This is a genomic window from Chryseobacterium sp. CBTAP 102, assembly GCF_003201365.1.
In the GTDB taxonomy this organism is placed as follows: Bacteria; Bacteroidota; Bacteroidia; order Flavobacteriales; family Weeksellaceae; genus Chryseobacterium; species Chryseobacterium candidae.
The window spans coordinates 217336-275006 of record NZ_QICX01000004.1 but is presented as its reverse complement, the minus strand read 5'-3'; the positions used below and the strand labels follow the sequence as shown (position 1 = coordinate 275006).

48 protein-coding genes (2 of these 48 only partly in view) are annotated in these 57671 nt (G+C 35.8%); 29 read left to right on the top strand and 19 right to left on the bottom strand.

Going from position 1 to position 57671, the window contains the following annotated elements; all coding sequences use genetic code 11:
• Together C8D70_RS08070 and C8D70_RS08065 are read left to right on the top strand one after the other, a co-directional pair.
• Positions 1-852 carry the 3' end of a thiamine pyrophosphate-dependent enzyme gene (locus C8D70_RS08070; protein ID WP_076595592.1) on the top strand. 1581 nt of this gene lie to the left of the window's left edge, so only the last 852 of its 2433 coding nucleotides appear in the window; the start codon falls outside the window, past its left edge; it ends in the stop codon at positions 850-852.
• 85 nt (positions 853-937) lie between these two features.
• Positions 938-1279, top strand: a complete 342-nt coding sequence (locus tag C8D70_RS08065; RefSeq protein ID WP_110366982.1) for a hypothetical protein — start codon at positions 938-940, stop codon at positions 1277-1279.
• Here C8D70_RS08065 and C8D70_RS08060 read toward each other — a convergent pair.
• On the bottom strand, positions 1272-1661 hold the full coding sequence (locus tag C8D70_RS08060) for a winged helix-turn-helix transcriptional regulator (protein ID WP_110366981.1): 390 nt from the start codon (positions 1659-1661) through the stop codon (positions 1272-1274). The genes C8D70_RS08065 and C8D70_RS08060 overlap by 8 nt on opposite strands.
• A 165-nt stretch (positions 1662-1826) precedes the next feature.
• Between C8D70_RS08060 and C8D70_RS08055 the strand changes: the two genes are divergently transcribed.
• Positions 1827-2888, top strand: coding sequence for an NADH:flavin oxidoreductase (locus tag C8D70_RS08055; RefSeq protein ID WP_110366980.1), 1062 nt, complete (start codon positions 1827-1829; stop codon positions 2886-2888).
• A 209-nt stretch (positions 2889-3097) separates the two neighbouring features.
• Here the strand turns inward: C8D70_RS08055 and C8D70_RS20775 are convergent, their stop codons facing one another.
• Positions 3098-3256 (bottom strand): bacteriocin-like protein, encoded by a 159-nt coding sequence (locus tag C8D70_RS20775; protein ID WP_181416106.1) that lies wholly within the window; start codon positions 3254-3256, stop codon positions 3098-3100.
• A 192-nt stretch (positions 3257-3448) separates the two neighbouring features.
• Positions 3449-4651: an aminopeptidase C gene (locus tag C8D70_RS08050; protein ID WP_110366979.1), complete on the bottom strand. Its 1203-nt coding sequence runs from the start codon at positions 4649-4651 to the stop codon at positions 3449-3451.
• Positions 4652-4844: 193 nt separating this feature from the next.
• Between C8D70_RS08050 and C8D70_RS08045 the strand changes: the two genes are divergently transcribed.
• From C8D70_RS08045 to C8D70_RS07975, 15 genes are all read left to right on the top strand, one after another.
• Positions 4845-5363: an RNA polymerase sigma factor gene (locus C8D70_RS08045; protein WP_110366978.1), complete on the top strand. Its 519-nt coding sequence runs from the start codon at positions 4845-4847 to the stop codon at positions 5361-5363.
• A 12-nt stretch (positions 5364-5375) separates the two neighbouring features.
• Positions 5376-7691: a T9SS type A sorting domain-containing protein gene (locus tag C8D70_RS08040; RefSeq protein WP_110366977.1), complete on the top strand. Its 2316-nt coding sequence runs from the start codon at positions 5376-5378 to the stop codon at positions 7689-7691.
• 65 nt (positions 7692-7756) lie between these two features.
• A complete protein-coding gene (locus C8D70_RS08035) occupies positions 7757-10525 on the top strand; it encodes a hypothetical protein (protein ID WP_110366976.1) in 2769 nt (922 codons plus the stop codon).
• Between the two features lie 3 nt (positions 10526-10528).
• Positions 10529-15049: a TonB-dependent receptor plug domain-containing protein gene (locus C8D70_RS08030; RefSeq protein ID WP_110366975.1), complete on the top strand. Its 4521-nt coding sequence runs from the start codon at positions 10529-10531 to the stop codon at positions 15047-15049.
• Between the two features lie 122 nt (positions 15050-15171).
• On the top strand, positions 15172-15675 hold the full coding sequence (locus tag C8D70_RS08025; protein WP_047433713.1) for a GbsR/MarR family transcriptional regulator: 504 nt from the start codon (positions 15172-15174) through the stop codon (positions 15673-15675).
• A gap of 68 nt (positions 15676-15743) precedes the next feature.
• Positions 15744-16382, top strand: coding sequence for a hypothetical protein (locus tag C8D70_RS08020; RefSeq protein WP_136523093.1), 639 nt, complete (start codon positions 15744-15746; stop codon positions 16380-16382).
• 76 nt (positions 16383-16458) lie between these two features.
• Positions 16459-17403 (top strand): EscU/YscU/HrcU family type III secretion system export apparatus switch protein, encoded by a 945-nt coding sequence (locus tag C8D70_RS08015; RefSeq protein ID WP_146212866.1) that lies wholly within the window; start codon positions 16459-16461, stop codon positions 17401-17403.
• The gene (locus tag C8D70_RS08010) at positions 17396-18058 is read left to right on the top strand and encodes a class I SAM-dependent methyltransferase (protein ID WP_110366972.1); all 663 of its coding nucleotides are present in this window, start codon (positions 17396-17398) and stop codon (positions 18056-18058) included. Before C8D70_RS08015 ends, C8D70_RS08010 begins: the two co-directional genes overlap by 8 nt.
• Before the next feature lie 132 nt (positions 18059-18190).
• Entirely contained in the window at positions 18191-18565 is a 375-nt protein-coding gene (locus C8D70_RS08005; protein WP_076595603.1) for a hypothetical protein, read from the top strand.
• On the top strand, positions 18562-19374 hold the full coding sequence (locus tag C8D70_RS08000; RefSeq protein WP_146212865.1) for a hypothetical protein: 813 nt from the start codon (positions 18562-18564) through the stop codon (positions 19372-19374). The genes C8D70_RS08005 and C8D70_RS08000 overlap by 4 nt, the downstream gene beginning before the upstream one ends.
• Before the next feature lie 32 nt (positions 19375-19406).
• The gene (locus C8D70_RS07995) at positions 19407-19883 is read left to right on the top strand and encodes an SRPBCC family protein (protein WP_110366970.1); all 477 of its coding nucleotides are present in this window, start codon (positions 19407-19409) and stop codon (positions 19881-19883) included.
• 16 nt (positions 19884-19899) lie between these two features.
• Positions 19900-20604: a YqjF family protein gene (locus C8D70_RS07990; RefSeq protein ID WP_110366969.1), complete on the top strand. Its 705-nt coding sequence runs from the start codon at positions 19900-19902 to the stop codon at positions 20602-20604.
• Positions 20605-20837: 233 nt separating this feature from the next.
• Positions 20838-21737 (top strand): TIGR01777 family oxidoreductase, encoded by a 900-nt coding sequence (locus tag C8D70_RS07985; RefSeq protein WP_110366968.1) that lies wholly within the window; start codon positions 20838-20840, stop codon positions 21735-21737.
• A 50-nt stretch (positions 21738-21787) separates the two neighbouring features.
• Entirely contained in the window at positions 21788-23230 is a 1443-nt protein-coding gene (locus tag C8D70_RS07980) for an alpha-L-fucosidase (protein WP_110366967.1), read from the top strand.
• Positions 23230-25893 (top strand): beta-glucosidase, encoded by a 2664-nt coding sequence (locus tag C8D70_RS07975; RefSeq protein ID WP_110366966.1) that lies wholly within the window; start codon positions 23230-23232, stop codon positions 25891-25893. Before C8D70_RS07980 ends, C8D70_RS07975 begins: the two co-directional genes overlap by 1 nt.
• A gap of 47 nt (positions 25894-25940) precedes the next feature.
• Here C8D70_RS07975 and C8D70_RS07970 read toward each other — a convergent pair whose 3' ends face one another.
• Both C8D70_RS07970 and C8D70_RS07960 read right to left on the bottom strand, forming a co-directional pair.
• Positions 25941-26822 (bottom strand): hypothetical protein, encoded by an 882-nt coding sequence (locus C8D70_RS07970; protein ID WP_076595610.1) that lies wholly within the window; start codon positions 26820-26822, stop codon positions 25941-25943.
• Between the two features lie 474 nt (positions 26823-27296).
• Complete coding sequence (locus tag C8D70_RS07960; protein WP_076595611.1) at positions 27297-28178, bottom strand: hypothetical protein; 882 nt, start codon at positions 28176-28178, stop codon at positions 27297-27299.
• A gap of 513 nt (positions 28179-28691) precedes the next feature.
• Here C8D70_RS07960 and C8D70_RS07955 point away from each other — a divergent pair.
• From C8D70_RS07955 to C8D70_RS07945, 3 genes are all read left to right on the top strand, one after another.
• Positions 28692-28955: a hypothetical protein gene (locus C8D70_RS07955; protein ID WP_076595612.1), complete on the top strand. Its 264-nt coding sequence runs from the start codon at positions 28692-28694 to the stop codon at positions 28953-28955.
• Positions 28956-29183: 228 nt separating this feature from the next.
• On the top strand, positions 29184-30572 hold the full coding sequence (gene lpdA / locus C8D70_RS07950; RefSeq protein ID WP_076595613.1) for a dihydrolipoyl dehydrogenase: 1389 nt from the start codon (positions 29184-29186) through the stop codon (positions 30570-30572).
• A gap of 58 nt (positions 30573-30630) precedes the next feature.
• Complete coding sequence (locus tag C8D70_RS07945) at positions 30631-31221, top strand: hypothetical protein (RefSeq protein WP_110366965.1); 591 nt, start codon at positions 30631-30633, stop codon at positions 31219-31221.
• Positions 31222-31479: 258 nt separating this feature from the next.
• Here the strand turns inward: C8D70_RS07945 and chrA are convergent, their stop codons facing one another.
• The gene (gene chrA, locus C8D70_RS07940; protein ID WP_110366964.1) at positions 31480-32613 is read right to left on the bottom strand and encodes a chromate efflux transporter; all 1134 of its coding nucleotides are present in this window, start codon (positions 32611-32613) and stop codon (positions 31480-31482) included.
• Between the two features lie 282 nt (positions 32614-32895).
• On the opposite strand from chrA, the gene C8D70_RS07935 reads away from it, so the two are divergent.
• Positions 32896-33696: a patatin-like phospholipase family protein gene (locus tag C8D70_RS07935; protein WP_076595616.1), complete on the top strand. Its 801-nt coding sequence runs from the start codon at positions 32896-32898 to the stop codon at positions 33694-33696.
• Positions 33697-33822: 126 nt separating this feature from the next.
• Here C8D70_RS07935 and C8D70_RS07930 read toward each other — a convergent pair whose 3' ends face one another.
• The 4 genes from C8D70_RS07930 to C8D70_RS07915 form a co-directional block, all read right to left on the bottom strand.
• Positions 33823-34260, bottom strand: a complete 438-nt coding sequence (locus C8D70_RS07930) for a hypothetical protein (RefSeq protein ID WP_110366963.1) — start codon at positions 34258-34260, stop codon at positions 33823-33825.
• A gap of 90 nt (positions 34261-34350) precedes the next feature.
• Positions 34351-35055 carry an ABC transporter ATP-binding protein gene (locus tag C8D70_RS07925; RefSeq protein WP_110366962.1) on the bottom strand — a complete coding sequence of 235 codons (705 nt, stop codon included), beginning with the start codon at positions 35053-35055 and terminating at the stop codon, positions 34351-34353.
• Positions 35056-35135: 80 nt separating this feature from the next.
• Positions 35136-35696, bottom strand: a complete 561-nt coding sequence (locus C8D70_RS07920; RefSeq protein WP_076595621.1) for a hypothetical protein — start codon at positions 35694-35696, stop codon at positions 35136-35138.
• A 344-nt stretch (positions 35697-36040) separates the two neighbouring features.
• Positions 36041-37078: a serine hydrolase domain-containing protein gene (locus C8D70_RS07915; protein ID WP_110366961.1), complete on the bottom strand. Its 1038-nt coding sequence runs from the start codon at positions 37076-37078 to the stop codon at positions 36041-36043.
• A gap of 111 nt (positions 37079-37189) precedes the next feature.
• Between C8D70_RS07915 and C8D70_RS07910 the strand changes: the two genes are divergently transcribed.
• Complete coding sequence (locus C8D70_RS07910) at positions 37190-37702, top strand: hypothetical protein (RefSeq protein WP_110366960.1); 513 nt, start codon at positions 37190-37192, stop codon at positions 37700-37702.
• 140 nt (positions 37703-37842) lie between these two features.
• Here C8D70_RS07910 and C8D70_RS07905 read toward each other — a convergent pair whose 3' ends face one another.
• The 5 genes from C8D70_RS07905 to C8D70_RS07885 form a co-directional block, all read right to left on the bottom strand.
• Positions 37843-38361, bottom strand: coding sequence for a TonB-dependent receptor plug domain-containing protein (locus tag C8D70_RS07905; protein WP_228408006.1), 519 nt, complete (start codon positions 38359-38361; stop codon positions 37843-37845).
• A 968-nt stretch (positions 38362-39329) separates the two neighbouring features.
• Positions 39330-40799 carry a TolC family protein gene (locus C8D70_RS07900; RefSeq protein ID WP_110366959.1) on the bottom strand — a complete coding sequence of 490 codons (1470 nt, stop codon included), beginning with the start codon at positions 40797-40799 and terminating at the stop codon, positions 39330-39332.
• A complete protein-coding gene (locus C8D70_RS07895; RefSeq protein ID WP_110366958.1) occupies positions 40792-43953 on the bottom strand; it encodes an efflux RND transporter permease subunit in 3162 nt (1053 codons plus the stop codon). The genes C8D70_RS07900 and C8D70_RS07895 overlap by 8 nt, the downstream gene beginning before the upstream one ends.
• A gap of 15 nt (positions 43954-43968) precedes the next feature.
• Positions 43969-45054, bottom strand: coding sequence for an efflux RND transporter periplasmic adaptor subunit (locus C8D70_RS07890; protein ID WP_110366957.1), 1086 nt, complete (start codon positions 45052-45054; stop codon positions 43969-43971).
• 105 nt (positions 45055-45159) lie between these two features.
• Positions 45160-45594 carry a hypothetical protein gene (locus tag C8D70_RS07885; RefSeq protein ID WP_146212864.1) on the bottom strand — a complete coding sequence of 145 codons (435 nt, stop codon included), beginning with the start codon at positions 45592-45594 and terminating at the stop codon, positions 45160-45162.
• 320 nt (positions 45595-45914) lie between these two features.
• Between C8D70_RS07885 and C8D70_RS07880 the strand changes: the two genes are divergently transcribed.
• Positions 45915-47423, top strand: a complete 1509-nt coding sequence (locus tag C8D70_RS07880) for an adenosine kinase (protein ID WP_110366955.1) — start codon at positions 45915-45917, stop codon at positions 47421-47423.
• A 232-nt stretch (positions 47424-47655) separates the two neighbouring features.
• Here the strand turns inward: C8D70_RS07880 and C8D70_RS07875 are convergent, their stop codons facing one another.
• Positions 47656-48486: a hypothetical protein gene (locus C8D70_RS07875; protein WP_110366954.1), complete on the bottom strand. Its 831-nt coding sequence runs from the start codon at positions 48484-48486 to the stop codon at positions 47656-47658.
• A gap of 264 nt (positions 48487-48750) precedes the next feature.
• Between C8D70_RS07875 and C8D70_RS07870 the strand changes: the two genes are divergently transcribed.
• Positions 48751-49797: a helix-turn-helix domain-containing protein gene (locus tag C8D70_RS07870; protein WP_110366953.1), complete on the top strand. Its 1047-nt coding sequence runs from the start codon at positions 48751-48753 to the stop codon at positions 49795-49797.
• A gap of 257 nt (positions 49798-50054) precedes the next feature.
• On the opposite strand, the gene C8D70_RS07865 is transcribed toward C8D70_RS07870, so the two are convergent.
• The 3 genes from C8D70_RS07865 to C8D70_RS07855 form a co-directional block, all read right to left on the bottom strand.
• Positions 50055-51086, bottom strand: coding sequence for a hypothetical protein (locus C8D70_RS07865; RefSeq protein WP_146212863.1), 1032 nt, complete (start codon positions 51084-51086; stop codon positions 50055-50057).
• A 330-nt stretch (positions 51087-51416) separates the two neighbouring features.
• Positions 51417-52628, bottom strand: coding sequence for a winged helix-turn-helix domain-containing protein (locus C8D70_RS07860; protein WP_110366951.1), 1212 nt, complete (start codon positions 52626-52628; stop codon positions 51417-51419).
• A gap of 110 nt (positions 52629-52738) precedes the next feature.
• Positions 52739-53686, bottom strand: coding sequence for a beta-1,6-N-acetylglucosaminyltransferase (locus tag C8D70_RS07855; protein ID WP_110366950.1), 948 nt, complete (start codon positions 53684-53686; stop codon positions 52739-52741).
• Between the two features lie 446 nt (positions 53687-54132).
• Between C8D70_RS07855 and C8D70_RS07850 the strand changes: the two genes are divergently transcribed.
• The 4 genes from C8D70_RS07850 to C8D70_RS07835 all read left to right on the top strand — a co-directional run.
• A complete protein-coding gene (locus C8D70_RS07850; protein ID WP_228408004.1) occupies positions 54133-54849 on the top strand; it encodes a DEAD/DEAH box helicase in 717 nt (238 codons plus the stop codon).
• Between the two features lie 55 nt (positions 54850-54904).
• The gene (locus tag C8D70_RS07845) at positions 54905-55099 is read left to right on the top strand and encodes a cold-shock protein (RefSeq protein ID WP_076595634.1); all 195 of its coding nucleotides are present in this window, start codon (positions 54905-54907) and stop codon (positions 55097-55099) included.
• A gap of 346 nt (positions 55100-55445) precedes the next feature.
• Complete coding sequence (locus C8D70_RS07840) at positions 55446-55907, top strand: MaoC family dehydratase (protein WP_076595635.1); 462 nt, start codon at positions 55446-55448, stop codon at positions 55905-55907.
• Positions 55908-56276: 369 nt separating this feature from the next.
• Positions 56277-57671, top strand: partial view of a lamin tail domain-containing protein gene (locus C8D70_RS07835; protein WP_110367017.1) — the 5' portion only. Its footprint extends 276 nt past the window's final position; only the first 1395 of its 1671 coding nucleotides appear in the window; the start codon lies at positions 56277-56279; its stop codon lies off the right edge, out of view.

Below are 57671 nucleotides of genomic sequence, written 5' to 3'. Positions count from 1 at the left end.
ACAGGAATTCGTGAAGCAACGATTCTTGGACAGGGAATTGGTATGGCAATGCGAGGCTTAAGGCCAATCGCTGAAATCCAGTACTTAGACTATGTTCTTTACTGTTTGCAGGGAATGAGTGATGACCTGGCAACGGTACACTACAGAACCAAAGGAGGTCAGAAAGCTCCATTGATCATCAGAACAAGAGGGCACAGATTAGAAGGAATCTGGCATTCAGGTTCTCCAATGGCCGGTATTCTGAATCTTTCTAAAGGTATTCTTGTTTTGGTACCTAGAAACCTTACTAAAGCTGCCGGATTCTATAACACGATGCTTCAGGCTGACGAACCTGCAATCATCGTAGAATGTCTGAACGGATACAGATTAAAAGAAAAACAACCGGATAACTTAGGCGAATTCACTGTTCCTGTAGGGAAAATTGAAGTTACAAAAGAAGGAAAAGATGTTACCTTGGTCACTTATGGTTCTACCTGGAGAATTGTAACGGAAGCTGCCAACGAATTGGAAAAAATAGGAATTTCTGCAGAAGTGATTGATATTCAGTCATTGATTCCTTTCGATTTATCTCACGAAATTGCTGAAAGTGTTAAGAAAACAAACAGATTAGTCGTAATTGACGAAGATGTGGAAGGAGGAACTACAGGATTCATCTTACAGCAGATTCTTGAAAAACAAAAAGCATTCAGATACCTGGATTCAGATCCGTTAACGATCTCTGCAAATGATCACAGACCTGCCTATGCAAGTGATGGTGACTACTTTAGTAAGCCGTCTGCAGACGATATGGTAGAAAAGATCTACGCAATGTTTAATGAAACAAATCCTCAGAAATATCCGGCGATATTCTAATTGGGATTTTAGATAAATTTTAAAACCGCTTCCTTTTGGGAGCGGTTTTTAATTTATATTTGTCTGAATCATTCCATAATAAATCATGAAAATCAGGATCTTATATTTAATACTAATAATTATAAGTTGTAAAAAAGCGAAAAAAAAAGAAGTTTTGCTGGCAGACAGGGAAGCTCCTTTAGGTTGGATTTATTTGAAAATGTATGATGATAGCAGTTTTGAATTCATTTCTCAGGGAATGGTGCGTGATAAAGATGTATATAACGGAAGCTATCAACTAAAAAATGATACTCTTTATTTTAAATACAAAGATTCAATTCCTAAAGCAGGTTCAAAAGCTGTAATAACGAAAGGATTTGTAAATTATATCAATGGTAGTTATCATGAAAGTGTTCAAATAAAACTTAATAAACTGACCATCAAATAACAATCTTTTGTATTTTCTTACTTTCCATAATCATTTTACAATCCTTCTCTTTCTCAGGATCATAGACATGATATTTCGTTTCCCATTCTTCTAATTGGTACAAAATAGGCAACAATGCCAATCCTTTTTCTGTAAGAGAATATTCTACCCGAGGTGGAAGTTCTTTAAACTCTTCACGAATCACCAGTCCATCAGCTTCCATCTCCCTCAGCTGATCAGTCAGAACCTTTCTGGAAATGACATTAATGCGTACTGCCAGTTCTCCAAAACGTAACTTCCTGTCTTTAATAACAAGAACAATAATAGGCTTCCATTTGCTTCCCAGAGCGGCCATTGCCTTACCCAGAGGACAGCTGTATTGCATTAATTCATTCTTTTTCATAGAGAGATCTTTATTTTAATACCATATGAAACCGGAATTTCATGTGTTACTTTGATGTTACTAATGTAGGTTACTGCGAAGTTACCACTATTTTTTTAATAAAAGATACAAAAGTGAACTATTATTAGTTACTTTGTGTAACAATTATAAAATATAAATTTAAATATGAGCACATCATCATTATTTAAACCATTTCAATACAAGAATTTACAGCTTAAAAATAGAATTGTAATGGCTCCAATGACCAGAGCACAATCTGACAATGGAGTTCCAACCCAAAACATCGCAGATTATTATGGAAGGAGAGCCGCCTCAGAAGTAGGACTGATTCTTTCTGAAGGAACTGTGATCAACAGACCGGGATCAAAAAACTTGCAGAACATTCCTGATTTCTATGGTACAGAAGCTTTAAACGGCTGGAAAAATGTCATTGATACTGTACATCAGAATGGAGGTAAAATGGGTCCTCAGATCTGGCACGTAGGGGATACAAGAATGTCCGAAGACTATCCGTTGGTTCCAATGGAAAAGGCTTCCACAATGACGATTGAGGATATTCAGGATACCATTGCGCAGTTTGCAGTATCAGCAAAATCAGCAAAAGACCTTGGTTTCGACTGTCTTGAAATTCATGGCGCTCATGGATACCTTATCGACCAGTTTTTCTGGGAAGTTACCAATACAAGAACTGACGAATACGGTGGTAAAACATTAAAAGAAAGAAGTAGATTTGCTGTTGAAGTCGTAAAAGCAATCAGAGCAGCAGTAGGAGAGGACTTTACCATTATCATCCGTCTTTCTCAGTGGAAGCAGCAGGATTATAAAACCAGACTGGCATTTACTTCAGGCGAGATGGAAGACTGGTTATTACCATTAAAAGAAGCTGGAGTAGATATTTTCCACTGCTCACAGCGTCGTTTCTGGGAGCCGGAATTTGAAGGCTCTGATTTAAACTTTGCAGGATGGGCAAAAAAAATTACAGGGCAGCCAACCATTACAGTAGGTTCTGTAGGCTTAAACGGAGATTTCCTTAATGCTTTTGCAGGGCAGGGAACAGAAAAAAGTGATCTTACGGAACTGATCAGAAGACTTGACAATGAGGAATTTGATCTGGTTGCAGTAGGAAGAGCTATTTTACAGGACTACCAGTGGGTACAGAAGATCAAAGACGGAAATACGGAGGCTCTTCTGGACTTTTCAGCAGAAAGTATGGGCATTTTATTTTAATATCAATAATGAATATAAACTCGTTTCGAAGTCGATTTTTTTAACAGCATAATTTATTCACTTTTCGAAGCAGAATTGATTATTCAACCAGATATTAAATCAACATAATTCACTTTATTTTATATTTAATTTTCACCTATTTATTAAAGAACCCGATTTCAGAATTTCTGAAACCGGGTTTTATTAATTGTAAATGGTTCTAAGTGATTTTAAGGACATCCTAATGTATCCAATACACACTTCCATCGAGATGGAATCCCATTTTTGCCAGGAATGTAGCAGGCTGTTGTTCCGCCCGGACAATCAGGAGCATTTCCTCCATTAATTTTCTTTAAATCTGTCTTAGATAATTTTCTTAGATTTTTCATACTTAATAATTTGTTGATTCATACAAATATAATATTTTTTGAAAGCGAAAAAATAATTTGTGCCAAAATGTGAAATATACTCTTTCAAAGACAATATACAATAAACCCGCTCCCGGAATTTCCGGGAGCGGGTGTTAACAGATTTAAATATCTAAAACTGCCCTTTAAACAGGCAGAAATGATTTCTTTATCTTATAAACCAATGCTTTTAGTTGGTTTCAGTTGTTTTAAGATGCTTTTAGGGATGGCATTCTTGTGAACAAGGATCGCTGTTGACTTGTATTCAACATAAGGTCTTGTTACATAAAGGTATCCGGCAAAATCATTGGTTACTCCCCATGAGTTTTTTACCATATAATACTCTTTACCCGTTTGATCTTTTGCCAAACCTACGATATGCATACCATGGTCATCCGTTGTAGAAAGGTTATTAAGTGCTTTCTGACGCATGTCTTCAGTGATGGTTTTATCTTTTTTAGGCTCTGTAAACAAAGTCTGTTTGTTCTCTGCAGTTATTTGGTCAAGGTCCATATCCGGAACATAAGCTACACCGTTTTTATAAGAGAAGTAAGGCTCAGAAACATCAGTTGCCCAACCTACAGAATACCCTTTAGCTACTGCATTGTCTATGATTGCAGTAAGGTCTTTCATCGGAACATTCCAGTCAGAATCGTGGCTCCAGTTATCAGGAATCGGAACTACAAATTTCTGAAAATACGGATAATCTTTATAGGAAGATAATTCCACATAATCTTCAGGATTGATTCCTACCACTTCCTTAGCAAATGTTTTCGGAGTGTAGTTTTTCCCTTCATACGTAAAGTTGGCTGGTACTTTTCCTAAATATTCATCAAGAATAGCATCTACAGAATCCATCCAGTTATCTGTCAGTTTTCCTTTTGAGGAAGCCTGAACAAGGCTGTCAAGAACCGGCTTCAGTTTGCCTTGCATTTCTTTGAAGTTGTTGGTTGTTTGTCCGGATTTTAATCCGGTATAAACATCCTGAGGAACCGCACCATACTTCTTGTACATATTGATTACGTCGTGAAGTTCTCCTCCGTCACCCCAGCTGATAGCGCCGTTATTCAAAACATATAATTTTGCCTTATCGTGGTAAGAGTTTCTTGCCGTAAAGATTTCAGCAAGATCCACAGGTTTTTTGCCCATTCTCTGCATTTCAGATTCAAGGAAAGAGTTTCCTGAGTAGCTCCAGCAAGTTCCTGATGAACCCTGGTTCTTTACAGAAGTTGCACCCACATCTTTTAACGTTGTGAACTGAAAATTAGCATTTTGTGATTGGTTGTTTTTTAACTTGTTGATTAAGTCATCTTGGGCAAACATCATACTTCCTGCAGACAAAACAAAAAGTAATGATGCAATTTTGGCATTTTTCATTACTATAAAAAGATTATTTATATTAAGAGTCGTTGATAATAGAGATTTGTTACAGATGGAAAAGTTAAATTTGAAATTAAGAAAAATAAAAAAATTAATAATATAGGCTCATTTATCCCTTTACTCAAAAAAGTTGATCATGTTTCCAACTCTTATAAAAGTTTCTGCATCTATAATAATATAACTCCTGACTATGGAACAAGAATTATTATTGGAATGTCAGCGTAACAACCGCAACGCCCAGCGGAAAGTTTACGAGAAAATGGCGGGCAGGCTTTATTCAGTCTGCAGACGCTATTTGAAAAATGACGAAGACATAGAAGAAGTCTTGGCTGATACATTCTACAAGATCTTCACGAAAATTACCCAGCTCCAGAATGCAGATACATTTGAAGTATGGGCAAGAAAAATTGCTGTAAATGAATGTCTGCAGAAATTAAGATCCAACAAAGGGATGTTTATTTCCCTGGAAGAAAATTTCAATAATCATTCTGAAGGAACTACAGAAAACCTTTCTCTGGAAAAAGATATTCTGAGCTTACTGAATTTTCTCCCGGAAGGCTGCAGAGCCATCTTTAATCTTTTTGCTATTGAAGGATATCCTCATAAGGAAATAGCCACCATGCTTTCCATCAGCGAAGGAACATCAAAATCACAGCTCAATTTTGCACGAAAAAAGCTGCAGGAACTTCTCGTGAATCAAAACATTTAAACTTTTACAACAATGGAAAATAATCATATAGATCAACAATTCAATGAAGCTTCCAAGCTTTCAGAAGAACCAACTGTTTTTCCTGGTTTTGATAAAGTATGGGGAAAAATTGAGGAGAAATTAGATAAAAAAGAAGAGAAAAAGAAAATCATTCCTATCTGGCTGCCCTATGGTATTGCTGCAAGTTTGATGATTGGTTTGGGAGCTTTTTATTTTATGAATAAAAAAGAGGCTGCAGAACCTTTACAACCTGTAATAGTAGAAAATAAAGTTTCAAACAGTTCTGGTAATAAAGTTGATATTGCAAAAACAGACAGTACCATAAAGGAGAATATCAGAAAAGAAAAGTTGCCTTTATCTGTGCCTGATCCCATAGCATATCAATCTTCAGCAGTTGTGGGAACAGACTCATATAAAACGCATCCCAGCTGTAACATACCGACAGTAAAAGCTCCTGATAAAATAACAGCATCTTTACCCCCAATATATAATGATACCTTAAAAACAAAGGAAATTGATGAAGTTGTTGTCACTGCGTATGGCATTAAAAAGAGTTACAAATCCGTTACAGCCTCTTCAACCGTTATGATTGCTTCTACAGACAAGAATCCTGTACATTCACCGGCAGCCGTTTCTTCACTGGCAGGAAGAGTTGCTGGGATAGAAGTATCAACCGGAATTAAAAAGCATGATGCAATATTAATCAGGGGAACAAGAAGCATGGATGGTCATTCTACAGCCCCTTTATATATTGTTGATGGAATTATATTAGGCAGAGAATCTGGATTTTTAAATGCTCTGGATCCTAAAAAGATAAAAGAATTAAAAGTACTGAAAGGACTCGAAGCTGCTGCCCTGTATGGAAGCAAAGCTAATAACGGAGTTATTGTAATTACCACAAAGGGATTATCTACAGCAGAAATAGAAAAGCTGAAAAAAGTTTCTTCAGAAAGTGAAGAGAAAGTACTAAAAGAACCGGAAGAACCCGAAAAAAAACTTCCCAAAGCAGGCCAGCTTACTGCAGGTGAAATTAACGATTTTTCTAAGTGGGATTATTGGAAAGATATTGCAGTTCCTACTCTGGGTGAGTATAAAAATACATGGAAGTTCTTCCCTGATAAAAGGGTTTCAGTTCAGCTTGTGAATAAAGACAGAAAGCCTGTAATAGGGGAAAAAGTAAAATTATTGGATGATAAGAAAAACATTATATGGGAAGCCGTTGCAGATAATCTTGGTAATGTAGAATTATGGATATCCCCTATGACAGGTGATAATTCAGATTCTGAGAAATATTATTTATCCGATGGTTCCGGGCAGATCATCAGCAGTAATCTCAGAACCTTTAAAAATGGACAAAACCTCATTATTTTGGACAAGACCTGCATGCAAAAACGTGTATTGGATCTTGCCTTTGTAGTAGATGCTACCGGTTCTATGGGAGATGAGATTTCTTATCTTCAGTCTGAGCTTTTAGACGTGTTGAAGAAAACAGAAAGACAGCTTAAAAATACAACTGTAAGGTACGGATCAGTTTTCTACAGAGATCAGGGAGATGAATATGTGACCCGAAAATTTGACTTTTCAGATAAGGCAGAAGACCTCGTTGAATTTATTAAAAAACAGAACGCAGGAGGTGGCGGAGATACGCCGGAAGCAGTTGTGGAAGCCCTGAAAGTTTCTGTTGAAGAGTTGAAATGGAGTCACGAAAACTCAGCCAAAATAATGTTTTTAATTCTGGATGCCCCACCACACCATTCAGAACAGAATATAAAGGAACTTTACAGTACAATAAAGAATGCTGCAAAGAAAGGGATTACCATTATACCACTGGCAGCCAGTGATACAGATAAACAAACGGAATACCTGATGCGTACATTTGCTTTACTCACCAATGGTACCTATACGTTTCTTACAGATGACAGCGGAATAGGAAACAGCCATATCAAGCCTACCATAGATTCTTATGAAGTTGAAAAACTGAATGATTTATTATTAAGATTAATCCTTCAGAGAGCCATTTTACCGGAGTGCAGTGCAGGAATTTCAAATGATAATATTAACAAGAAAATGGAAAAAGAAATTGACAGTCAGATTGACAGTAAAACTGTAGTATTCCCAAATCCTACAAAAGGCCTGATGCAGATAAAAACAAGAAAATCAATTGAAGAACTGTTTGTATATGATCTTGCCGGAAAGATTATCATGAGAAAAGAAAAACTGCCGGAAGGTAAAAATTCAATTGATTTAACTTCTTATCCTCAAGGGATTTATCTTGTACGTATTCATACTAATGATCAATGGGAAACATTTAAGGTCATTAAAAATTAACTGTCTGAAAAAAGAAATTTTCCCGGAAATTTCTTTTTTTATATTTTTAAGCATACTAATAACTGATGAAAAAGAATTATTTGCTGTTATTGCCATTTACGATTACCCTATTACAGGCACAAAATTCACAACTCTATTACTCTGGAAAGTTTTTAACATCTAAAGATAAAGAACAGAACTTTTTAAAGGTTTATAATAAAAACAGTGGTATTTATGAACTGACTGATGAGAAAGGATTTGCCATTATTGCTGCCAAACCTTATGATACTCTCGTGTGGAACCAAGGGAAAAATACCCATATTATTTCTTCTTATGAACTCAGGGAATTAAAAACGATTCTGGAAAATCAGACAGGAAGTAAAAGTGTAGAAAATATTTACAGTAAAGCCTATGACAGTCTTGTTTCAAAAGAGATTAAAGACGATTTCAGTATTGAAAAAACTAAAACCCAACTCAGTAATAGATCGCATTCTTATTTTGATGAAATAAGAAAACTAAAGCAAAAAAATGATACTGTTTATGTTTTAAAAAGGATCAATAAGACAATATTACTGTTTAACGGAAGTTTTACCACATCTTTTGATATTGAAAACAGAAATGCTGTTCCAGGGACTCAAAATAAGTATGTTCAGGGAAGATCAGAAAACGGAAATCTTTTTTGGAAAGGCCCTGAAACGAATGAAATGTTCAGTTTTGGACCAGATATATCAACACTTGGATTTAATGGATTCCCTTATGAGTATGACCAGAATGGAAAACTGATTCCGTGGATTAATGGACTTCAGCGTGCAAAAAGATATGATAATAATCTTTTTAAAACCACAGTAGGTTATAATAACCAATTGAATGTAAATGCTTTTATACAACAGGGTAACAATGAAAAATTCCGTCTTTCACTGAATCTGGGGCAGCAAAAGAACCAGATGTATTTTATTGATCAGTTTGATATTACCAATACCCTTAAAGCAAAACTGAATGCAGATTTGGGTAGATATTACATTAATCTGGCTTTTAATTACGAAGAAAACAAGGCAACCAATACCAATAGAATAGGATTGTTCAACAGAGCCTATCAGAATTCATTGCTTACGCCCATATCTTTTTCAAACGAACAAAATATTTTCCTGAATAATGGCTCACAGAGAAGTTACAACAATAATGCAGACAATCCTTCTTTTCTTTTTGAGCAGGATAGCAAATACCGCTATAAGAATCGGGACAGGCAGTTGAGTCTTAATGTAGCGAAAGATTGGGGCAGTTTTAAACTGAATATCAGTCAGTCCTACGAGAATATTACTAGCTGGAATCAGGATCAATATCAACCTTCTACTTATGGTTTTATCAACGGAATATCCAATGAAAGGATTCAAAACAATAGCTCTTATCATTCCAATATACAGGGCTCTTATTCATTGGGAGACTATGACTTTAGAAATACTTTCAGCCTGAATTTTATTTTAAACGATAAAAAATCTGATGTTTATAACAGCCTGACCCACCAAAAATATCTCTATCAGAGAACTTCACAGGATCATATTTTTAATTATAATATGAACATCCGCGATTATGATTTTGAAGCAGGGTTTAATCTTGGGAATTCATTTTACATCTCCAATACTTCCCTTAAGAATAATTATTGGCTTCCAAAAGCTAACTTTTATCTGAAGTTCAATGGGATCTTCAATTGGTATAATTACAATTTTAAATTATTGGGAAGTTACACCCAATTAAGCTCCGAACCGGAAATGACAAGATCATACGCTTCGTATTCTACTACTTTGCTGAACGCAGAAAATTACAATCAATATTTTCCGGTACAGGAAGTAGACAGTTTCAGAGGTTTGTCCAATATCAATACTAGAGAATGGAAAATTGGAGCCAGGCTGAATCTTGGGTATAAAATAAGTGTAGAAGGAGAATATTTTAATAAAAAGAATAAAGATGATATATTTCCTGTTTTTGAAAACAATCAGTTAAGACTTAAAAATATAGCAGATCATACATACAGCGGGTACGAATTCAATTTTACCTACGAACGTTTGCGTTTGGGATATGATATGTATATCACCAATAAGGTCTCATTCTTTCAATACAAAGATATTGTAGACCGCATTGCTCCCGGATATCAGAACCATGCGGTTTCAGGATTTAAAGATATTTATAAAACACTATCAGAAGGACAGGTTTTGGGTGCTGTGATGGGCAGTTACTTTGAAAGAAATGCAGCCGGACAATTGGTCATTGATGAGTTTGGGTTTCCTAAAAAAGCAGACGGAATGAAAATTATTGCAGATCCTACACCGGATTTTGTAATGAAATTCAATCATAGTTTTGCCTATAAAAATTGGTCCTTAGATATCAATTGGGAATGGAAAAAAGGAGGCCATCTGTGGAACGGAACACAGGCTGTTCTCGATTACTACGGCCGTTCTTATGGCTCAGGAGAAGAAAGGAATATCAAAAATTATATTTTCGAAGGTGTACAGGCCAATGGAGCTGTCAACCAGGTTCCTGTGGATTTTTATGATCCCAATCAGAATGTTCTGGAAAACAGATGGTCGAGGTACGGTTATTTAGGAGTAGCTGAAAATTATGTTCAAAAAGCAGATTATGTAAGGATCAATAACATATCCCTTTCCTCAGATTTCCCGATTAACAAGAATAAACAGACTCTCAGACTGACTTTTTATGTAAATAATATCATGCTTTGGCAGGCCAATAAAGGCGTGGATCCTAATCAGAATTTCTACGATTTGAGTAATGGAAGAGGACTGGATTTTTTTAATCTTCCCTCCTTTAAAATATTTGGCTGTATTGTTTCACTTAAATTTTAACTCATGAATCTCAAGTTTATATCCACCTATATCATCCTTATGTGCTTATTATTTTCAGCCTTTTCTGTGAAAGGCCAGCAACCATTTCAGGATTTTGAAAAAGAAAAGACCTACATTCAGACCAATCATGTTTTTTATAAACCTGGAGAGCAGATGTATTTTAAAATATATGTAGTAAAAGGAAGCAATAATTTACCCGTCGAAGAAAGCAGAGTCGTCAATTTTGAAATAACAGATCCTGCAGGAAGTGTTGTGAGAAAATTAAAATACGAAATTACCAATGGATACGCCCGGGGAGACTTCTATTTTGCTGAAGATATGAAAGGAGGTATCTATAAAATCAGAGCTTTTACCAACTGGATGCAGAATGAAGAAGGCAAAAATGCATTTGAGAAAGAAATTACCCTTCAGAAAATTGTATCTCCAAGGATTTTAATGAAGCTGGATTTTCCGAAAAAAGGATATGGACCGGGAGATGAGGTGACCGCAGATTTTTCCATGAGAAGCCTGAGCAGCCTTCCGATTCCTTTTTATGAAGCTGATTTTACGGTAATGCACAATGGAGAAACCATTTCAGAAGGAAAACTCATTACGGATAAAGAAGGCAAAAAATTGTTGACCTTTAAGCTTCCTGAAGTTTTGAAATCCTCTGATGCTCTTTTGAATATCAAAGTGAATTTTGACGGGTTTACAGAATCCATTTCCAGAAATATTCCTATTGTTCTGAATAATCTGGATGTGAAATTCTTACCGGAAGGAGGAACTTTTATCAATGGAATAGAGCAGAATATCGCTTTTAAAATTCTGGATGAGTTTGAAAAACCTGTAGATGCTGTTCTGGCAGTTTACAATCAGAATCATGAAAAAATAAAAGAAATTTCAGCCTATAATTTCGGAATGGGAAGCTTCCGGTTTACGACTAAAATAGGAGAAACTTATTATGCAAAAGTGCTGAAGCCTGAAAATATTACCCAGACTTTTAATCTCCCGGAAGCAAAAAATGAAGGACTGGTTTTAAATATTCGGAATGAAAATAAAAATCTGAATTTCACCATCGTTTCTACCCGGGAAAGAACAATTACCCTGCGGGGAAGTTTCCGCGGAAAAGAAGTTTACAGCAAAATAATTCCACTGAAAAAAGGAATGAATTCTTTGGAAATTGCAGAAAAGGATTTCCCCACAGGGATCTGCAGATTCACTGTTCTGGAAAATAACATTCCCCTTGCAGAAAGAATTGTTTTTACCAATAAAGTAAACCAGCTGAATATAAGAGTTACTCCTGTAAAGCAACATTATCTGCCAAGAGAAAAAGTAATGCTGAATATTGAAACTACCGATGAAAATAATAAACCTGTTCCTGCCAACCTCGGAGTAAGTGTAGTAGATGATAAGCTATGGTCGTATGCTGATGATAAGCAGAATCATATTATTTCCTGGCTTTTGATGGACTCAGAGCTCAAAGGGAAGATTGAAAAGCCTCAGTTTTATTTCGATAAAAAAGAAGAAAAAGCAGATAAAAGCTTAGACCTTGTTATGCTGACAAACGGCTACCGATATTTTGAGCCTGTTCCGGAAATTCTGAAGACCAATAAATACAAATATCTTCCTGAAAAGAAAAATACTATTTATGGTGTGGTAGAAGATGAAAACAAAAAAACAGTGAAAGCTGATGTCTTTCTTTTGGACACCCATAATAAAAAGATTCTCAAACAGACTGTTGCTGAAAACGGGAAGTTTTATTTTTCAGATTTAAATGCAAATAATTCTTATAAGATTATTGCAAAGTCTTTTCAGCCTAAACATCAGTTGAAAATAAGGATTCTGTCTTATCATCTGGATATTAATCCTTTAGTAAAACAGAAACTTACCAACATAGACGTAGAAGAAATTGTAAAGGAAGCTGAAAGAAAAGAAGAAATAAAAACAGAAAATAAAAACAATACCAATCAGCTTAACAATGTTGGAAGATCAAAAACGGATACAATCAGTAAAAATAAACGTATTGAAGAAGTAGTGGTGGTAGGCTATGGTGTAAATAAAGATAAAACAGCGGTTGCTTCTACAACAGTAGCATCTGCTATGGAACTTCAAAACTCCAGTGTAACTTCCGTATTGAATGGGAAGGTTGCCGGATTAGTTGTAACTGGTGGCGGGCAGCCGGGTGCAGGAGAACAGATTCATATCAGAGGAACGGCCTCCATTAGCAACAAAAATCCTTTATTCATCGTGGATGGCGTTCCTGTAGAAAACTTTAATACTACCATCAACCCAAATGACATCAACAGCATTACCGTTTTGAAAGATGCTGCTGCTACCGCTATTTACGGAAGCAGAGCTGTGAATGGAGTTATTATCGTGACCTCACTTAAAAACAGAAAATCAGAAATAAGTTTTGATATAACTCCGAAATCTTATTTTGCCATAGAAACCTTGCCATATGGAAGACTTGTTTCATATGCCGGGGCAAGAGAATTTGTATATCCTGAATATAAAACAACCAATACCTCTTACCGTTTTGATTACAGGGAAGCGCTTTACTGGAATCCGGTCGTAGAAACCGATAAAAATGGAAAAGCAAAAGTAGAGTTTTATAATTCAGATGCGAATTCCACTTTCAGAATTATGACAGAAGGAATTGCTGCATCAGGACTTTTGGGAAGAGATGAAACGACGTATGCTGCCCAGAGTCTGATTTCGATAGATACTAAAATTCCTCAATACCTCACGAGAACAGATCAGATGATAATTCCGGTGGTCATTAAAAATAATTCTCCCGAAACGCGTAAAATGACCATGGATGTGATTGTTCCGAACCATGTGAAACTCATCAGTTCTGATAGTCTGATTACTCTGAAACCCCTAGAATCAGGAAGATTATTTGTGAAAATACAGACTGATGAGATTGTGAATTCCAATATCCAGTTTACCATAAAATCCGGAGAGTTGAGAGAAACGGTGATCCTTCCGTTTAAAGTAGAAGAAAAAGGATTTCTTCATCAATTTTCCATCATTAATAATAAAACAGAAGATCTCAAAATCAATATTCCGGAGTATATCGATGGAAGCCTGTATTCATCCTATTATGTATTTGAAAATACAGCTCTGAAAATGTTTGAAGACATAGAACAACTGAAAAAAGAACCTTACGGATGCTTTGAACAGCTTTCTTCTACTGTGTATCCTAACATTTTTATTCTTGATTATTTAAAATCAAGTAAAAAAATAGACACAGCAACTGAAAATCTGGTGATAAAAAACCTGAAAAAAGGCTTCCAGAAGCTGCTGAGTTATAAAAATAAAGACGGAGGTTTCGGATATTTCAGTTCTGCAGAATCAGATGTTGCTCTTTCCGCATTTGCGTTATTGGAATTTACGGAATTAAAGAAGTATGTAAATCCGGATGCTAAGCTTATTCAGGAACTTTCTTCATTTATTCTGTCGAAAAAGAATGCAAACGGATTATTCGAAGTAAGAAAACCCTATGAGTCTAAAAAAGATTTTTCGGAATATTCATGGTCAAGAAACATGTATGTTATATACGCTTTATCCAAACTTGGGTTTAAAAATGAAATTGAAGCTTCCTTTCAGGTAATGCTGAAAAGAACTTTAGCTACAAAAGACTCTTATCAGTTGGCTTTGCTTGCCAATGCTGCCGCTCACTTAGGAAAACAAAAGGAATATGATGAGCTGATTCGGATACTGGATCAGCAGTATGGAACGAAGAATATAAAATCTAAAGTCACTTTTACTGGTTCATGGGGAATGTCTGCCGATGCAGAAACACTTTCGTTATACCTTATGGCACTTCAGAAAGATGAGAAACTTAATCAGTTGAAAATCGCTGAAGCGGCTGATCAGCTTATTAATTTCAATGGATATTACGGGTTTGGTTCTACACAGGCTACTACATTGGCGATACAGGCATTGTCTGAATTTTTCTCTGAAAATGAGAAATTGTATGGAACTGAAAAACCGGTTATTAAGATTAACAAAGCGAATACTTATCCTAATATAAGTCTGTCATCAGCATATAAAACAGGGGAAAATGATATCACTATTCATTATCCATCACAAAGAGGACTTCCTTATAAGCTGGAATATCAATATTACACCCTGCAGGCTCCTGAAAGCAAGGATATTCCTCTTACCATGGAGACCAAATTAAAATCAGGAACATTAAAAACAGGAGAGACCAACAGAATGACTATTACCGTCAAAAACAAAATAAACGGTGAGCTGCCAATGACCATTGCAAAGATTGGTATACCAGCAGGACTGACTCTGCAAAATGCCTTACTGAAAGATATGCTTGATAAAAAACAGGTTTCTTACTATGAAATTTTCGACAACTATCTGGTTTTATACTGGGAACATTTCAATGCTGAAGAAACAAAGACCGTTAATCTTGATCTCAAAGTAGAATTTGCCGGAACGTATACAGGAAAATCAAGTAATGTTTACCTCTATTATATGCCGGAAGCAAAATATTGGAATCAAGGCATTACAACCCGTATTGAACCTTAATTTTTATATATTAAAACAGACATTCTAAGGAGGTCTGTTTTATTTTTAAAATTAACTTTCAAAAATTATTGAAAATTCAAAAAATATAATTATATTTGTTATAGAAATTAAAACAGAACAAGATGCAACTTTCAGAAGCAAAAGAAAAATACATTCAGACCTGGGGAACCTTTGCTACCAATTGGGGAATCAACCGTACGATGGCACAGGTGCATGCATTGCTTCTGGCTAGCGGAAGACCCCTGTCTACCGATGAAGTGATGCAGCAGCTTGAGATTTCAAGAGGAAATGCCAATATGAACCTTCGTGCTCTGATAGACTGGGGGATCGTGAAAAAAGAATTTGTAAAAGGTGACCGTAAAGAATATTTTGTAGCAGAAAAAGATGTATGGTATCTGTTCAAGCAAATTACCAAAGAACGCAGAAAAAGAGAGATAGAACCTGTCATTTCCTTTCTTGAAGAATTAAAGAATATTGAGGATAAAGATTCGGAAGAAGCTCAGGAATTTATTAAGCTGATGAATGACTTCAGTTCTGTCACCGGGAAAATCAACAATATCATGGACCTGGCGATAAAAAGTGATGACCACTGGCTGGTAGGGAAGATTACTAATCTGTTGAAATAAATTTTCAAAAAATGAGAAATCTTTTCTTATTAGGTTTTCTAAGTTTTATGATAGGCTGTCAGAAGAATGTGAATGCAGATTTTGATATTCACATAGAAAATTCCGATGCGTATGATTATAGGCAACACGATCTTTATAAAATTGAAATTTATAAAGATGAGAAAATTTTTAAAATTTTAGAACCTAAAGAAATTGCTGTTTCGCTTGATCAAAATATAAAATTAGACAGTATAAAAGAAGGGAAATATTCATTTGTCTATGAAAGTATTTTTGGTGAAACAATAAATAAAGAAATAAGTGTAGATGATTCCAAAACATACAGAATAGCTATCAATCCTGATCTTTTGATAAAGAAAAATAAAAAATCAATTTTTGGAAATTTGAAAAACTCAGTAGCAAAATTAGTATTCGAATCCAGAGGATGTTTTCATCTGAAAAAAGATTCAATAGAAATAGTTAACAAAGAAAATAAATACTTTATCCGTAGAAAAAATGGAAGTTTGAAACCCATCGATAAAACAATTTGGGCGTATTTTGTAAAAACCGAAAATAAGATAAGAGAAATTCCTGAAAATGGAGGTTGTACCACCAGAGATGAATATATTTTCTATCATAAAGGGATATCTGATACCATTCATGATGGAACATGTGAATTTTCTGTCTGGATGGGTTTGAAAGATTTCATAAAGAATAATAAACTTCAATAAATAAATCTGGATGAAAATCCTTTTTTATTTTAATTTAACTTTCAAAAATTACTGAAAATATAAAATTTATAATATCATGAAGAATTTTTTTAAACGTTATCTCTATTTAAGTCTCTTTCTGACTGTTGTTTTAATTCTTGCCGTATGGTTTTTTCTCGTTGTCAAAGGTGAATATGGAGTGACAATGTTCTTCACCATTCCGGTTTCTATTGGATTTATAATTGGGTATGTAAAGTATTTTAAAAAAATCGGATTAATGAACGTTTTAAAGACAATCTTAAAAATAGTCTTGGGATTAGTCATTTTCTCTCTTATTTTAATAGGAGCTGGCGTGGAAGGAGCTATTTGTATTATTATGGCTATTCCATTTATTGGCTTTGCGATGTTCGTGGGCTTCAATATTGGCTTTATTATAGGAGTATTTGACGAAAAACGACATACCGGAAGTGTTATAGTATTTATTCTTTTTATCAATCCCGCATCTTATATTTTCGATACCTATACAAAACCCATAGAGGAAACTATTACAACAGAAATGATTGTGAATTCTTCCAATGAAAAAGTTTGGGAACTTTTAAATACACAAATCAATTTCAATACTCCTGATTTTATCCTGTTTGAAAAAGGAGTCAGTTATCCAAAGAATATAAAATTTGTTAATGAAAACGGAAAATTAGGTTATAGCTGTCAGACCAATAATGATGATTTACAACTTAATATCAATGAATTTATTGAAAATAGGAAAGTGAAATTCTCCTTGGAAAATCAGACTGTTCCAATGAAAGAAATAACACCTTATGAAGATATTGATGCAAAACATTTACATGATTATTTTATTGTAAAATATGGTGAAATTACTTTAGACAAGCTATCAGAAAATAGAACAAAGATAATTGCAAAAACAAAATACAGTTACAAAATTGCCCCTACCTGGTATTGGAAAAAATGGTCCGGCTATATCATTGATAAAATGCAAAGCCATGTATTACAATCTATAAAAATACAATCTGAAAATGAATGATCTGCAACAATATTTTGACAATCTGCAACCCAGATATTATATTAATGAAATTGCATCTTTAGGGTTTACCAGACTGTTTAGGAAAATGGCTGTTCAAAAGGTGAAAAGCTACGGGGATAAAAGAGTTTTGGATTTGATGAGCGGGCAGGGAGAAAATTTAGAATTTATACAGGCTCACAATGATAATACAGAAATTGTAGCACTGGATTTCTCATCAGCAATGCATATGAAACTGGCTGCAACATTCAAAAATAAATTGTCAATACAACAGATCCGGAACGATTTTTTCGAAAGCCAGATTCCCGATCATTCTATGGATATTATCCTTTGCTCTTACGGGACAAAGACGATAGAAGAAGACCAGAAACCGATTTTTGCAGATAAACTTTCAAATATCATTGATGAGAAAGGTGAAATTATCATTGTAGAATTTGTGAAACCCAAAACAAAGTGGAGATTCAATTGTGTGAAATGGTATATAGAGGTTCTTGTGACAAAGGTTTTTGGGAATGAATTTGGAAAATTGTTCCATTATATCAATAAAAATGAAAGCCTGGAAGATCTTAAAGATCAGTTTATCAAAAACGGACTCTCCATCATATCGCACATGAGATATCTGGATCTGGTTGAAATTCTTCATGTGAAAAGAAACTAGTTTTTTATTTGAACTCATATTTCAAAAATTACTGAAAATTTTAAATAAATAATAATTATGAAAAATTTAATCATTCACTTATTCCTGATTATTTATTTCAGAAGAAAAGGATCACTTTAAATAATACTCCCCATGAAAACATTTCTAAAATACGATTACTTTATCCAATTGATCATTCTCATAGTCTGTATCGTAGGTGCTGTAATGCATTACAAAGACTGGAAGTTTATAGAATTCTACTATGGGGTTGGAGGAGCGCAATTGATAAGTTATCTGATCAGGTTATTTTTTAAACTAAAACAGACATCTGAGTTCAGAGTATATGGATTAACCATCATGCCGGTCTGGATATGTCTGCTTCTGGTTGATCAAAAAATTTATAATGAATTCACAATGGCTCTCATAGGCATATTTCTGCTTCTTTCATTGCTTTATACTCCGATAATGGCCATTCTCTATGTGTATGATTGCTACAACAGTTATGAACCCTATAAATTACGACTATGAAAACGCTCAAAAATCACACCTTGATCTACGACAATGAATGTCCAATGTGTAATCTGTATTGCAAAGGTTTTACAAAATGCGGAATGCTGGATGAAGAGGGAAGAGAAGCCTTTACAGAAATCACATTGAGAAATAAAACCCTGATAGATTTCAACCGGGCAAAGAATGAGATTGCATTGATAGATCATAACAGAAACGAAGTTGTGTATGGATTAGACAGTCTTCTTCTCATCATAGGAAACTCTTTTCCAGTGTTAGAGAAAACAGCAAGAATGAAGCCTTTGTATTGGTTTTTCAAAAAGCTGTATTCTTTCGTTTCTTATAACCGGAAACAGATTATTCCTTCTCAAAAAGACCATACAGAACGATCCTGTGTACCGGATTTTAACCTGAAATACAGAGTTGCATACATCGGTTTTGTTGTTATTTTTTCGGCATATATCTTAAGTGTATTTTCTGGTAAACTGAACTTGAATTTAGAGAGAAATTTCGTGAGAGAATTTGCCGTTTGTCTTGGCCAGATCCTTTGGCAGACTATCTTTTTAAAAACTTATCTCAAAGATAAAATCTGGGATTATCTCGGAAATATGATGACTGTTTCTTTAATCGGAACTTTACTGTTAATTCCTGCGCTGATGACCAGTTTTACTCCTCTTTTTTATATGATATATTTTGGAATTGTCATATTGATCATGTTTCTGGAACATATAAGGAGATGCCGCATACTAAAGTTGAATTTTCTTCCGACCATTTCATGGATATTATTTAGAATAACAGCATTAGTAATAATTATTCTGTCAACTATATAAATTAAAATGTAATCGCTAAAACCTATTAAAAAATGTCAACCATCTATTTAAACACAGTCATCAAAGCAGATATTCACTATGTTTTTGATCTGGCAAGAAATATCGATCTCCATCAGCAATCCACTTCTATATCTCATGAAAAAGCCATTGCAGGACGTACTTCAGGACTGATTGAAAAAAATGAAACCGTAACCTGGCGGGCAAAACATATGGGAGTCTATCAAAATCTCACTACAAAAATTGTCAGCATGGAAAAACCGTTTCAGTTTATTGATGTCATGCAGAAAGGAGCATTCAAATCTATGCGTCACCGACATATTTTTAAATCTGTAAACGGAAATACGTTGATGACAGATATTTTCGAATTTGAATCTCCGTTGGGCATTATTGGAAAGTTATTTAATGCTGTTTTCCTCAGAACGTATCTCAAAAACTTTCTGATCCGAAGAAATGAAATGATCAAAACCATTGCAGAATCTTCTGTCCGTGACGGAATTGCGATTTTTTAACCTAAAAAACAGAGTGATGAACTTTTTAAAAGCAGAATGGCGAAAACTGGCCATCATCAATTACGAGATCAATTCTGAAGTTTTGCAGCCTTACCTTCCAAAAGGAACTGAACTCGATTTTTATAAAGGCAAATGCTACGTAAGTCTGGTGGGATTTATGTTTTTAAATACCAGACTTTTGGGTTTACCGATCCCTTTTCACCGCAATTTTGAGGAAGTGAATCTAAGATTTTATGTAAAGAAAAAAGAAAACGGAATCTGGAAAAGAGGAGTGGTGTTTATCAAAGAAATTGTTCCAAAACCTGCTTTAAGTCTGGTGGCCAATTCCATATATAAAGAAAATTATCATACCATGCCGATGAAAAATCAGATTGATGAAAAAGGAGATGAACTCCAGATCCGGTATTCATGGAAAGATAAAAGCTGGCATTCTATCCAGATTACAGCCGAAAATACTGCAAAACCAATGGAAGAAAACTCAGAATTTGAATTTATCACAGAACACTATTTTGGTTTTACAAAAAAAGACGATACAACTTCAGAATACGAAGTATGCCATCCAAAATGGGATTGTTACCCTGTAAAAGAACATCATTTAGAAATTGATTTTCAAAAGATCTATGGAAATGATTTTACATGCCTGAATCAACAAAAACCTATTTCCGTAATGCTTGCCGAAGGCTCAGAAATACAAGTCAAAATAAAGAAATACATCAGCTGAAAAATGAAGAGATTAAAACATCTTGTCTATTCATAAAAATCTGTGAAAATCTGTGCATTCTGTGGGAAAAAAAACGCTCTCCAATAATAGTTGTGACAAATTATTTTAAACACAAATATCACCAATATTTTCACAAATATGCACAAGGAAAATACAACATAATCATCTGTGAAAATCTGTGAAATCTGTGGGAAAACCTTAAACATTGAACTCCAAACTTTAAACCTTAAAAAATGAAAATAATCATAGCCGGAGGCACCGGATTTCTCGGCGAAAACTTAGAAAAACACTTTACAGAAAAAGGAAATCACGTTTATATCCTTACTCGCAATCCCCAACATAAAAATGAAATCCATTGGGATGCCCAAACGATAGGTGAATGGAAAAATTACCTCGAAAAAGCAGATGTTCTCATTAACCTGACAGGAAAATCTGTGGACTGCCGCTATAACGAGAAAAATAAAAATGAAATCTACTCCTCAAGAATCGAGAGCACAAGAATATTACAGAAAGCCATAGATCAATGCTCTGATAAGCCAAAAATTTGGCTGAATGCCAGTTCGGCAACTATTTATGTTCATTCTGAAAAACATATCAATACAGAAGAAAACGGAATTATCGGTGACGATTTTTCTATGAATATCTGCAAAAGCTGGGAGACAGAATTTTTTAAAGTTGAAAATGAAGAAATACGAAAAGTTGCCCTCCGGACTTCTATTGTTCTGGGAAAAAATGGTGGAGCTTTTCCAAAACTGAAAATGATTACAAAACTGGGCCTGGGAGGAAAGCAGGGAAGAGGCACTCAGATGGTAAGCTGGATCCATATTGAAGATTTTTGTAAAGCAGTGGACTGGATTATTCGGCACGAGACTCTTTCAGGAACAGTGAATATAACCGCACCGGCTCCTCTTTCCAATCAAAACATGATGAGAAAACTGAGAAATAAAATGAAAATGCCTTTTGGACTCAATGCTCCTGTCTGGCAGCTGGAAATTGCATCTCTATTCATGAAAACAGAAACCGAATTACTCCTAAAAAGCAGAAATGTGTATCCTGAAAAACTTATAAAAAGCGGATTTAAGTTTTTATATCCCGAATTTGATGAAGCGATTCTTAATCTCTTGGAATCCTAATGTTTGCGGGTTTCCCAAAGGATAATTAAATTAGCGGAAAACTATTCCATATGCTGGTTATATCCAAAATAAAATCCTTTTTTCTTTCATCCTTTTTAATAAGTTCAATCGCTTTTTCACAAGTTCATAATGTATCAGAAGGCTATCAGAAGCCCACAGACCCGTTGGTAGTCCAGAATCTGGAGCAATGGCAGGATATGAAATTCGGGCTGTTTATGCATTGGGGAACCTATAGCCAGTGGGGAATTGTTGAAAGCTGGAGCTTATGCCCGGAAGATGAATCATGGACACAGAGAAAACCTGAACATGGAAAATCTTACTACGAATATGTGAAGAATTATGAAAATCTTCAGACAACTTTCAATCCAACCCAGTTCAATCCTCAGAAATGGGCGGATGCCGTAAAAAAAGCTGGAATGAAATATGTGGTTTTTACCACCAAGCATCATGATGGTTTTGCCATGTTTGATACCCGGCAGTCAGATTATAAAATCACTTCTTCCAAAACCCCTTTTTCAAAAAATCCAAAATCTGATGTGACGAAAGAAATTTTCAATACGTTCAGAAAGGAAGGCTTTAAAATCGGAGCCTATTTTTCTAAGCCAGACTGGCATTCCGATGATTATTGGTGGTCTTATTTTCCACCCAAAGACAGAAATGTCAATTATGATCCAAGGAAATATCCGGAAAGATGGGAGAACTTTAAAAAGTTCACCTTCAATCAGCTGAATGAAATTACTTCCCGTTATGGGAAAATAGATATTCTTTGGTTAGACGGCGGTTGGGTACGCCCTTTTCACACCATAGACCCGAAAGTAGAATGGCAGCGCACCATCAAAGTAGAACAGGACATTGATATGGACAAAATAGGAACAATGGCGAGAAAAAATCAGCCGGGAATAATCATTGTAGACCGCACCGTTCCGGGAAAATGGGAAAACTATGTCACTCCTGAGCAGGCAGTTCCGGAGCACGCCCTTTCCATTCCCTGGGAAAGCTGCATCACCATGGGAGATTCTTTTTCTTACGTTCCCAATGATAACTATAAGACCTCCCAGAAGATCATTGAAACCCTGGTAAAAATCATTTCAAGAGGTGGAAATTACCTCATGAATATTGCACCCAGACCTAACGGAGATTATGATGCCATTGTATACGAAAGATTACAGCAAATTTCCGGCTGGATGGAAAAAAATCAGTCCGCTGTTTTTGCAACCAGAAGCATTGCGCCTTATCACGACGGAAATTTTTATTATACACAAAGCAAAGATGGAAAAACAGTGAATATTTTTCACTTGGATGAAAAAACAAATTATGAATCTCCATCAACGTTAAGTTTTACAATCCCTGATCATTTTAAACCAAAATCTTTGAAAGTTTTAGGCTTGTCAAACAAAATTCAATGGAAAAAATCAGGGAATTCAATTGAAATTAATTTGCCGAAAGAAAGATCTCAGTTAAAATATTCAACTGTAATTCAAATCGTTCAATAATGAGATGCATTTGTTTTAAACTTGCTGGAGTCGCATTATTGTTGAATGTTGTGATTACTTTTGCCCAAAAACCTCTATATAAAGATCCCAAACAACCCATCGAAGCCAGAGTTCAGGATCTGTTGAAGAGAATGACTCCGGAGGAGAAGTTCTGGCAGTGTTTTATGATTCCCGGAGATCTGGATAACGTGCCGAAAGGACAATATTCCCACGGAATTTTCGGATTGCAGGTAAGCGCAGGAAATCAGGGAGGCGGAGCTGCAGGACAGCTGCTGAAATACAATGCCAGTGAAGATGCAGAGATACTTGTGAAAAAGATCAACGCCATTCAGAAATATTTCGTAGAAGAATCAAGGCTGGGAATTCCCATTATTCCTTTTGATGAAGCGTTACACGGATTGGTTCGGGAAGGTGCTACCGCTTTTCCGCAGGCAATAGGTCTGGCTGCTGCTTTCAATCCTGAATTAATGACCAGGGTTTCAACAGCAATTGCCAGAGAATCAAAATTAAGAGGAATCCGTCAGATTCTGACACCAGTGGTCAACCTTGCGAATGATGTGAGATGGGGAAGAACAGAAGAAACCTACGGTGAAGATCCGTTTCTGACCTCCGTAATGGGAGTCAGCTTTGTCACTTCGTTTGAAAATATGGGAATTATTACCACGCCTAAACACTTTTTAGCCAATGTAGGAGAAGGGGGAAGAGATTCATACCCGATTCATTGGAGCAAAAGATATCTGGAAGAAACTCATTTGATTCCTTTTTACAACGCTTTTACAAAAGGAAAAAGCCGTTCTGTGATGACTTCTTATAATTTGCTTGATGGAAGGCCGTCAACCGCCAATCATTGGCTGTTAACTGAAAAATTAAAAAAAGACTGGGATTTCAAAGGCTTTGTCATCAGTGATGCCAGTGCAGTGGGTGGAGCAAATGTTCTGCATTTTACGGCAAAAGATTATGATGATGCCTCTGCACAGGCTATCAATGCCGGACTTGATGTCATTTTTCAGACAGAATATAAACATTATCAACTCTTTATTCCTCCGTTCTTAGATAGAAGAATTTCTAAAGAAAGAATAGACGATGCCGTCTCAAGAGTATTGAGAGCCAAATTTGAACTTGGACTATTCGAAAATCCCTATGTTTCTGCTAAGGAAATTGAAGAATTAAAAAAACTAAATCATAAACCTTTGGCAGAAAAAGCAGCTGCAGAATCTTTTGTTTTGCTTCAGAATAATAATCATACACTTCCTGTTCCTGAAAATGTTAAAAAAATTCTTGTAGTGGGAAGAGATGCTGTGGATGCAAGATTAGGTGGTTACTCAGGGCCTGGAAACAAAAAAATAAATATTCTGGATGGTCTTAAAAATTATGTAAAAAATACAGATACTGAAGTTGTGTATTCAAGAGGAATTGACTGGAATGTAAAAGACTTCACCACAATTTCAAATGAATATTTATCTTCTGAAAATAAAAAGGGATTAACAGGATATTATTTCGCTAATCCCGATTTAAAAGGTAATCCGGCTTTTGGAAGGCAGGATGAAAACCTCAGTTTCAAATGGACTTTATACTCTCCCGATCCGGAAAAACTGCAGCCTGATCATTATAGTATTCGTTGGACAGGAAAACTGGAAGCCCCGGATTCCGGGAAATATTTGATAGGCTTACGTGGAAATGATGGTTTCAGGCTATACCTGGATGGAAAATTAGTGATTGATCAATGGGAAAAGCTTAGCTATTCTACAAAATCAACACCTGTGGACTTTATAAAAGGAAAGAAATATGATCTTAAGATTGAATTTCATGAAAATCGTGGAGAAGCCAATCTGGAACTGATCTGGAACTATGGTTTGTACGATTATCAGAAAGATTTTAACGAAGCTTTAGATCTTGCCCAAAAAGCAGATTACATTCTTGTAACAGCCGGAATTCATGAAGGCGAATTTCAGGACCGCGCATCACTGAGTTTGCCCGGAAATCAGGAAGCGTTTATTCATGAAGTTTCAAAATTAAATAAGCCAATTACCGTTCTTTTAGTAGGCGGATCGGCCATTAAGACAACAGCATGGAAAGATAAAGTAGGAGCGATCTTAGACATTTGGTATCCGGGAGAAGAAGGCGGAAATGCCGTTGCAAAAACCCTTTTTGGCGCAGAGAATCCTTCAGGAAAATTACCTGTAACATTTCCTGCTGAAGAAGGGCAGCTTCCTTTAACTTATAATCATCATCCAACAGGAAGAGGAAATGACTATTATGATCTGAGTGGTGAGCCATTGTATCCGTTTGGTTTCGGATTAAGTTATACCACTTTTGAAATTTCTGATCTGCAGCTGAACAAGGCTCAGTATTCAGAAAACGAAACCATTGTGGCTAAAGTCAATGTGAAAAATACAGGGTCAAAAGCGGGGAATGAAGTGGTTCAGCTGTATGTAAAAGACATACTTGCTTCCGTTTCCAGACCTGTAATTGAGCTCAAAGGATTTCAGAAAGTAGAACTGCAGCCCGGGGAATCAAAATCTGTTACTATTGAAGTTCCCATAAAGCACTTACAGTTTCTGAATGAAAAAATGAAATGGGCTGTAGAAAAAGGAATCTACAGGATCATGGTTGGTAACTCATCCAGGAATCTTACACTAAAACAAAATATTGAAGTTTTATAACAAAAAAAGAGCAGAAATTTCTGCTCTTTTTGTATATCTTTATAATATTAGTATTTTCTCGCCAATAGGACATTCAATAAGAATGTTCCCGCCCAGTTACTGTTATTGGTTCCGTTTGTACCGATAAAGTCTACACGGGCTACAGATACGGTAAGTCTGGTTCTGCCTGCTGTACCGTTATTGGCCAGGCTTACAAATGATGCGGTAAACACATCGGGAAAACTTGAGTTATTTCCCGCAGTAAGAATAGGATACATATTCGTAACATTAAATGGAGTTCCCTGGTATTCATAAACAAGCGTCATTCTGCTTGTGTTGGAGTAGGAAGCAGTATGAGCCCGGTCCACAGATGTTTTACTCACGATCCACCATCTGTCAGCTGCAGTACCTGAATCATAGCCTGAATTAGTATGATTGGTCCAGTCTGCAGTAGCTGAAATTCCAAGCGCATGAGGAGGAATAAAAAGCTGCGTACCATAAATCTCTACGTTGCTCGGTTTTGGAAGCACTGTAAAAGATAAATCCCACGTTCCTCCGGAAGTATTGCTGTTGTTGACTACTTCAGCATATGCTCCTGTAGGAATTACAAAAGAGGAAACCGGTGTGTTATCTATTCTTAAAGTATTTCCACTGGAAGCCTGTAATGTAATGGCATTCGGAGAAATGTTTTTAATCTTATAAATTCTTCCGGTAAAACTGGTTGTTCCGGTTCCGATTACAGGTAGGGTGAAAGTGGCATCAGCCGTTCCGTTATAAGTGATGTAATGATCAGTAGCCAGGATATTATAGCTTGTAGCAGTTATCTGAGTATAGCCCGCCCTTAACGAACCATTTACGGCAAGGGTACTGTTGGGTGTGGTTGTGTTAATACCTACTTGAGCATTTAAGGGAACAGCTCCGAATAAAACGATAAAGATGTATTTTTTCATATAATGAAAAGTTAATTTATACAAAGATAAAAAAAACAACCAAAATGAATATTTAAAGCGGATTTTAGGAAAAATCACTTTTATTGGAAGGAGGTATTTTTGATAATTACTTAAATCAATTTGAAGGGAACCTCCAAATCTTCAGTAAGATAATAGCTGGAACACAGTCGGTGATAACCATCTGCAATGATCAGTTCATTTTGTACTCTAACTAATAATATAGGAGACGGCTTTTTATTTTTTTCAACCTTTTTCAGATTTTCTTTCACATGAATATTAGTTTCCGGAAGCAGGGTAAGTTTACTGGCTCTTAAAATATCTTCCGACTTCTTTGGTAGAAGCAGTCTTTAATTTTTTTCCGCAGAAGTCTTCATAAGTGCTTCTTTAAAAAGAGTCATAAATGTATTAAAAATAGATTTTATAACATAAAAAGAACAGAAATTTCTGTTCTTTTTATGTTTATTCTTGAAAATATTAATATTTTCTGGCTAACAAAACATTCAGTAAGAAAGTTCCTGCCCAGTTACCATTATTGGAGCCATTACTACCTATAAGATCCACACGGGCCACAGATACAGTAAGTCTGGTTTTACCACCATTACCATTATTGTCAAGACTTACAAAAGATCCTGTAAATACATCTGGAAAACTTGAGTTATTTCCTGGTGTGAGAATAGGATACATATTGGTGACATTGAAAGGAGTATCCTGATATTCGTAGACAATGGTCATTCTGCTTGCATTGGAATAGGTAGAAGTATGAGTTCCATCTACAGATGTTTTACTCACCACCCACCATCTGTCCTTTCCTGAGCCGGTATCATAGGCTGTATTAGAATGATTGGTCCAGTCAGAAATAGCTGATGCTCCTAATGCATGAGGAGGAATGGAAAGCTGAGTACCATAAATTTCTACGTTACTCGGCTTAGGAAGAACTGTAAAAGATAAATCCCATGTTCCTCCGCTCGTATTACTGTTGTTGACTACTTCAGCATAAGCCCCTGTAGGAATGACAAAAGAAGCAGTCGGTGTATTGTCAATTCTTAAGGTATTACCACTGGAAGCCTTGAGAGTAATTGCATTCGCAGAGATATTTTTAATCTTATAAATTCTTCCGGTATAACTTGCAGTTCCCGTTCCTATGACAGGAAGAGTAAATGTAGCATCAGCTGTTCCATTATAAGTAATGTAATGATCAGTTGAAAGAATATTATAACTTGTGTCCGTGATCTGGGTATATCCGGCTCTTAATGAACCGTTGATAGCGAGAGTACTGTTAGGATTTGGGGTGTTAATCCCTACCTGTCCCATTAAGGGTAAAGCCCCCAATAAAGGGATCAAAATATATTTTTTCATATTGCGATGTTTTTATACAAATGTAAAAAAAAATATGTAAAATTCACTAAATATTGAATAATTACTATGCATATAATACAATATTTAGTGATATAAAATGAGTGATTAATCTTAAAGCAATCGGCAGAGTATTTCAAGTTATTAACTTATTCCTTTAATTAATACACGAGATTAATGATTAACAAAGGTTTTCTTATTGATAGACTTTCGACCGGCTCAGGTTGAAAACACCAATACCATCCCAAATTTTTAAGCATTGTCAGGCTCAGCCTGTCGAATCTATTATTACTAAAAGGGATAGGTTAATCAAGTTATGAAGTAAGATAATATCTGCAGGATAGGCGGTGATAAACATCTGCAATAATAAATGTTGGCAGAAATTTCTTGTTTTTTCTTTTTCAGATTTTATTGTATATAAATCTTGGTATGATATATGCAAGATTTATTGTGAACCGGAATGAATTTCATTAAATAATATCGAATTAATTGAAGCCATTCAAAAATAGGAACATTATGAAAAAGTTATTAATTTCAACAGTATTGTTATTAGGTTTATCTATGAATGTTTCAGCTCAGAAACATCCAGCACCGCCTCCACATCCTTCAAAAAGTGAGTTGGTAAATATTAAAATGCAGGAACTTACCAAAAAATACAATACTGAGAAAAAACTGATCCTTAATCACCCGCTTGCTACCAAAAAGATGAAAAGAGATCAGATGAAAGCTCTGAATGAAAGATATGCGGCTGAAAAACGATTACTTAAACAGGCAAAATAATACAGTATTTTTGCGGTTATTAAAATTTGAAAAGCCGTTTTTTATACTTTAGGTTTTGATGAGTTTTCAGTATAAGACAAAATTTATTGAAAGAGAATGCGTATTGTATTCTCTTTCTTTGTTTAAAATTGAATAAAAATAGCTTTATTGATGCATTTTAAGATCAGTTTGCAGAAACATTAAACATCCAATATTTTTCCTTAAATTCGCATAAAAATTTTTAAAGTAATGAATTACGATATTATTGTCATTGGAAGTGGTCCTGGTGGATATGTTACTGCGATCAGAGCAGCACAATTAGGTTTCAAAACCGCAATTATCGAGAAAGAAAATTTAGGAGGAATCTGCCTTAACTGGGGATGTATTCCAACTAAAGCTTTATTGAAATCTGCTCAGGTTTTTCATTATATCAACCATGCGGAAGATTATGGTTTGAATAAAGTGGAGGCTAGCTTTGAATTCCCGAATGTAATTCAGAGAAGCCGTGGTGTTGCCAGCAAAATGAGCAAAGGAATCGAATTCTTGATGAAAAAGAATAAGATTGACGTAATTCTTGGTACTGCAAAAGTACAGAAAGGTAAAAAAGTTTCTGTTACAGATAAAGAAGGAAAAGTAACCGAATATACAGGTACTCATATCATTATCGCTACAGGAGCCCGTTCAAGAGAATTACCAAACTTACCACAGGATGGTAAAAAAGTAATCGGATACAGACAGGCATTATCTCTTCCTGAGCAGCCAAAATCTATGATCGTTGTAGGTTCTGGAGCTATCGGGGTAGAATTTGCTGACTTCTATAACACAATGGGAACTAAAGTTACTGTTGTTGAATTTATGCCAAACATCGTACCTGTAGAAGACGAAGAAATCTCTAAACACTTAGAGAAATCTCTGAAAAAGACAGGAATCGAGATCATGACAAACGCTTCTGTAGAAAGTGTTGATACAACTGGTGAAGGAGTAAAAGCTACTGTGAAAACAGCTAACGGAAACATTACTCTTGAAGCTGATATCTTATTATCTGCTGTAGGTATTGCTGCTAATATCGAGAACATCGGTTTAGAAGAGGTTGGAATCCAGACAGATAAAGGAAGAGTATTAGTGAACGAATGGTATGAAACTTCAGTACCTGGTTACTATGCCATCGGAGATATCATCCCAACTCAGGCGTTGGCTCACGTAGCTTCTGCAGAAGGAATCACTTGTGTTGAGAAAATCAAAGGAATGCATGTTGAAAAAATCGACTATGGCAATATCCCTGGTTGTACTTACTGCCACCCTGAAGTAGCTTCTGTAGGTCTTACTGAAAAGCAGGCTAAAGAAAAAGGATATGAAATTAAAGTAGGTAAATTCCCTCTTTCTGCAAGTGGTAAAGCTACTGCAAACGGAAACACAGACGGATTTATCAAAGTGATTTTCGATGCTAAATACGGTGAGTGGTTAGGATGCCACATGATTGGTGAAGGAGTAACAGATATGGTTGCTGAAGCTGTTGTTGCCAGAAAATTAGAAACTACAGGTCACGAGATCATCAAATCTATCCACCCGCACCCTACGGTTTCTGAAGCGATTATGGAAGCTGCTGCAGCGGCTTACGGTGAGGTGATTCACATTTAATCAATTAATTTAGATATATAAAAGCTCAGATTTTTCTGGGCTTTTTTAATAATTAACCATGAAGAAAATATTTTTTTTATTAGCAATCCTTTGTTTTGCCTTCATTTTTTCTCAAGAAAAAGAAAACAAAAGGTATTTTCCAACAGAATATGTTTTAAAAAATTCCGGAGATACTCTAAGGGCTAGGGTGAGAAATACGGGTATGTATACCAATAAAAAATATTCATTTGCCACTGTTTTATTTAAAATGAAAATGATGGATGAAAAAGGGAATACAACTTGGGTTCCCATTAATGAAGTAAGATATATTAAAATTTTGGATGAGAATCAGCAGAAGCATGAATATTTTGCATCAACAGATAAATTTCTTAAAGAGAAAGGACTGGTTGAAGTAGTTTATGAGGGAAAGAATATAAATTGGTATAAAGCCTTTAATAACTCTATTCTTTCACCAGGTATTCAAATTTTGAATTATTTGGTTGATAAGGATAAAAATATTCTTTATGAAGAGAGTCTTTTAGATAATTTCAGCCGGAATTTAAAGAAGCTATTTAAAGATGATTTGGACTTGACAGAAAAACTAAAGCAAGCCAAAACAGAGAAAGATTATCTTGAGCTTTTACAATTGTATGATACTAAACTAGAATAAGATAAATATAAAATACAGATTATATGTATTTTTTTAAATTAAAGAAAAATAACCTAACAGGTTTCAAAAACCTGTTAGGTTTATTCTCTGTTTTCTTAAGAGATTTCTGATGAAATTGTTAGCTTAAAATTTTTAAAACCTATTAGGTTTAATGCACATCTAATTGATAAGAATAGAAATTAGCTTCAGGATTAATCATACAACCACAGATGAAAATCTGTGGTTTTTTATGGAAAATGATTACTGTTTATACCATATTCACGTCAGAAAATATAATAAATAACCCAGTAACGCTCCTCCGATAACCACAAAAGCACTGTTTAGTTTTTTAAAAACGAACAGGATAGCTATACTGACGCAGGCAATAAGAGTTGTTTTCCAGTCGGTAATGCTGTCAATTCCCATAGTGATGCATACAGAAATAATGAGAGCTATTGAGGCCACATTTACACCATTAAGAAAAGAAGAAAATGTTGAAGAATTTCTCATTTTATTGACGAAAGGACCTGTTAAAGCAACCAATATGAAAGAAGGAAGGAATATAGCTAACGTAGATACCAGAGCTCCCGAAATCCCATTGATCTGATATCCGATAAATGTCACTGAAGAAAACACCGGACCCGGTGTAAACTGGCCTACAGCGATAGCATCTATGAGTTCCTGGCGTGTAATAATTCCTTTGGAAACAAGCTCTGTATTCAGAAAGGCGAATAAAACATATCCGCTGCCGTATAATATGGCGCCCACCTTCAGAAAGGTCCAGAATAATTTTAAATTGAGAAGAGAATAAACATCGGATAGTAAAAACTGCAGCGGCCCAATAAAAATTAAATTGTTCAGTCTTTTTACATTGTTTTTTTGCAGATAATCTATTATCAATAGTAGCAGACCGGCTCCGAACATTAATCCTATTTCATTGATTTTAAAAAAAGAACATATGAGAACAATTACACCAACAGCTGCTAATCGGAAAGTTTTTACTGATTTTTTTGCCAATGGGAATACAGCGCCTAAAATAATAGCTATAATAGCAGGCTTTATTCCATAAATGAAAGGATATATTTCGGGAAGCTGGCCATATTTTTTGTACAGCCATGCAAAAGTACCAGTAATAATAACGGCGGGAAGGATAAAACAAAGCCCCGCAACAATAAGCCCTTTCCAGCCTGCTCTTTCACGCCCTATATGAATTGCCATTTCAGTACTGTTAGGACCTGGAATGATATTGGTAGCTCCAATAAGATCCAGAAATTCCTGATCTGTCAGCCACTTTTTTTCAACTACTACTTCTTTTTGCATCATAGCGATATGGGCAACCGGACCTCCAAATCCAATGATTCCCAGCTTCAGAAATAATTTGGCAAGGTCTTTTAAGTCATTACTATTGTTCACTTTAATTTAAACTATTGTTTTACAAGGATCATTTATTATAAATTGATTTGATAAAAGTAAAAAACTATGGTATATATTTAATATCTGCATGATCATTTTTACATTAATTTTTGAGAAGTATGAGCTTTAATAGCAGATTGAAGGTCAGACTGCTTAAGGAGTTAAAACTGTTTTGATTGAATTTTGATATCATTACAGCAGATTTTATTAAAATAATTTTAAAATCAGCATATTTATAAAAATTAACTTAATTATTTCAGACTGTTTTCTTACATTTATTCAATGAATTTTGAGAGAGTAGGACTTGTTTTATCAGGAGGCGGTACCAAAGGAATCGCTCATGCAGGAGTATTAAAATTCTTACAGGAAAAAGGGATTGAGATAGATATCCTTTCCTGCTGCAGTGCGGGATCTATCGTAGGATGTCTGCACGCTGTCGGAAAAACTCCGGACGAAATCCTTGAATTCTTCAATTCTGTGTATTTTTTCAATTGGAAACACTTCACATTCAATCAGCCGGGATTGGTTTCTTCAGTGATCTTTAGGAATTATCTGAAACCTATTTTTCAGGAAATGAAATTAGGTGATCTAGATATCGAAGTGAAGATTGTAGCAACAGAATTAGTTGCCGGAACCCAGAAGATTTTTGATAAAGATTTTGAAATCGTAGATGCTATTATTGCGTCATGCTCTATTCCTGGTATAACCACTCCTTACATCATTGGAGATGAAATGTATTGTGACGGAGGAGTATTGAATAATTTTCCAGCGGACATTATCAGAGAAGATTGTGATAAATTAATTGGTGTTTTTGTATCACCACCCAATGAAGCTAAAATTAAAGATCTGAACTCTATCAAAGCAATTGTTTCCCGATCTTATGACCTTCTTTCCTACAGGATTGAAAAAATAAAATTTGATTATTGTGACTGGTTCATATCTTCCCAGAAATTATCTTCCTACGGAACTTTTGAACGAAGAAAAGACCGACTGGAGGAAATTTTCAATATCGGTTACAGAGCAGCTAAAGAAAGCTACGAAGAAAGCTCCCTTTTTACAGAATTAAAACAATCCGGAACATAAAACAATCCCGCATATATAATTTGATGCAGGATCTTTATTGTATAAGAGAGTTGGAAAGACTGTAGATTCTAAAAATGAGACTATCAACTTCCAGCCTCTCTCTTCCATCTTCCAGCCTATATACTCTTAATTTTTCACCACATAGCCATCCTGGCGAACGATTTCACGATCATTAGCATCATTTACAACCAAGGTGTAAGGCGCTTTTTTCGGAGAATCTGTAAGGTAATTTCTCCAGATCTGATAGCTGTGTCCTTCATTGCTGAATTCGATATAATAATTTCCTCCTGTACCATCAGGAATCAGTTCACCATCGCTGATGATCATACTTGGCTTAGCGGTGATCTTTGCATTGGCATTCCAGGATTGGTAAAGGTACTTGCCATTCGGCTGCTTGTCTATTCTGATCTTGAATTTTTTGGTTTTGATAATAACAGTCTTCGGGACCTGCTGAAGGATAGAAGAGGTTATAAAACCTTCTGTTTTTGGAGTAGGAACTTCGTTGGCATAAACGAAAGAAAACTGGACTAAGCAGAAAGTTCCTAATAAAATATGCTTTATCATATTGAGTGGTTATTGGTTAATATTTCAGATTCTACAAATATAAAGCCATTTTGATATCCGCCTGCTTTCAAAAAGAAGTTTGTTGAAGCCTTATTCAGTTACAGCCGTATAACTTGCAAAAGCATCTTCCAGGCTTTCAAATTTGCCTTTAAACTCATCAATAGGGCAGTCCTGAAGAATATTTCCTTTATGGATAAGAATTACTCTTGAACAAAGTGCTTCTACTTCCTGCATGATATGCGTAGAAAGTAAAACTGTTTTTTCCTGACCAATTTCTTTTACCACATTACGGATTTCAATAATCTGGTTAGGATCCAGACCATTGGTAGGTTCATCCAGAATCAGTAAATCCGGCTGATGAATAATGGCCTGTGCCAATCCTACACGTTGCTTGTATCCTTTAGACAGCTGTCCGATCTTTTTTGATTTTTCCGGAGTAATTCCTACCAGTTCAATCACATCATCTACTGTTGATTCAGAAATTTTGTGGATATTGGCCACAAACTGAAGGTATTCTTTCACATACATTTCCAGATAAAGCGGATTATTTTCAGGAAGAAAACCGATTTTCTTTTTGCTTTCAATCTCATGGTCAGCAATATTCATCCCATTGAAAATAATTTCTCCCTGATCAATTTTCAGTGCACCGACAATAGATTTCATCAGGGTAGATTTCCCGGCACCGTTTGGACCAAGAAGACCGATGATCTCATTTTTATCAATAGAAATGTTGATGTTGTCAAGGGCAGTCTGTTCACCAAATTTTTTGGTTAAATTGATTATCTGAAGCGGCATAGGTTTTACTATCTTTATGCAAAAATAAAATAAAAAAACTCATCCGGTAGAACGAGTTTCGCAATATTTTTAAAATATAATTATTTTCTTGATTTTTTCTTGGTTCCGCCAGATGCAGGAACTGCTGTAGAAGCTGTATTGGTGGTTCCTTTTACTGCTGCCGGGTTGATACTGGCGGGTTTGTCATACATAGTATATTTACCGTTGGTTCGGCCAAAGATTTTTTCCACCTGTTTTTGGGTTAAATACTGTGACTTGCCAATGTATTTTCTATTTTTGTTGATCACCTGAATAAACTGCATGGTCTGCTGCCCGTAGTTTTTTTCATAATGAAGTTCTATAATATCATTGGGCAGTTCCAATACCACATTTTCTTCTGGAGCGGAAATAAAACCATCCATAATAAGTTTATATAATCCGGCAACATCTCCATTAATGTTCTGGAATGAAAAAGATCGGATTGTATTCAGGTTGCTGGTGTTCAGATCCTGGTAGTTAACTGTAAATTTATCTTCCTTTTTATAGAGACCAACGGAATTATCTTTACCAATTTCCACCAAACTTTCATTTTTCAACACTTTGATCTGTGAGAAAACTGAAATACCGAACATACATGTAATAAGTAGAATTATTTTTCTCATGGAATGAATTTTAATGTTTTATAACTTGGTGCACATAAATTTACTCATAAAAAAGCTTAAAAACAATTTTATTCGTTAAAGCAAAAGTAACACTTTTTTTTAATATTTATAAGAGATCATCTACTGATGCTATGGATTTCATTGTTTGTGTAAAGAATTTTGAATCATGGTTTTGATTCTATTTTCCAAAAGGACTGTTATTTTTCTTTAAATCAGGTTTATAATTCTGGATATCGTGTAAGGTGTTGAAAAACAGATTGGAAATTACTCAGGTATGGCTAAATTAAAAATTTATTAAAAATAAATGTTAAAAATGAGCTTTTGTACACTAATTAATAAAAATATCAATGGGTAGCTATGGCTTTAATAATCACATTCTTTATCGCAGCTTCTTTACCACTCCAGTATTCACTGTTTTCAGGCATCTGATTTTCAAGAATAATGAGGGTAGTATCTGTGGAAGGAAAATAGGTGTTAAGGCAGGTGAAACCATCACCAAGACCTGTCACCGCAAAATAATCCAGCCCAGCCTCTTTGATAAATCTTACATTATACCCGAACCCCATACTTTCTTTTCCGAAAACATTGTGCTGGGATTGGGTAGAAGGCGTCAGCATCAGCGTTTGAAATTCAGGAGAGAGAAGTTTCCCTTTAAATAAGGCCTGATCCCATTTTGCAAGATCCTGCACTGTGGAAATGATACCTGCAGCAGATGCTATTTTATCATTCAGAAAGGTTTCCTTTACTTTTTCAAACCGGTTATTTTTGTTCATATAACCAGGAACGAGAGATTGGTTATTCTTTGTATTGTAGACGAAAGTTTTATTCATTCTCAGCTTTTTGAACAGGGTATTGGCCGATTCTGCGAAACTTTTCCCTGTTGTATTTTTAAGGATTTCCCCAAGCATCATATAGGAAAGATTACCATATTTGAACTGTGAACCGGCTTTGAAAGCTGCAGGTTTTTCCGGATTGGTAATCCCGTGGGTATGGTTCAGAAGATGATGGATCGTAACCGTATCGGCCCAGGTTTGGGTAAGAGAAGGAAGGTATTTTCTGATAGGAGTATGAAGATTCAGTTTCCCCTGTTCGGCAGCCTGTAAAATTAAAACGGCAGTCATCTGCTTGGAATTTGACATGATTTCAAACTGATCATCTGTTTTTAAAGAAATCTTCTTTTCGAAATCTTTGTAACCATTGGATTTCAGATACTGTATTTTTCCTTTTTGAGCTATCAAAACAACTCCGTTGAATGCTATTGGGCTGGCAGAGGTGATAATACTGTCTACTTTTCCCATATAGCTGTCTTTCTTCTGAGCTGTTGTGATAACGGATAAAAGAATAGAAAATACACCTGTTAAGAATAATTTTGTCGAGGTCATTATGTTTTTTTGTATTGAGAGACTAAGAAATGGATATTACTTTAAAATGTTTCCAAATATATGTATTTCCTCTTTTGCTTTTATTTCAAATATTTAATAATTTAGTTTCCCATGAAAATAAAAACCATTAGTCTTCTCATCCTTCTTTTGTCTGTTATATCCTGCAAAAAAGATAAAGAATATCCTAAATATGCTGAACTGGAATCTGGAAATGGAACCTATTCACTTTATATAAAAGACGGAACCTTTGAATTTTTAAAGACAGAACATATAAGCTATGATCAAATTGTAACAGCACCTTTCTCAGAAGGGAAATATGAAATATCAGGTGATGAGCTGATTTTAAAGAGTAATCAAAGAAAAAAATATATTTTCAAAATCGGGGAGGAATCTGAGTTGATCCCTGAAAAAATGGATTCATTAAAGGATCTAAAAGGATTATTTCCGATTCAGATTCTTCATAACAATAAAATGCCGAAGGAAATAGGACGAATAGATTCTCTGGGAAGAAAAAATGCTTTATGGCTTTATTTTAATGAAAAAGGGAAGGTGATTAACCAGAGACTGTATAAAAATGGCGAGCTGGTGAAAGACAATTATAAGTCTGACATTATTATAAAATAAAGAATCTGTTGATTTCTTTTATCTCTCACAGATTTTGCAAATTAAGCAGATCTTTATGCAAAAATTGTTGAAATCATGAGAAAATTTTAAACATTCTCTTGCTAAAAATTTTTGACTTTTTTTGCGCCTTAAAATTATACTCAAAATTTAGAAAAACTTTGCGTCCCTTTACTTTTTCCTCTTTTGGTGTTCACAATAATCACTCCATTGGCTCCTCTTGAACCATACAAAGCATTCGAAGAGGCATCCTCAAGAAAAGAAATACTTTCAATGTCTGATGCCGCAATACTGTTCAGGTTTCCGCTGTACGGAATTCCATCCAGTACAATCAGCGGGTCGCTGGAGGCGTTGATAGAGCCTATTCCTCTCATTCTGATCGTAGGCTGAGAACCTGGCTGGCCGGAAGAAATTACCTGTACTCCCGCCACTTTTCCTCCAATTCCCTGAAGAATATTTCCGTTTTGAAGATTAGAAAGATCTTTAGCCTTCAATGATTGTACAGATCCTGTAATCTCTTCTTTTTTCTGTTTTCCAAAGGCTACCACCACTACTTCTTTGATGGAAGTTTCCTTGGAAAGGCTGTCTTTACTTTGTGCAAAACCATATTCCGCGAATAACAGTAAGGCCAATACACCAAGCTTGCATTGTTTCTTTTTCATTATATTAATCTAGGTTTAAACTGAATTGTGTATTACTGCTGATCTCCCGGTAAAAAGTGTGACTTTCCGCCTCCTTTTTCAGGGAGGTTTTACAAAATAGAAAAGTAAAATTTACAGGAGATGTACCCGGATGAAAGAAGCCTTGAACTTTTTGGCTTTAATTCCTACAGTAATGAATGTATCTCTTAAAAAGTTAGCACATCATCATCATGCCCATCATATCAGAGCACATGTCTTGAGAAATACAGTTGTGCTGTGAAAGGGCAGGCATTCCACAACAATTTTGCTGTGCAGGAGCTGCCGCCGTAATGGTGCATAGGTAAGAATTAAAGGTATTCTTATTCATGAGAATAAAGTTTATGATTTTTTTAACTGGGTCAAAATTATTTAATAATTGACAAACCCCTGTAAAAGGAGAGTATGAGATAAATCATATTAGTCTACTAAATTAGTAGGTTAATTGGTTTTAATTAAATTATTAAATCGTAAATATTTGATTTTTAATCTGTTGCTTGCTGTTTTGAAAATCTTAAAAATAATAAAAAAGTTAATTTTCAAAGGTGAATTAAAATTAAAATCATAAGTCTATTTATTTTGTAGACTTTTTGTTTATTTTATAGCTGTATTCAATGAAAATGAGCATTAGAAGCTTTATCCTGCTATCCGCTCATACTCCTCACGCCTGGCTGTCACCCTCAGCTTAGCCGAAGACCTCAACGCTTGTTGCGGGGTAACCGCTGCTATCAGGGCTAGAATAGAATTATGAATTATGAATTATGAATGAAAGAAATATACTCAAACATCTGTGTTGATCTGTGTAATCTGTGGGAAAAATGAAAATATTCAATAGGAACGGGCTTTAGCCCGTTTACCGAAGATTAAAAAATTCATCAGGCTTCAGCCAAAACCTAAAAAAAGAAGCCTACCTTTCGGTAAACTTCTTATGAAAACAAGATTAAAATATGGATTTATTCTTTCTTAATATCCGGAACTTCCAAAGGTGTCTGGTCCCAGCCGCCACCTAAAGCTCTGTAAACAGCAACACTCGCTTTAAGTTGGTTCACTTTCTTTTCTACCAGCTCAAATCTGGATTCCAGCGCATCCCGCTGAGTCAGTAAAACTTCCATATAATCAGCACGGGCATATTTGAACAGATCGTTGGAAATATCAATAGACCTGGTTAAAGCATTCACTTCTTTCGTTTTGATATTCACACTGCTTTCCAGATTATGAATTTTAGATAACTGGTTCGCTACCTCAATATAAGCTCCCAAAACAGTCTGCTCATAATGATACACTGCCTGAATCTGTTTGGCATTGGCATTATTATAAGCCGCTTTAATCGCTCTTCTGTTGATCAGAGGAGCGGTAAGTTCTCCCGCAAGAGAAAACAGAAACGACTGAGGTTTGATGATATACAACGGATTAAAAGCCTGTAATCCGACTCCTGCAGAAAGATCAAGAGAAGGGTAGAACCTTGCTTTGGCTGCTTTAATGTCAAGCTTGGCAGCAGCCAGTTCATATTCAGCCTGTTTGATATCCGGACGGTTTTCCAATAGTTCGGAAGGAATTCCTCCATACACTGCTTGCGGAACAACAGAATCAAAAGAATCCTGACTTCTTTCTACTGGTTGAGGAAATCTTCCCACCAGATAGTTGATCTTATTCTCAGTTTCAACAATCTTCTGCCGGATGTCATACTGCATGCCCTGAGTTTTCAGTACCTGAGCTTCAAATCTCTGCACAGCTAATTCATTGGATCTGGCATTCTTTTTTAACTCTTTGATGATATCCAGCGCATCATTTTGAATTTTGATATTCTGATTCAGAATCACAAGCTCATTATCCAGCGCCAACAGTTCATAATAAGAATCGGCAATCTCAGAAATAAGATGAGTTGTCATAAAGTTCTTTCCTTCAATACTGGCAAGATACCGCTGTACCTGTGCTCTTGTGGCATTATGAAGCTTTCCCCAGATATCGGTTTCCCACTGTGCCTGAGCGCCAACGCCAAAGTCAAACAAAGGTTCAGGCATTTCTCTGCCCGGTTCTATTTCTGTATTGGCTTCCATAGCCCCGATATTGGTGTATCGGCTTACTTTGTCTACACCAGCTCCGGCTTTTAAACCTACAGATGGAAGATATTCTCCTTTTTTGGCTTTGATTTCATTTTTAGACATTTCAATTTCCTGAAGAACAATATTCAGTTCCTGGTTATTCTGAAGGGCCTGACTAATCAGCTCCTGAAGATGAGGATCACTGAAGTATTCATTCCACTTCATTTTTCCTGTATTGATGGTGTCGTTTTCTGCAGAACCGTATTTTTCAGGGACTGTTTTATTTTCAGTATGCTGTACGATTTCGATAGGTTTACAGGCAGTAAGACTTAATAAGATGACTGCCAGACCTGTATATTGATATATTTTTCTTTTATTCATAATGGATCATGTCTTCGCTTAATGGAGATTCATCTTCGTCTTTGATCATTTTTTTACCATCAGACCATTTGGCAAATATGTAGTAGAGCCCCGGAATTACAATCACTCCGAATAGCGTTCCTATCAGCATTCCTCCAAGTGAGGATGCTCCAATGGTATGGTTTCCGATCGCTCCGGCACCTCTTGCAAAAACAAGCGGAACCAATCCTGCAATAAAGGCAAAAGAAGTCATCAGGATCGGTCTGAAACGGGCTTTTGAGCCTTCTACGGCAGCTTCAAGAATAGAATCTCCTGCCTGACGCCTTTTTACGGCAAATTCTACAATAAGTACCGCGTTTTTACCCAGTAATCCGATAATCATGATCAATCCAACCTGTGCATAGATGTCATTTTCCAGACCCATAGCTTTTAATAATAAGAAAGACCCGAATACTCCCACCGGAAGTGAACAAAGTACAGCAAACGGAATAAGAAAACTTTCATACTGAGCGGCCAGAACCAGATATACAAATACCAGAACAACAAGGAATACATAGATGGCTTCATTACCACGCTGTGCCTCGTCATAAGACAATCCTTCCCATGCCACTTTGTATCCGTGAGGAAGTGTTTTGACAGCCGTTTCGTTGATAGCCTGAATAGCATCAGCAGTAGTATACCCTGCAGCCGGAAGTCCACGGATTGCTGCGGAATTGTACATGTTGTAACGCGTAATTTCGTTAGGTCCCTGAGTCTTTTTCATGGTCATGAATGCGGAATAAGGAACCATTTCATCACGGTCATTTTTCACATACAGATTCATAATATCCGTAGGAAGTCTTCTGAATTCCGGAGACGACTGTACATATACTTTAAAGAACTGTCCGAAACGGATAAAGCCCTGTTCATAGGTACTACCGATCAGAATGTTGAGGTTGTCCATCGCTTTTCCGATAGAAACTCCTTTCTGCATCGCTGCATTATTATCAAAAACCAGTTCATACTGTGGATAATTAGCCGCAAAGAAGGTGAAGACTCCTGAAAGTTCCTTACGCTTTTTAAGCTGGGCGATGAAATCTTTATTGGCTTTGTCAAATTCCTGATAATCAGTCGTTCTGTTAAGGTCAAGAAGCCTCATAGAGAAACCTCCCGAAGATCCGAACCCCGGAACCGCCGGCGGTTCAAAGAACTCAATGGTAGCTCCGAGGTCTTTTGATTTTTCTTCCAGCTCTTCCATAATTTCCTTTACAGAATGATCACGGTCGTTCCAGCTTTTAAGGTTGATCAGACACGTTCCTGCATTCGATCCACGTCCTTCCGTCATAATTTCGTATCCTGCCAATGATGATACAGATTCCACACCATCTACTCCCATACAGATCTTCTGTAATGTTCGGGAAACTTTATTGGTTTGCTCCAGTGTAGAACCCGGAGGGGTCTGGATAATGGCATAGATGGTTCCCTGGTCTTCATTCGGGATAAATCCGCCCGGAAGTACTTTATTGATCATCACAATTCCGGCACAGAAAGCAATCAGAATTCCCCATGTTACCACCTTTCGGCTTACGATTTTTCTGAGGAATGAAGCGTATTTTCCTGTTATTTTATCAAACCCGCTGTTAAAAGAGTCTAAAGCTTTGGTGAAAATATTTGTTTTTTTCGGCTTTCCATGATGGTTTTTCAGTAACATCGCAGCCAAAACCGGAGTCAGTGTAAGTGCTACTACCGCTGAAATCACAATAGAGCTTGCCATAGTAATCGAAAACTGGCGATAGAAAGTTCCCACCGGACCCGTCATGAATGAAATAGGAATGAACACAGCTACCATCACGGCCGTAATAGCAATAATAGCACCTGCAATTTCACCCATTACTTCTTTTACGGCTTTGTAAGGCGAAATATTACTGTCTTCCATTTTGGCGTGAACGGCTTCTATTACTACAATCGCGTTATCAACCACAATACCGATGGCCAATACCAATGCGAAAAGAGTAACCAAATTGATGGTTAATCCGAAGAACTGAATGACAAAGAAAGTTCCGATCAAAGAAACCGGTACGGCAATAATAGGAATCAAAGTAGAACGCCAGTCTCCAAGGAAAATGAAAACAACGATGGCTACAAGGATAAATGCATCTCTCAACGTGTGCATTACCTGTTCAATAGAAGCATCCAGAAATTGTGAAACGTCATAACTGATTTTGTAATCAACACCCGGAGGGAAGTTTCCTTTCATTTCTGCCAGTTTTGCTTTCACATCCCTGATTACATCATTGGCATTACTTCCGTAATTCTGTTTTAAAACGATAGATGCGGAAGGGTGGCCGTCAAGATTGGAATAAATATCAAAGAATTCACTTCCAAGCTCTACTTTGGCAATATCTTTCAGCTTCACATTTTCTCCTTCAGCATTGGAACGGACAATGATGTTTTCATATTCTTCCGGTTTATTATATTGTCCTTTATACGTCAATACATATTCCAGTGACTGTGCTGCAATTCCTGAACTTTGCCCGATCCTTCCCGGACGTCCGATGATGCTCTGTTCGCCAATGGCTTTCATCACCTCATCTACAGAAATAGAGTAAGCACGCATACGGTCAGGGTTCAGCCAGATACGCATGGCATATCTACGGCTTCCCAGAATCTGAGATTTTGCAATCCCGTGGATACGGTTAATTTCCGGGATGATATTCACCATAGAGTAGTTGTAGAGGAATTTTTCATCCATACTTTTATTTGTACTGTAAAGGTTTACATACATCAGCATACTCGGCTGAATTGGGTTTACCACAACTCCTTCTTTCTGTACAAGTTCCGGTAATAAAGGCATTACCTGATCTACTCTGGTTTTTACCAGAACCACCGCTTCATTGGGATCGGTTCCGGGATCAAAGACAACGTTTACCGTAGCTTCTCCGGCACTGGTGGCATCAGTAGTGATGTAACGCATTCCCTGAACTCCATTGATAGCATTTTCAATCGTAATCAAAGAAGATTTTACCAATACATCTGCACTCGCTCCCGGATAGGCAATAGAAACAGCTACTGTGGTTGGGGCAATTTTTGGAAACTGTTCTGTAGGAAGCTGCTTCATGGCGATACCTCCCATAAACAGGATCACAACCGATATCACAATGGCGAAAACCGGTCGGTGTATTACTTTTTTAAACATAATGCTGCTTTTGGGTTACTCGGCGTACAGATCCAGATTCGACATTACTTTTTCAGGCCTTTGGTACTTTGAGCTGATCTTCTGGTTTTCCTGAACCATTCTAAGACCCTCAAGCAGGATTCTGTCATCCTTTCCAAGTCCTGAAGAAACTACATAAATGTGAGGTAATTCGGCAGCTACTTTTATTTCTCTTGCATGTACTTTGCCATCTTTACCAATCACATAGACATATTTCTTTTCCAGCTCTTCGAAAGTAGCTTTCTGTGGAATCATCATTGCATTGGCATAAGGGGAAGTAATAACAATGTTTCCGGTTTCTCCATATCTTAACAGTCCTTTTGGATTCGGGAAAGTAGCCCTGTAAGCGATATTTCCTGTTTCATTGTCAAAATCAGACTCTATGGTCTGTACGATACCATCTTGGGTAAACTCTTTGCCATTGGCCATTCTTAAACGTACATGCAATGGGTTGTTATCTTTTTTCGCATCCATCTGATTAAGATATTCAGCTTCAGGAACATTGAAGTATACCCACATTTTGCTGTTGTCTGAAAGTTCAGTTACCAATTCACCTTCATCTACAAGGCTTCCTTTACGCACATGTAATTTTCCTACAATTCCGGCAAACGGAGCACGGATTTCTGTGAATCTCAAATGGGTATTCATTGAAGAAAGCTCGGCCTGGGCTTTTTCATATCTTGCTTTGGCCATAGCCATTTCCTGGGGAGCAACGATGTTTTTGTCGGAAAGGTTTTTGGTATTCTGATATTCAATTTCTGCGTATTTGGTTTCCGCTTTGGCACGGTTTACATCAGATTCATAAAGATTGGGCATGATTTTGAACAGCAGCTGTCCTTTTTGTACAAACTGTCCTTCATCTGCATAAATAGACTGGATGTATCCTTTTTCCTGAGCTCGAAGCTCAATATGATTAATGGAACGGATTTGCGCAACATAATCTTTGTTCACCAATGTATCTTTTATAAGAGGGCTTGTAATGTTGAATGAAGCTGCTTCTGTTTTTTCCTTTTTTTCAGATTGACAGCCTACAAACAGGAGAATAAGGCACAAGTTGATATACATGAGACTTTTCTTGACCATGATAAATATTGTTTTTATAATAATTTATAATTGAAAAAATAGAGTTACCGGCTCTCATAGCAGAGTATGAAAGCAGATAAGATTTTCGAAAAAATTAGTATAAAATCACAGTCGGATGACCCTGTACTGGATGTACAGATCATCGTCTAAGGTTTTTAAATGTTCTGATTGAGCAAGAGAAACAGCAATTTGTCTGTTGTGAAATGTAGTGACAAAGCCTGAAATGAGATGCCATAAACCATCTTTAAAAAGGGCAAGAAGCTGGGTAGAACCTGAGGTTTCTACATTGTCGTCATTTTCATTGTCATTTTCAGAAAGATTAGCTCTGATTTTGTTGTATCGCGGATGGCTGACATTGTAAGTATCATTGGCTTCATTATTTTTAAGAAATGCAAAAGATTCTTTGAAGCTCTTTTTCTTATGAATAAGAAGATCAGTGGTAAAATGAATATCGGAAGGAATATCCGTTGAAATATACTGTTGAATTTGCCCGTAATACCATCCTACAATGGTAAGCATAGCAAATAACAAACTGTACAAATATTGATAAAATCTTTTCCGCATCCCAGTGACAAAGGTAGGTAAACTTCAAAATAAGTGCAACCGTTGAAGATTAAAAAAGTGTTAAAAGTAGTTTGTTGACTAAAAAATAGATCTGTTTCCCTGATTTTCCTTTTTGACTAGGAAGAAGATAGACCCGTAACATATAAGGAAAGTGAATATTGTAAAGTTTTTCAATATAAAAATTAATCTTTTTTTGAATTAGCTTTATTTTGCACAATTTTTGCTGTAAAAAGCTACTTTTAAAGGTTAAAGCATAACCGATAGTACAAAAAAATCCTCCAATATTTATATTTATTATGATGAAAAAATACCTTATTTATATATCACTTTTTGGGGCACCCTTATTCTGGGGCCAAAGTAAAGTGACTGAAAAATCTGCTTATCAGCAAAGCCTGACGCTGTCAGAGACAGAAAATGCAGCAATGGCGTTTGATGCTGATATAAAATTGTCCGATGCGGAAATCGCTTTGGATAAAAAACTATTCCAGCTTCGTGAACAGTTTCTGAGTGATTCCAAAGCAAAGAAAATATCTTTATATAACAGCTCTTTTAATGAGTTAAAACCATTAATAGAAAGCAGCAAGCTGTTTGAAATCCTTCAGACAATGCCGAAAGGAGGTCTGCTCCATACCCACAGCGGTGGAATTACAGATGTGAAATGGATTATTTCAACAGCCAGAAAATACCAGGAATGCTATGTTTACGATCAGAAAGATAATGATCAGTTTATTTCCGGACAGCTGGGATTTTTTGAAAAAGGAAAAATTCCGGACGGATTTGTAAACCTTGATAAAAAACTCACTTCAAATCCTGATTTTGAAAAAGAACTTCAGGATCTTCTTACGCTGAAACGTGATAACCTTTGCTCTTATACAGATTATTGGATTGAATTTGAAAAACGTTTTAAGCGTATCAGTTTACTGCTTCCCTACCGTCCTTTCTTTAAAGAATATTATCTGAAAGGATTTCAGGATTTAGTAAAAGATAAAGTACAGCATGTAGAAATCAGATATATTTTTGATGAGCTTTATGATTTTCAGCATGGAAAGTATCCTTTGAAAACTTCCATCACAGATCTGCAGGACATTCTTAAAGAAGTACACCAATCAGATCCCCGGTTTACTCTGAAACTGATCTATTCAAGCTTTAAATTCTTAGATAATGAAAGTATTGAAAAACAGCTGGAAACGGCATTCGAAATGAAGAAAGAATTTCCGGATATGATCTCAGGCTTTGATCTTGTGGCAGATGAAGCAGCTGGGCATAATATCAGTTTTTTTGAGAAAAGCTGGGCCAAAATGAGCGGACTTAGTAAAAAGTACAAAGTGGAACTGCCTCTTTTCCTTCATGCCGGCGAAAGCAATTCTATTCTGAATAAAAATATTCTGGATGTAGTGCTGCTGAACAATAAAAGAATTGGCCACGGACTGAATCTGATTTACTTCCCAAAAACAATGGAACAGGTCAGAAAACAAAATAAACTGGTGGAAGTAAGCCCACTCAGTAATCAGATCTTAGGATATGTAAGTGATCTGAGAAATCATCCGGCAAGAGTATTATTAAGTAATGGAGTACAATGTTCCATCAACAGTGATGATCCATCAGTGTATGGATATATAGGTTTGAGCTATGATTTTTGGGTTACACTGGTCTATTGGGAACTGGATGTGAAAGCCCTGAAGAAGCTGGTCTTCAATTCCATTACTTATTCTTCTTTGAATGATAATGAGAAAAAGAAAGCTGTTGATTACCTGAATCTGCAATGGAATGACTTTGTTCAGAAAGCAAATCTGCAATTAAATTAATTATCATTTTGGTAAAAGCAGTATCCGGTTTTCAAAGACATTCAGAAGTCTCCTGACAGTTGAATCCGGTCTTAACTTTGCATAAAATCAGTCCGGGATCAATATTATCCCGGACTATATATAGACATTTGTGTTTTTGAAGCTGTGGGGTATAAAAAAATACTTCTTTAAGATATCTTATATAAGGAATACAGGAACAAAAGCTTATTGGACCGTCTTTATTTTGATCTTATTATACAATAGTAACCTGTACAGCGATCCACCTAACGCCGTCACTTACTATTTTTACTTTAGGATAGTTCTCTTGTATTCGGTAATCGCCTCCGTTACCTGTTGTATAGTTATTACTTATCCCGTTGATATATGTTCCGTAAATAGGATAATTGGTATATGCATGTAACCCTGAAGCTGTTCCGTTTGCACCATCGGAATCATTAATCAGATAAAGTTCACGCCCGGGGAAAAGCTCAGGATTCGGTAACTGAATATTATAATTCGTATTGATAAAATCCGGAGCAGATCCGGAATTGGTAGGCCCTGAGATGGTACCGGAAAGTCTTATAAAAACATAATAATCACTATCCTGTACAATATACGGATTGGAAGAGGTCCTGCTTCCGGTAACAAAGGTAATATTTTGAGTAATTCCCGCTCCTAGACTGAACCTTCTCCATCCTGTTCCGTCCCAGTAATAATATCCGGGCGAGAGATTTGTCCCTATATTGTAGACAAGAAGACCGGTTGCCTGGCCGCTTATGCCGTCCAGATCCATTGTGTAGGAAGTAAGATCTACTCTTGGAGGAAGAAATCCCTGGCTGGATGTGCTTATATCAAGCTTTGCAGAAGAATCAGGTGAAATAGTCCCTATTCCTACAGATCCGTTGGCGGTCATAACAAAATCATTGGCTTGCTGCGTAGATGTCGGACTACCTGATGAAGGGTTATCTTTTGCTGCATCAATATGGAATGCTTCCAATGGAGTAGATGTATTAATTCCTACCTGTGCAAATAAAGTTGTGCATGTAAAATACAGTGCCATCTGCAGTAAAATCTTTTTTTTCATTTTTTTGACTTTTTTTTGTGTGTTTAACGATAATGGTTATTATGAACGATTAATACTTGTATTCACAAACTTATTGTCTGCGCAAATATAGACGGAATAATAAACTGAATATGATAAATTGATAATGTTTATAAAGGTGTTTGAATTAAAGTAAATTTCTATATATTAGTAACTTAATTAAGTTGATTTATGAAAATATTCTATGAATAATTTATTATAGGTTGAAAAATGATTAATTTAGTATAAAACATAAGCGTTATACTCATGATGAAATTAAATGGTATCAAAGAAAATGAAGATCACAATATGTCTTCCCTGAATAATCTTTTCAAAAGATATATTCTTCATTATAATTTAATATTAGTAACCGTATTACTCATTCATGAAACTTTCTTCTATTTTGAAGGAAATACCAATATTGCGATGGTGATGTTCAGCTTTACACTTTTTCTTATATTGGTCACTGTGGTAGTTTATAAACTGGATTATTTTATTCTCAGATATCTGATTACCTACTATATTGTGGTTCATATAACCCTTTTGAACATTCTGATTTTTGCTTTCTTAAAAAATACTCCTGAGGTTTCTGTATTTATTCTTTTAATTCCTTTTGGAATTTATAATTTTTATAGTTTCAAGACAGTTATATACTGCATTGTTACTATAATGTTGTCCTTTTTGACTATAGTCTCACTCCCGGATCCTTATTATCCCGATGTTCTGCAGGTTCATTATAGTGCTTATGTAGGGACAATAAAAATTATTTCTACCTTTTTTATTATAGGAATATTTCTTCTCTATTATAATATTCTGATTTCAAATGAAAAGGTTAAAATTTATTTGAGGAATAGTAGTATTATGCATAAAAATGATACTACTTTAGATGAGGAAGATTATACAGCTGCTATAAATGAAACTTATACAGCACTGTATGAACAGATTATTGATCATTTTAAAAGCGAGCCGTGGAAAGACCCTGATTTTTTGGCTCAGGACCTTGCAGAGAGCCTTAATACGAATACAACCTATATTTCCAGAGCTATCAATATCAATACGGGAATGAATTTTAAAACTTTTGTAAATAGCTACAGGATCAATTATATTAAAGAAGAATTGAAAAAAGATAATAATTATAACCGGTACACCCTGATGTATATTTATACTTCAGCCGGTTTCAGACATCAGTCTACATTTAATAAAACATTTAAACAGTTTGAAAATATGACTCCATCAGAATTCATCAATTCTCTACTTAAAAGGGAGATGCCTGATCCGATAGAAGAAATGAAAGTTATAAATTCCGCAGAATAAAATATTCAGATCACGCTTACCAATAAAAGAGGTCTTAAATTGAAAAATTTAAGACCTCTTTTATTTAAGATTTTTTTGAATATCCGCAAATAGCCTAATATGTGGTTTAATCTGAAAATCAAAGATTTAGAATATACACTTCGACAAACTCAGTGTGATAATTCTAACACTAAATGCTTGATTTTTAGTAATGTAAGACTGATCCTGCCGAAGCCTTAGGTTGATATACGGACTATCAAAAATATTTTATATGCTGTTTATCGTGATCTGAAGCTGTCGTAAATACTAAAGCCTATATTGGTGGATGGACTTGTATTTCTGTAGGTAATACCTGCAGCTGTTTTTTCAAGAATAAAGTCTACACCAAGATCAAAATCAAAAGTAAGAATATCTGTACCTTCACCGCTTACAGTAAGGTTGTTGGTTCCTGTTCCTGGTGCCGATCCATAATACCTGCATTGGAATTTATTAGTAGGAGACCATACAACTTCACCATACACTACAGCACCAGAGCCTGGAACACCAAATGCAAATCCTGAATGAACGGTGAATTTTACAATTGATCCCTGGTTAGTCGTTACTAAGGTCTGAGCAGTAGGGGTACTTGTATAATTACCATCAAAAGTGAGTGCGTTAGTGCTGCCTGACGTTATACTGAACTTGGAAAAGATGTTTCCATTATTGTCAGCATGCAAGGGGAGCGTTCTATTGTAATTGATGGATGAAGCTGTTTTGTTATTGCTATTGCTCAGCCCGATCAGTTTAAGAATCGAATTGGTATTTACTGTATTGATGGTAACCATTGCACTGTTGTCAGCGGAGCCGATACTGGTTCTCCCATTATCTGCCACTATAAATTCAGTGCCCGCAGGTCTGGATGTTGTGCCGTCTGAAAGTTTCCCTATTTCAATTTTACTGCCTGAAGGAACATTGGTCCATTCATCATTGGTCTGATCGAATGGGCCGGCTGCGATTTTGATCCATTTATTGATGGTAACATCACCATTAAAATAATAATACCCCAAAGAAACAACATCCACTGTTTGTCCTGAAGGGGAAGGGTCAGCTGCTGTAACATATACCAGCGCTCCGGTTTGTTGTGCAGTGTATGTTTTTGTTTTAAGATCAGCTCCTGTAATTCTTGGAGCAATAATTCCATCAAATATGGAAGGGTCAGATGGTTTTCCAACCACATCTAGAGTAGATTTAGGAGTGTTTGTATTAATACCTACCTGGGAGAAAAGCATGCTGCAAAATAATATATTCAGCACAGTTAAATTTTTTTTCATTTCAGAATTATTTTAAAGGGTTACTATAAATACTTTCTAAATGCAATTTAAATTATAATTTATTATGTGAAAAAATATATATAAGCGGATTTATAAATTCGGTTAATAATAGTAATTGTGTTTTATATGATTCTGATTTTCATTTGTTAATGTCCTGTTTACTGAAGCAGTGTTTTATTTACAGCTAAGAGTGGATGTCCTGTTTTCAGTTAATTAACAATGTTAAAAAAACAAATCCGTAGCTGATCTTTTCAGCTGCGGATTATTTTGACCATACAACAGGTCACTTATTGAAGTGATTAGTGCGATTTGTCTTTTAAGAAATCTTACCTACTTTTTAAACTTTAATCCTGACAATTCTTTTTTTACAGGGATACTCAACTTTGACGGACTTATTTTTGTCAGAATCAAAGATTCACAGTTATTGAAAACGGCAAAACGTTTTACTGTTTCTATGAAAGGGTTCAGCCATAACTCTACGTCTAGAGTATGGTTTTCAATATGTAAATGAATAAGCTCCAGCTTTTTTTCTTTTCTGTGAGCTTTACAGTCTACCCTTCCTATAAACTGATCTCCAAACAGGATAGGCAGACAGAAATAGCCGTACTGCCTTTTTTCTTTTGGAGTATAGCATTCCAGCCGGAAATCAAAACCAAAAATCTGTCTGATTCTATCCCGATGGATGATAGCGTTGTCAAAAGGAGAGAGCAGCCGGATATTGGAATCTTTAAGATCAAATGTCTTGTCAAGAACATCGTTCCGAACAAAGACGGAAGACAATCCTTCTATTTTGCCCTGAGATATCAATCCTTCTTCTAGCATTGTTTGTAAAACCTTCTTAACGTTATTCTTTAAATCATTTCCCGTCCTGATATGGGTAATCTGTTTTAATGTCGTAAATCCATACGCTCTCAGATTGGTTTTTACCAGATATTCTGCAAACTCAAGAGGAGTAGGTTCTGTAGTGTTAATGAAAGATGGCAGAACTCTCTCAGCGAGATCATAAGTTTTCTGCATTCCGGAGCGTCCGCTGATCATCAGATCTCCCTGCATAAAAAGTCTTTCAAGAGCTAGTTTGGCAGGTTTCCAATTCCACCAGCTTCCTGTTTTATGGCTTTCATTTTCAAAATCTCTTGCTCTTTTAGGCCCTTCATTACGGATGGTATCTGTCACGTATTCCATCACTTTGGGGTCAGCATTGTAGTAACGGGATCCACCTCTTTTAATTGTCAGCATTTGGGGTAAAACATACCGGAAATCTTGTATGGGAAGATAGGAAGCAGCATGAAACCAGTATTCAAATACTTTACGTTCCTCTACCAGTTTTTCCAGATAATCTGCCTGAAAATCAGGGATTCTCACCCATAACGTATGATGATGGGCCCGCTCTACCATAGATAAAGTATCAATTTGTATATATCCGAGATGCTCCAAAGCAGTAAGAACCGCATTTTTTCCGCTTCCGAAAGGGGTGTTTTGTGTTAATCCCTGGCTGTCTAATGTAGCAAGCTTTAAGTGTTCCGGTATCAGCTTCTTTTCCATTTTTAATTTGAAGAAAACAGGTTTGATGACGTTTGTTCAAATATAATGATTTATCAGAAAAGCATTGAAGAGTATCTGTTTTAAGTATCTTGGGTAAGCTGTTCAAAAAATCAGTTGTTTTGACGGTTATCTCTTTTCAGTTCTCTTTCGATTTCATTCACATAGGGAAGGGGAGTGAGATAGCTGTCTTCAATATATTTTGTGATACTTTCATCTGTTTTTTTATTGACCTTTCTTATGAAAAGCTGATTCCCGGATTTTAAAGACTGAATGTAGTTGAATGTATTCTGTGTATTTTGAAAGAGAGAGGTCTCAAGTACCGCTCTTTTATCATCATTGATAATAATATCACTGAATGATGTATTCATAAGAACCGTCTGAAAAAATGATTCTGCAGGTAAAAAAGTATGAAGATAATAGTCTTCAAAATCCATTACCGTTTTGTTGTTGGTTAAAAATAAGCATGTTTCTCTTGTGAAAATGAACCATTTGCCCCCTATATAAGGGATTACATTTTTCATAAAAGATCTTTTGTAGATGAGAGATGAGATTACATAAGCCAATTCTGTAAAGTGATTTTGTATTCTTTGCAGGGTATCAGGTCTGTAAAACTTCTGATCATAATAAAAAAGATAATTCCTGCCTTTATTGGCGGTAAGAAATTTACGGATAATATTTTGTGACTTCAGCGGATAATCTTCACCGCTCAGATTAATAAAATAATCCCATTCTTTGCTAACATTGAGGAGGAATTCCATAGCGTTCAATTCTGCCTGAACGATGTTGAAGCCTCCCGAAACTATATTCATACTGTCCAGAATATAGACATTGGGAAAATGAACGATATAAAGCTGTATTTCTTCAATGAAATCTTGTTTCGCTTTTTTATCAATATGAATAAGATAAAACTGATCCCTTGTATAGATCTTCTGAAACATCTTTTTAAATATTTCAGGTCTGTGATGTATCATGATGAAATAAGCAATTCTTACATGAGGGCCTGTATGTGATTCTAATGTTTGGGGAGAAGGGCTGGGTATGGCGGGGGAAGCTTGCATATTCCGGAGTTTAAAATCATCCGCGTCAGCAAATAATTCGGTTAATTTTCGGAAGGTACGAATAAATTTTTGATAATCAGTTAATTAAATAAAGTAGTATTCGGTTTTTTTATCGTAGGTTTGCAGAACATTTATAAAACAGGTCACTGCCTTTGCTATTCTGTCATAGTTTAAAATCACTTTTTTCTTTCAGTTTTGCTTTTTCAGCTACCAATTTATAGTCTTTGTTTTCATAAAGAGAATAAGAGATTGTAAAGTTCTATTGTAGATAAGAGCGACGCGTTATTGCCGGGTATCAGTAATATATTTAAGAATATTATTGTAGCTGAGGCAAGAAAAAGATGAGCAGAAAAGAATACTCTTTTGTTTATCATTATAATAGACCAATTCAAATTCTGATCAACAGATTTGTTTGTAAAATACCGGGAAAAAAACCGGAATTTATAATGAATTTTAAAAATTTAAATCTAATTAATCCTATTATCCGTGCAGTAACAGAAGCCGGATATTCCAGACCTACTGAGATACAGTATTCTGCAATTCCGCATATTTTAGCAGGAAGAGATATTGCAGCGTCTGCACAAACAGGTGCCGGGAAAACAGCTGCCTTTGCTATGCCCATTTTACAGCTGCTGAAAAGACAAACTCCGGATCATAAAGAAATACGGACTTTAATACTTACCCCAACTCAGGAACTGGCAATACAGATAGAAGAGAATTTTAAAATCTACAGCAAGTATTTACCATTATCCCAGCTTTCCATTTATGAAGGGGTTTCCATTGGAAGCCAGCTTGCAGCACTGAGAAAAAGAGTCGATGTTCTTGTGGCAACACCTGGAGGACTGCTTGATGTAGAAAATCAGAGACATATTGATCTTTCTAAAATTGAGTTATTTGTTTTAGATGATGCAGATAAAATGCTTGATATGGGATTCATTAATCATATAAAAAAAATATTGAATCTGGTTTCTCATAGAAGACAAAATCTGATTTTTTCTGCTACAATGCCGGGAAGTTTAAAATATTTTGCCAAAACAATCCTGAATAATCCTGTAGAGATTATTGCAAATCCGGCTTCTTCAATACAGCAGACGGTGAAGCGTCCGGACCTTAAAAATATTCAACCGCTGGTGGGAAGCACAATGCCTGCCGGAATATCATAAATAAAATCTGTAGCGTTTACAGATCATAATAAACAATTTTTTAATAATAATTACAATGCAAGAAGGCACCGTAAAATTTTTCAATGAAGCAAAGGGCTTCGGTTTTATTACTCCAACAGACGGAAGTAAAGATATATTTGTACATTCTTCAGGATTAAACACAAGATTGATCCGTGAAAATGATAAAGTAATTTTTGATGTACAAAAAAGCGATAAAGGGTTAAATGCTGTTAACGTAAAGTTGACATAATAAAAACCTCAATTGCGAATATGTTATAATAGCATTCATTGTCATATTAGTCTCATATTTTTATATTTTTTCCATTCAAAATCCATGAAACTTCAGTATCTGGATACTTTGTTTGAAAGAACATTGATGTAATGTAGATTATTTTTATTTTCATTATGTTCATAAGCCTCTTACTTTTTAGGTAAGAGGTTTTTCAGGAATTTAAGAAAAGAAGACGGCAATTGGTCTGAATATTGACAGATTAAGACAGAAGCCCGGAAAATAAATATGCAGACCTGATATCCACTTACTATAGTGATGATTGAGCTGAACATATTTTAATCCCTAAAAAGGGTGTAGAAAGGATATGATTATTATTAATAATTTTAATGAGTATAAGTCTCTTGAAGGACAGATGTTGGGAGATTCTGCCTGGCATACAATAAGTCAGGATCAGATCAATAGATTTGCAGATGCAACCCTTGATCATCAATGGATACATACGGATCAGGAAAAAGCAGAGAGAGAAGGTCCTTTTCACTCAACCATTGCTCATGGATACTTAACAGTGTCTTTGATTCCTTATCTCTGGAAACAGATTGCAGATGTGAGAAATGTAAAAATGGAAATCAATTACGGAATAGAAAACCTTAAGTTTGGAGAAGCAGTTCCGGTAAATAGTGATGTAAAACTGCAGGCAACCGTAAAATCCGTGACTGATCTTAGAGGTACTGTTAAAGCAGTCGTGGAGGCCAGACTCCTAATTAAAGACCATGTAAAACCCGCCTATACAGGGGATGTGATTTTCCTTTATCACTTTAAAGATTGATTTGCTTTTTATTGGGCAAATTATTGATATTTAACATCTTAAAACTGAAAGCATCATTGAATATAATGATGTTTTCAGTTTATATGACCTGTTTGTAAAAAACGATTGTGGTTTTGTGGTTTTCTTTTCCAACGGATGACACAGATTTCCCCGATTTTTATGGTTAATATTATGTATGGTTCTTTACACGTACAAATGCCTGTAAACTCCAGTACAAATACTGGGCTTCAAAATCGGAAATTTATACCTTAAAATTCACTCTTTTTTCGCCGTTACTTTGGTATGTTCAAAAGAAGCTTCAAAACCCTGAACAACGGCAGCATCCGAAAAGCCAGGAAAAGAGTAGGAACCATATCAAATATTTTAATCATGAAAAATCCAGAAAATGTTGCTCCCTTTGTGGAAGCATCACAAATTATTACAGAACTGAAAGACAGAGCCAATGATATTCTTTCCAGTGTTTTAAGTACAGACCTGTCTGCAATCACTATTAATGGAAAAGGAAATTTCCCTTATTACTGGCAGGATCCGTCTAACCTGAAGTTTAATAAAAAAACTTACGACTGGATCTCTTCCAATCTTAGAGCCAATACTGAGCCGGTACAGCTTGATCAGGTATTTACCAATTACTTTATTGATGCTTTCTCAAAAGTCAATTATTCCTTATCAGTAGAAGATACGGCTGTACTGAATGATGCCCATACAAGGGCTACAGATCAGCAAATGGCTTTACTTAATGCCTGGGTAGCGGCTTATAATACGCTTCCTCCAGCTACGGATACCATGCAGCCTATTGATATCATTATGGATAAAATTGCTACAGAATGGGCTAATCCTTCCACTACTTTGTACCAGATTCAGAAGAGTGATAACCTTGATGCGTTACTGAATAAGACACCGGCAAGCGGTAAACCTATTCTCCCTGTCTTAGCCAATTATCTGGATGCGTTGGGCGCCACAATATCTTTACAGAATAATGTGACAATGAATAATGGCTACCTGTCCAAAGCATTGAAGAATGTACAGAATCCTAAAAAAGAAAACGGCGGACTGCTCCTGAATGACGACAGTGTTTTACCCGCTTTTGAGGTGACCACTCCGCTCAACGAAATTTTAAACGGCCTTAAAAATACTTCTCAGACCGCTCAGATCGACATGGAGGTAAGCCGTGAATCCGAAAGCCGTTTCCGGGTTTCCGTAGAAGGGAAAACGGGTTTTTCTATTCCTATCTTTGATTTCTTTACCCTGGGAATTGGAGGGAATGCCAATTATTTCAGTGAAGATATTGCGATAAGCAAAAACTCTATCAAAATATCAATGATGTTTACAGGGGTTACTCTTGTGAACTTTGGACCAAAAGACTTTAATATTGCCAGCAATATGTACTGGGCATGGTTTGACCCAATCCGTAAAGCACAGATCAACAGCAGAGACAAAGAGGAAGAAAAGCATATCTCAGGATATAAGTTTTCTCCGGATCCGGGGATGAAATTCGGACCAGAAGGGCCTTTCGGATTACTGAACGGAGTAGCAATTTCCAATTATCCTACTGTAGAAATCACGGTAACGGGTGAAGATTATAAAAGTATTCAGAAAACCTTTGAACAGTCTTCTTCGGCTACGCTTTCTTTCTTGGGAATTCCGCTGGCAAGTGTTAAAGAATCTACTTATTCTTCTTCCTTCTCAGTAGATCATTCAAAATCATCAATCAAAATTACACTCAGTCCTCCGCCAAGTCTGGTGGCTGGTAACAACAGAGATTCC

What these genes read in the sequence shown, in the direction of transcription:
- C8D70_RS08065 (WP_110366982.1), top strand. Translation starts at nt 938, where the DNA reads ATGAAAATCAGGATCTTATATTTAATACTAATAATTATAAGTTGTAAA.
- C8D70_RS08060 (WP_110366981.1), bottom strand. Translation starts at nt 1,661, where the DNA reads ATGAAAAAGAATGAATTAATGCAATACAGCTGTCCTCTGGGTAAGGCA.
- C8D70_RS08055 (WP_110366980.1), top strand. Translation starts at nt 1,827, where the DNA reads ATGAGCACATCATCATTATTTAAACCATTTCAATACAAGAATTTACAG.
- C8D70_RS20775 (WP_181416106.1), bottom strand. Translation starts at nt 3,256, where the DNA reads ATGAAAAATCTAAGAAAATTATCTAAGACAGATTTAAAGAAAATTAAT.
- C8D70_RS08050 (WP_110366979.1), bottom strand. Translation starts at nt 4,651, where the DNA reads ATGAAAAATGCCAAAATTGCATCATTACTTTTTGTTTTGTCTGCAGGA.
- C8D70_RS08045 (WP_110366978.1), top strand. Translation starts at nt 4,845, where the DNA reads ATGGAACAAGAATTATTATTGGAATGTCAGCGTAACAACCGCAACGCC.
- C8D70_RS08040 (WP_110366977.1), top strand. Translation starts at nt 5,376, where the DNA reads ATGGAAAATAATCATATAGATCAACAATTCAATGAAGCTTCCAAGCTT.
- C8D70_RS08035 (WP_110366976.1), top strand. Translation starts at nt 7,757, where the DNA reads ATGAAAAAGAATTATTTGCTGTTATTGCCATTTACGATTACCCTATTA.
- C8D70_RS08030 (WP_110366975.1), top strand. Translation starts at nt 10,529, where the DNA reads ATGAATCTCAAGTTTATATCCACCTATATCATCCTTATGTGCTTATTA.
- C8D70_RS08025 (WP_047433713.1), top strand. Translation starts at nt 15,172, where the DNA reads ATGCAACTTTCAGAAGCAAAAGAAAAATACATTCAGACCTGGGGAACC.
- C8D70_RS08015 (WP_146212866.1), top strand. Translation starts at nt 16,459, where the DNA reads ATGAAGAATTTTTTTAAACGTTATCTCTATTTAAGTCTCTTTCTGACT.
- C8D70_RS08010 (WP_110366972.1), top strand. Translation starts at nt 17,396, where the DNA reads ATGAATGATCTGCAACAATATTTTGACAATCTGCAACCCAGATATTAT.
- C8D70_RS08005 (WP_076595603.1), top strand. Translation starts at nt 18,191, where the DNA reads ATGAAAACATTTCTAAAATACGATTACTTTATCCAATTGATCATTCTC.
- C8D70_RS08000 (WP_146212865.1), top strand. Translation starts at nt 18,562, where the DNA reads ATGAAAACGCTCAAAAATCACACCTTGATCTACGACAATGAATGTCCA.
- C8D70_RS07995 (WP_110366970.1), top strand. Translation starts at nt 19,407, where the DNA reads ATGTCAACCATCTATTTAAACACAGTCATCAAAGCAGATATTCACTAT.
- C8D70_RS07990 (WP_110366969.1), top strand. Translation starts at nt 19,900, where the DNA reads ATGAACTTTTTAAAAGCAGAATGGCGAAAACTGGCCATCATCAATTAC.
- C8D70_RS07985 (WP_110366968.1), top strand. Translation starts at nt 20,838, where the DNA reads ATGAAAATAATCATAGCCGGAGGCACCGGATTTCTCGGCGAAAACTTA.
- C8D70_RS07980 (WP_110366967.1), top strand. Translation starts at nt 21,788, where the DNA reads ATGCTGGTTATATCCAAAATAAAATCCTTTTTTCTTTCATCCTTTTTA.
- C8D70_RS07975 (WP_110366966.1), top strand. Translation starts at nt 23,230, where the DNA reads ATGAGATGCATTTGTTTTAAACTTGCTGGAGTCGCATTATTGTTGAAT.
- C8D70_RS07970 (WP_076595610.1), bottom strand. Translation starts at nt 26,822, where the DNA reads ATGAAAAAATACATCTTTATCGTTTTATTCGGAGCTGTTCCCTTAAAT.
- C8D70_RS07960 (WP_076595611.1), bottom strand. Translation starts at nt 28,178, where the DNA reads ATGAAAAAATATATTTTGATCCCTTTATTGGGGGCTTTACCCTTAATG.
- C8D70_RS07955 (WP_076595612.1), top strand. Translation starts at nt 28,692, where the DNA reads ATGAAAAAGTTATTAATTTCAACAGTATTGTTATTAGGTTTATCTATG.
- lpdA (WP_076595613.1), top strand. Translation starts at nt 29,184, where the DNA reads ATGAATTACGATATTATTGTCATTGGAAGTGGTCCTGGTGGATATGTT.
- C8D70_RS07945 (WP_110366965.1), top strand. Translation starts at nt 30,631, where the DNA reads ATGAAGAAAATATTTTTTTTATTAGCAATCCTTTGTTTTGCCTTCATT.
- C8D70_RS07935 (WP_076595616.1), top strand. Translation starts at nt 32,896, where the DNA reads ATGAATTTTGAGAGAGTAGGACTTGTTTTATCAGGAGGCGGTACCAAA.
- C8D70_RS07930 (WP_110366963.1), bottom strand. Translation starts at nt 34,260, where the DNA reads ATGATAAAGCATATTTTATTAGGAACTTTCTGCTTAGTCCAGTTTTCT.
- C8D70_RS07925 (WP_110366962.1), bottom strand. Translation starts at nt 35,055, where the DNA reads ATGCCGCTTCAGATAATCAATTTAACCAAAAAATTTGGTGAACAGACT.
- C8D70_RS07920 (WP_076595621.1), bottom strand. Translation starts at nt 35,696, where the DNA reads ATGAGAAAAATAATTCTACTTATTACATGTATGTTCGGTATTTCAGTT.
- C8D70_RS07915 (WP_110366961.1), bottom strand. Translation starts at nt 37,078, where the DNA reads ATGACCTCGACAAAATTATTCTTAACAGGTGTATTTTCTATTCTTTTA.
- C8D70_RS07910 (WP_110366960.1), top strand. Translation starts at nt 37,190, where the DNA reads ATGAAAATAAAAACCATTAGTCTTCTCATCCTTCTTTTGTCTGTTATA.
- C8D70_RS07905 (WP_228408006.1), bottom strand. Translation starts at nt 38,361, where the DNA reads ATGAAAAAGAAACAATGCAAGCTTGGTGTATTGGCCTTACTGTTATTC.
- C8D70_RS07900 (WP_110366959.1), bottom strand. Translation starts at nt 40,799, where the DNA reads ATGAATAAAAGAAAAATATATCAATATACAGGTCTGGCAGTCATCTTA.
- C8D70_RS07895 (WP_110366958.1), bottom strand. Translation starts at nt 43,953, where the DNA reads ATGTTTAAAAAAGTAATACACCGACCGGTTTTCGCCATTGTGATATCG.
- C8D70_RS07890 (WP_110366957.1), bottom strand. Translation starts at nt 45,054, where the DNA reads ATGGTCAAGAAAAGTCTCATGTATATCAACTTGTGCCTTATTCTCCTG.
- C8D70_RS07880 (WP_110366955.1), top strand. Translation starts at nt 45,915, where the DNA reads ATGATGAAAAAATACCTTATTTATATATCACTTTTTGGGGCACCCTTA.
- C8D70_RS07875 (WP_110366954.1), bottom strand. Translation starts at nt 48,486, where the DNA reads ATGAAAAAAAAGATTTTACTGCAGATGGCACTGTATTTTACATGCACA.
- C8D70_RS07870 (WP_110366953.1), top strand. Translation starts at nt 48,751, where the DNA reads ATGATGAAATTAAATGGTATCAAAGAAAATGAAGATCACAATATGTCT.
- C8D70_RS07865 (WP_146212863.1), bottom strand. Translation starts at nt 51,086, where the DNA reads ATGAAAAAAAATTTAACTGTGCTGAATATATTATTTTGCAGCATGCTT.
- C8D70_RS07860 (WP_110366951.1), bottom strand. Translation starts at nt 52,628, where the DNA reads ATGGAAAAGAAGCTGATACCGGAACACTTAAAGCTTGCTACATTAGAC.
- C8D70_RS07855 (WP_110366950.1), bottom strand. Translation starts at nt 53,686, where the DNA reads ATGCAAGCTTCCCCCGCCATACCCAGCCCTTCTCCCCAAACATTAGAA.
- C8D70_RS07850 (WP_228408004.1), top strand. Translation starts at nt 54,133, where the DNA reads ATGAATTTTAAAAATTTAAATCTAATTAATCCTATTATCCGTGCAGTA.
- C8D70_RS07845 (WP_076595634.1), top strand. Translation starts at nt 54,905, where the DNA reads ATGCAAGAAGGCACCGTAAAATTTTTCAATGAAGCAAAGGGCTTCGGT.
- C8D70_RS07840 (WP_076595635.1), top strand. Translation starts at nt 55,446, where the DNA reads ATGATTATTATTAATAATTTTAATGAGTATAAGTCTCTTGAAGGACAG.